Here is a 55,362-nt window from a genome sequence, read left to right on the forward strand (position 1 = left end):
GGCGCTCGCCCGGACCCGCGAGACGGGCGAGGCGCACTACTACTCCCGCTCGCGCGAGGAGCTCTGGCACAAGGGCGCGAGTTCGGGGCACACGCAGGCCGTCGAGGAGGTCCGGGTGGACTGCGACGGCGACACCCTGCTCTACCTCGTCGAACAGGACGGCGGCGCCTGTCACACCGGCTACCGCTCGTGTTTCTACCGGACCGTCGACGGCGAGACGGTCGGCGAGAAGGTGTTCGACCCCGACGATGTCTACGAGTGAGCACGCCACCGCGCCGGACGTGAGCGACCTCGCCGCCGACCTGCGCGAGGCCGGCGAGCGACGCGCCGACCTCGAAGCCCGCGTCAAGGAGCGCGGCGAGACCCGCCTCGAACGGCTGGCCGACGCCTACCGCGGCGCCGAGCGACTGCTCGACCGCTACGAGGACCGGGCCACAGACTACGACGACTTCGCCGGTTTCGTTGAGTTCCAGGACGCGTTCGTCGAGTTCGTCGAGGGGCTGGACGACGACCTGCCCGAGCGCGAGGCGTTCGAGGCCGCCGACGAGACGTTCCAGAAGTCCCGGCTCACCGAGGAGGACTTCGAGGCGGCCCGCGAGGCGCTCGCCCCCGCCCGCGAGGCTGCCACGCTGCTGGACCGCTACCGCGAGGCACGCGAGCGGTTCGGCGAGCGTCGACACGAGGCCCGCCAGCGCGCCGACGAACTGGACGAGCGCTGCGAGGAACTCGAGGGACTGCTCGCACTGGGCGCGACGGACCTCGACGTGCCCGTCGAGGAGTTGCGCGAGCCCGTCGAGGCGTACAACGCGTCGGTCCGCGAGGCGTTCAAGCAGTTCCGCCGGGAGAAGTCGGCCCGCGAACTCCTCTCGCTGGTCGACGAGGCCGCCGACCGGCCGTTCGTCGACTTCCGCGCCCCGCCGACCCGCCTGCTGGAGTACGTCCGCGAGAGCGAGGTGGGCGAGGAGCCGGTGACGACACTGCTCGAGTACGCCGACTACTCCAACCAGAAGCTGGGCCACTACGTCGAGGCGCCACACGAACTCCAGCGACACGTCGCCACCAACCGGAGCTACCTCGACCGACTCGACGGCGAGCCGCTGACGTTCGCGTGGCCCCCGCGACCCGCCTCGGAGGTGGAGTTCCGGGCCAAGGAGTACCAGCGCGTCCTCGGCGGGTTCGCGCCGGACGAGACGGTGGCTCGCCTGCGCGAGGTACGCGACGCGGCCCGCGACGCCGAGCGCTACGGCGACCTGCGCGAGGCCGCGCACGTGCTCGACCGACTCGGCGACGGGGAGCGCGAGCGGCTCGAAGACGGGTCGCTGGCCCGCGAACTGGCCGAGACCAGAGTCGCCCGCGACGAACTTCGCGAGGCGCTCGCGGCCGTCGACTGACTGGCGGCTGCGGACCGACCCGCGTGCGTCGGCCGCACCACCGACCGACTCACTCCGCGTCCGCCTGCGAGACGCTCACGACCGTCGCCCGGTCGCCGCTCTCGGAGTACGAGAGCGAGGCCGTGTCGCCCAGCCCGAGGCTGTTGAAGTCCCCCCGTGACACCCGCGGCCTGCGGGCCGGTTCACAGCACTCGTGACGGACCCGGTACTGCACGTCGCGGTACCGGCGCAGGAGGTCGCGGTGGAGGTCCTGCGAGACGAAGACGCGCCCCTCCGTCGGGAACTGGTCCTCGTGTTCCGGCGCCACCTGCCGGTCGCCCTCGACGGTCTCGATGAAGAGGTTCCCCGTCGACGTGTCGGTGACGCGGACGACGAACTTCCCGGTGATGGGCCCCCGCTCGGCGAGGCCGAGCGTGGTCAGACAGCCGGCACTCCCGACGACGGTGCCGGTGGCGAGGGAGGCGAGGAGGGCGCGACGGCGCATACCGACCGTAGGTGGGGTCGATGATTGTGCCTTGTGGTCGCAGGGCCAGTCGGCTCAGGGGAGCGGTACCCACACCGCCGACGGGAGGACCCCCGCGATGGCGAGCAGCCCGAGACACAGTGATGTGACGACGATGCTCGCGGCCGGGGGGTCGAGGTGCGTCTCCGCGTGGGCGTAGAGGACGCGCTGTGACACCTCGCCGAACAGCGCCCCGAGGACGCCGAACCCGGCCCCGACGAGCAACGCGACCGACAGCGGCACCGTCCCCGCGACGAGCGTCGGTGTCAGCGCCCCGACCGGCGCGTCGACCAGCGCCAGCACCGCCGTGCTGGCCGGGAGCGAGATGTGGTGTGTCACCGGTATCTCGGCCACGCCCGCGTTGACGAACACCAGCGCGACGACGCTGATACCGAACGCGAGGAACGGACTCGCCGTGAGCCACGCCACGTACGCCCCGAGGACGCCGACGACCACCCCGAGCGTCAGGACGTTCCCCCACCGGTACTGGTAGGGGAGCCACGGTTCGACCCGGCGCCCGCCGTCGGCGACCGGTTCCTCACCGCCGGTCGTCCGGCGCTCGAACGGCCCCATGTCGAACCACTGGCTCGGCCGCGCACCGACGAGGCTGTAGCCGAACGCGAGGCGGTGTGCGAACGCCGACCCGACCACACCCAGTGCGACGGGGTCGACCGGAATCGCCAGACTGGCCGAGAGCGTGGCGATCCAGTAGCCGACGACGCCGAACAGCCCCCCGACGGCGAGGACGTCGGGCTCGCTCCCGAGGCCGCGGGTCACCTCCTTCGCCTGGTGGTAGTCGAAGTCGGTGTCGAGGTAGCCCCGCTTCGTCGCGTAGGCCAGCGCCGCCGCTCCCCCACCGAACGCGACGTGGGGACCCAGCACGACGCCGAAGGCGACCGACCCCGTGATGTCGACCGGGAGCGTCTCCGCACCCAGCGTCTTCCCCACGAGTCGGTAGAGTTCGCCGACGACGACCAGCAGCCCCGCGAGCGAGAACGAGGGGAGTGCCCCGACGCTCGCGCCGAACGCGCCGCCCGCGAACGCTGCCAGCAGCATCCCGACCGCCCACAGCTCCGAGACGGCCACGGTCAGGCTCCCTCGCCGCGCTCCGCGTGCGGCTTCCGGGCGGTGATGGCCGCCGAGACGAGGAACGCACTCGGGTCCCGGTCGTCGTCCCACTCCCGGACGAACCGGTCACTGTCGTCCTTCGGGGTGACCTCGACGTCCTCGAACCCGGCGTCCGCCAGCAGCTCCTCCAGCCGGCCGATGGTGGAGGCACCGGCCACGCAGGCCGCGACCGAGTCTGGGTCGGCGCGCACGTCGTCGGGCACCGGTGCCGTCAGCACCACGTCGGAGATGGCGAGTCTGCCCCCAGCCCGGAGGGCGCGGAAGGCTTCCCGGAACACCTGCGCCTCGTCCGGCGAGAGGTTCACCACGCAGTTGGAGATGACGACGTCCACGGTGCCGTCGGCGACCGGGAGGTGTTCGATCTCCCCGAGGCGGAACTCCACGTTCTCGCTCTCGTTCGCGGCGGCGTTCGCCCGCGCCTGCTCGACCATCTCGGGGGTCATGTCGACGCCGACGACGCGGCCCGCCTCGCCCACCTCCTGGGCGGCGAGGAAGCAGTCGAAGCCCGCACCGGAGCCGAGGTCGAGGACGCTTTCACCGGGAGCGAGCGAGGCGAGCGCCTTCGGGTTCCCACAGCCGAGGCCGAGGTTCGCCCCCGCCTCGACGCTGTCGAGGTCGTCCGTCGAGTAGCCGAGCAGTTCGCCCCGTTCGCGGGTCCCCTCGCCGCCCGGCGCGGCCGCCGGGTCACAGCACGCCGCACTCGAACAGCAGTCCTCCCCGTCGTCGCTGGTCGCGATGGCGCCGTACCGCTCGCGGACGAGCCGGCGCTGCGTCTCGGGAGCGAGCGCAGCGCCCGAGTCACCCTCCGAGCCGGACTCAGGCACTCGGCAGCACCTCCCGTTCGATCTCGTCGAAGAGGGCGCTCACACGCGCCCGAACCTCGTCACGAATCTCGCGGACCTCGTCGAGCGGCCGTCCGTCGGGGTCGGCCAGTGCCCAGTCGCGGACGTCGACCTCGGACGCATCGGCGTCGAGTTCCAGTGTCGAACAGCCCATCGTGGCGACGTAGTCGCACGACTCGAGTTCCTCGGTGGCTATCTCCCGGGGGACGTTCCCGGAGAGGTCGAACCCCGCCTCGCCCATCACGGTGACGACCGCCTCGTGGACGTGGTCTGCCGGGTGCGTCCCGCCGGTCAGTATCTCGACGATGTCGGTGAGGCCCCGGGCGTCGCGCTCGGCCTCGGCGAACGCGGTCGACATCTGCGAGCGGCCGGCGTTCTGGACACACACGAACGCGACGCGGACGGGCTCGGCGTCGCTCACCGGCCGTCACCCCGGGTCTCGTCGAGCGCGCCCAGCAGCGCCTCGGCCCGCGGGGTCGCCTCGTAGTGGCGCCACCGCCCCTCCTTGCGTCGGGTGACGAGCCCGGCGTCGTGGAGGTCCGAGAGCGCGTGACTGGTGGCGCTGTCGCTCACGTCGACGGCAGGCGTTATCTCACAGACACACAGCTCCTCCCCGGCCGTGACGAGGAGACGGGCGATGCGGTGGCGGGTCTCGTCGCCGAGCGTCTTCAGCGCGGCGAGGTCGCCATCGAGCGTCGCCCCGACGCCCGACTGGTATCCCCGCAGGGTCTCGATACGAGCCTCGACGTCGGCCGCACAGCAGTCCTCGACCTGCTGTGTCATGTACCGCCGGAGGCGGTCCGTCTCTTGCGACATGGTTGAACGATTTAGCACCTGTTCAGATAAACGTACCGACGTCCGGGTTCGGGGACCGTCGGCCGACGGACGCGTCGCTCCGGACCTCGGTCGTCCATCGCGAGGAAAGTGAACCGATTCAGTACGCCAGTCGCGTCAGTTCGAAACGTGGCAGGCTCAGATGACGCGGTTCTGGAGGTAGTCCAGGTGCTTCGCGTTGTAGACGATCCTGACGGTGTCGGCCGTCGGGGAGCCGATACACGTCAGGCGGACGTTCTTGTCGTCCACTTCCTCGTCCGAGAGGATCTGCTGCATGTCCATCTGGATGTCGCCCTCCTTGACGATGGCCGCGCAGTTCGCACAGGCGCCGGCACGGCAGGAGAACGGCCAGTCGTACCCCTGGGCCTCGGCAGCCTCGAGGATGTACTCGCCCTCGTTGACGTCGAGCGACCCGTAGTCCTCGGCGTCGAGGCCGGCGTCGGCCGCGTTGTCGAAGAGGTCGTCGTCGTCGAGCGACCAGCCGTGGTCGTCTAACACTTCGTAGTTGAGGTATTCTACCGTGGGCATCACCGTGGGGTACTCGCGCCGGTATGAAAGGTCTTGCTGTTGGTTTTTTGGCGCGTCAAACTCTCGTGACACGACGAGCGGGCGATGCCCGGTTCAGAGTACGAACGCGAAGACGGCGTACGCGACGACGGTCGCCACCGCCGGGACGGCGTTCTGGAGGATGATGACCCGCGCGGTCGTGCCGGGTTCGAACAGGTCCGAGGCGGCCGGGATGTCGGCGTCCTCCTCCTCGCCGATGGGTTTCGGCTCCTCGGTGGGCATCCCGCCGTCGCCACCCACGGTGGGGGCGTCGGCCGACTCGGCCGCCAGCGCCCCGACCGACACCCGCGGGGACTCCCCCCGCATGGAGTCCGAGATGGTGACCGTCCGGGTCGCCCGGCCCCAGCCGAGACCGACGATGCTCATCGTCGCGATGATGACGAAACTCGCGGGGATGCCGATGGCCGAGAGGAAGGTCACGAGCGTCGAGGAGACGGTGGCGACGACGAGCGCGGCCATCAGCGGCATCTCCGTCAGGTCGTTGCCGACCGTGTCGAGGGTGCGGCGAGCGATGGTGAACGCGCCGAGGCCGATGGCGCCCGCACCGAGCAGGACCCCCTCCTCGACCGAGAGCGTGCCGTTGCCCACCAGCGGGCCGACGGCGTTGGCGACGTTCGACGCCCCAGCCGAGAACGCCATGTAACACGCGATGGCGACGACGAGGGTCGTCCCGACGAGTTCGCGCGGGGTCGTGTTCGGCCCGAGTTCCGGTCGGGGGACCGTCCCCGACCGGTCCAGCGCGAGCAGCGACCCCTTCGTCTGCGTGACGGCGAACCACGCGACCAGCCGGGGATAGAAGTACCGACCGACCACCGCGCTCACCCAGAACGCGGCGATGGGCGAGACGATCCACCAGACGACGATCTCGCTCATCGTCCCGATGGCGAGGTTCCCGCGAGCGAGCCCGAGGCCGGCGATGGCCCCCACCGCCGTCATCGAGGTCGATGCCGGCACCCCCACCACGTTCGAGAGGAACAGCGCGAGGCCGATGAACAGCAACACCGCCACCGTGACCGTGGGGTCGAACGCCCCCTGCGGGACGAGGTCGCCACCCAGCGTCTTCACGACCTCGCGGCCGAACACCCACCCGCCGGCCAGCGCGAATATCGTCATCAGGACGGCCGCGCCCACCTTCGAGACGGTGTTGCTCCCCACCGCGGGCCCGAACGCCACGCCCGTCGACGAGCCACCGATGTTGAATCCGACGAACACGGCGACGAGGAGGCCGGCACCGATGAGCGGGTCTATCACTGCCGGGGGTTCGGGGTGGCCGAACTTAAGCGATGGCGCTCGGAACGTGGCTCGGTAGCAGGCGGCAGCCACGCCGTCCCCCGCTCTCACCACGGACCGGCAACCCCTTAGCCCGGACCCACCGACACCCGCCCATGTTCGAACGGTTCGAGGTGGTCCCCGCGGTCGACGTGCAGGAGGGGCAGGTGGTCCAGCTCGTCGGCGGTGAACGAGGGACCGGCAAGCGGTACGGCGACCCGGTCGAGGCCGCCGAGCGGTGGGTCGAGGCGGGCGCCGAGACGCTCCACCTCGTCGACCTCGACGGCGCGTTCGAGGGCGAGCGCGTGAACGCACCGGCGGTCGAGGCCATCCGCGAGGCCGTGGACGTGGACCTGCAGCTCGGGGGCGGCATCCGAACCGCCGAGGGCGCCCGCGACCTGCTCGACCGGGGCCTCTCGCGGGTCATCCTCGGGACCGCCGCGGTCGAGAACCCCGACGTCGTCGTCGAGATAAGCGAGACCCACCCCGGCTCGGTGCTGGTCTCGCTGGACGCGAAGGAGGGCGAGGTGGTCGTCTCGGGCTGGACCCAGGGCACCGGTCTCGACCCCGCCGAGGCCGCCGCTCGCTACGAGGAACTGGGGGCGGGCGGCATCCTGTTCACCGACGTGGACGTGGAGGGGCAGCTGGAGGGCGTGCGCGAGGCCCCGGTCCGGGCGGTGGTCGAGGCCGTCTCGATACCGGTCGTCGCCTCGGGTGGCGTGGCGACGCTCGAGGACGTCCGGGCGCTGAAGCGGGCCGGCGCGAGTGCGGTGGTCGTCGGGACGGCGCTCTACGAGGGGCAGTTCACGCTCCGCGAGGCGCAGGCGGCCGCCGACGAGGTCTGAACCGCCGCGCTAGCGCCGGACGCTGACGTACACCAGCGCCATCGCGCAGAGCGCCCCGGCTGGCGTCGTCGCGGACAGTTTCGGCGCCAGTCGCGCCGCGAGTGCCAGCCCCGTCCGCAGCAGGTACCTCGAACTCATGCGAGTCGTGTGCTTAGGTCACACACGACATAAGTCCCAGTCAGACCGCCGTGTCCCGCCCGTCAGACGGGGCGCCCCGGCACGCCCCCCTCCTCTCACGAGCGCAACGGTCTTGGCCGCGGGCCGAAAACGCCGGGTATGACCGACCGGACGGCCGCCGTCACCCGCGAGACGGGTGAGACGGAGATCGAGGTGACCCTCGACGTCGACGGGGAGGGCGACGCGACCATCGAGACAGGCGTCGGCTTCTTCGACCACATGCTGACGGCGTTCGCCACGCACGGCCTGTTCGACCTGACCGTGCGCTGTGACGGCGACCTGGAGGTGGACGACCACCACACCGTCGAGGACGTGGCCATCACGCTGGGCGCGGCGTTCGACGAGGCGCTGGGCGAGAAGCGCGGCATCGTGCGCTACGCCGACCGCCGGGTGCCGCTGGACGAGGCGGTCGCCGGCGTCGTGCTGGACATCTCCGGGCGCCCCTACTTCGAGTGGAGCGGCGAGTTCTCACAGCCCACCATCGGGGGGTTCACGAGCGACATGGCCCGGCACTTCTGCGAGTCGTTCGCCATGCACGCGAACGTGACGCTCCACGCCGAGGTGGAGGGCCGCAACGCCCACCACGAGGTGGAGGCGCTGTTCAAGTGCCTGACCCGGGCGCTCGACGACGCCACCCGCGTCGACGAGCGACGGACCGACACCCCCAGTACGAAGGGCGAGCTCTGAGCCGACTCAGCGCATCTCGTCGAGTTCGACCCACGACCCCTCGTCGGCGGTGAGCCACCGCGACATCAGCGAGACGTCGTCGGCCGCCGCCGGGAACAGCGTCAACTCGTCACCGGACTCGTAGTGGACGACCCGTGCGACCAGTCCGTCCTCCGTCAGGGCCGACCCGTCGGTGCGCTCCCAGTCGTCGCCGGTCGCGGCAGTGGACATGGCCCGAGCGTCACCGGGTCGAGACATAGTTATTCAGCTCATTCGTGGCCCTAAGACCTGCATAACCGACCCGTAGCGACCGCTTTCGGTGGTGCTGGCTACCGGAACAGTTTCCCGCTGGCGACCCGCACCCGGCCGTGCTTCGCGGCGTGGTCGATGGCCGCCGACACCGTCGCCGGGTCCAGTTCGTACGCCTCGGCGACCATCTCCTCGGCCGCCTCGCGCTCCATCGGGAACTCGCGGCCCTCGAGGAACCGCATCACCTTCGAGTAGCCCTTCGGCGTCCCGCTGCGGTTCCGGGTCGGTCGACCACCGGCCTCGTGGACGTCCTCGTCGTCGTCCGAAACCGCGTCGACGTCGGCCGCCGCGTCCTCGTCCTCCGTCTCCCTCACGCCGTCGTGGTTCTCGGCCGCCGCCTCGCTCGCCATCTCGCCGTCGCCCGTCGGCTCGGCCTCGGCGACGAGGGGCTCGTCGGCCGCCGGGCGGGCGTCGAGGAGGGGGTCGACGACGCCTGCGAGTGTCTCCTCGCAGGCGCCACAGAGGACCATCCGCTTCGGTTCGTCGCCGGCGACGCCGGTCGGGAGCACCTCGAACACGCCGGCGGCTGCCTCGCCACAGAAGTCACAGGCTCTGACCTCTCGCATATCCGGACGGTCACGGGGACCGAACGTAAGCCCATCGGGCGTATCGAGAGCGTGGCCGAACGAAGTGAGGCCACGTCGAGGCGAGCGGGAGGGAGGCCACGAAACGGGCGAGCGCGGAGCGCGCTGCTCCCGTCGCTTCCCACCTGCTGATACGTCTCGACGGCCGTGCTGAATGCAGGGCGCGAACACGGTGGCGTGGGGTCCGACCCGTCGTCGCTACAGGGTGCTCATCTGGTGGCCTCGACCTCGGACTCGCCGTCGGACTCTTCGAGATTCTCGGCCAGGCGAGACTGGAGCACGCCGTTGATGGGGATCAGGAGCAACCAGGTCAGGATACCGAGACCGGGGTCGAACGCGGTGACGAGTATCGAGAGGACGAACACGAACGGGGAGGCGAGGAACCTCGCTGCCTGGATCTCCACGGCCCGGGAGCCGAGCCCCTCCTCGAGGAGCTCTCTCCGCGACGCGTACGACCAGAGGAGCGCGAGCGTGAGACCCGTGAGCGTGAGCGTTCCGGACAGGAACATGATGCCGAACTGGTCCGGATACGTCGCGAAGACACTGGACGCGAACGGGATGAACGCCACCATGAGGAGGAAGAGGAGGTTGAGCCACACGATCCCGGCGTCGTGTCGCTCGATGTGGATGAAGATGCGACGGTGGTTGACCCAGTACGACCCGATGACGAGGAAGCTCAGGACGAAGCCGAAGAACTCGTGCCACTGGGCGAAGACGAGGTCCGGGAGCACCGAGAGCGGGCTCCCCGCGGGTATCTCCGGGACGGTGATCTCGAGCACCAGCAACGTGATGGCGATGGCGATGACGCCGTCGCTCAACGCGAGCATCCGGTCCGTCTCGCTCGACTCTCGACGAAATGGGAGTGCCATGTTCGGAGGACGCGACCGATTCCAAAGGTCGTTGTTCACCGGTCCGGGACGGTGCGTAGCGGCCCGCTATCCCCCGGGGCTTACGCGTTCCGAGAGCGTTCGAACGGGGCGGTCGTGCTCACGGCCCCGGCTACCGGCTGTAGCAGTCGAAAGAATCGAGTCGATAGCTCGCCGTCGGGAGACGACGACCGAAACTCCAGATTAGTTGCGGACGACGTTCGTCGCGCGGGGGCCCTTGGGGGCCTGTTCGATGTCGAAATCGACGTCCTGTCCTTCTTCGAGATCGGGGCCGCCAACGTCCTCCATGTGGAAGAAAACGTCCTCGTCCGCGTCCTCAGTCGTGATGAAACCGTAGCCGCCAGTGTCGTTGAAGAAATCAACCTTACCGTTTGCCATTGCGAGTAGACGGAACCCCCTCCCACGGTTAAGGCTTGGGTATCTGTTTCGAACCGGCGAGATAGAATAGTCGAATGTCTATTCTATAGTGGGATATACTACAGAATGTCCATCGGCGTGGGTTCGACACGGCTCCGGTAGTCGATCCGTCACAACGACTGGGTACTCCCGGGGTATCGGCAGTTCCGACGGCCGTGCGGTACACGCCCTCCGTGGTCACGCCCGTCTCCGATCCGTCGCCGAGCAGTTCGACAGGGCCGGCGGACCCACATTCCTCCGGGACACCAGCAGTCATATCACGTCCCCCGACACACTCCGGAGCGAGTAGATGACCAGCGAGATGTTCGAGGCGATAATGGAGAAGTTCGCCGACTCCCCCTCCCAGCGGGCGGTGGTCCGGCTCCTGCTGGAGCGGGGCTTCTCCGTCAACGACGAGGGTCGGGTGGTCTCGGGTGGCATCGAGATCCCCAACACCGGCATCGCCCGTGAGATCGACGTGGACCGCCGGGTCGTCGACGCCACCACCGACGCCATCCTCGAGGACGACCAGCTCCGGCGCATCTTCCAGAACATCTCCGCCATCCCCTCGCTGAAGAGCCTCGCGCCCGTCCTCGACATGACCGTCCTCACCGTCTCGGTGGTCGACGAGGCCGAATCGGGCATCGTCGCGGACGTGACCGGCAGACTGGCCGAGCGTGGGGTCTCCATCCGACAGATCATCAGCGAGGACCCGGAGTTCACCGAGGAGCCGAAACTCTACATCGTCGTGAGCGACCCCCTGCCGGGCGACCTCATCAACGAGATACGGGCCGCCCCGTTCGTCCGGAAGATCGAACTGGAGTAGCCCGATGGCCGACCCGAGCGACGCGCCCGACGCCCACGACGACCCGGACGCCTACCGCACCCTCGCCGGCCGGGGGCGCGCCGAGTTCGTCGTGAATGGGTCCGAGTTCCTCGGGCACGCCGCGCCCGCGCCGGACGTGCAGACGGCCGAGGCGTTCGTCGCGTCGGTCCGCGACGAGTACCCCGACGCCACCCACAACGTCCCCGCCTACCGGGTCCGGGCCGACCCGTTCCGCGAGTACAGTTCCGACGACGGCGAACCGTCCGGGAGCGCCGGGAAACCGATACTGAACGTCCTCTCGGGACAGGACCTCGAGAACGTCGTGGTGGTCGTCACGCGGTACTACGGCGGGACGAACCTCGGCGTCGGCGGCCTGGTCCGGGCGTACGGACAGGCCGCGAAACTGGCCGTCGAGGACGCCGGCGTGACCACCGAGGTGCCACACGAACGGGTCCGGATCGTGGTCGACTACGACGACTCGGGGACCGTCCGGGGTCTCGTCGAGTCGACCGCCAGCGAGTTCGACGCGACCTACGAGGCGCGGGTCAGTTTCGACGCGCGCGTCCCGACACGAGCCGCCGCGGCGTTCAGGGACCGCGTCCGGAGCGCCACGAGCGGTCGTGCCGAGTTCGGCGACGAGAACGATTAGGTGCGGAACCGCTCGAGGAGGGCGTCGAGGACCGCGCGTGCGTCGGCGGCGTCGGTCTCGCCGGTGACGACACGGAGCAGTTCGCCGTTCGCCGTCGCCGTGAGGAGCCGCGCCCCGCGTGCCGGGTCCACGTCGTAGATCCCCTCTTCGACGCCGCGCCGGAGCGTGGCCTCCAGCGTCGACTCGAGCTGTGCGTCGAGCGCGGCGAACCGGTCGGCGTACGCCTCGTGGTGGGGTGCCTGCATCCGGAGTTCGAGCAGCGCCGTCCGGATGGCACGCCCCTCGGTGTCGAGGTCGCGCGGCAACAGCAGGTCGAGGGTGGTGTCGAGCCGCGCCTCGACGTCGCCGTCCGTGACCGGCTCCACCTCCGCCACGAACCCGTCGGTCATCCACCGGAGGAAGTCCGCCAGCAGGTCCTCCTTCGTGTCGTAGTGGTAGTAGAGCAACGACTTCGACTTCTCGAACTCGTCGGCGATGGTCTGGATGGTCAGCCCGGCGTAGCCGTGCTTGGCGAGCGCCTCGAACGTCGCCTCCATGATGGATTCGCGCGTCTCCGCTGCCTCGCTCATTGCCCGGGCCACGGAGTGCCCCGCTATACCTCTTTCTCTCGTCGCGGTCGTTGCCGGGCGGCCGGCCCCGTGCTGAGCCGGGGGTTCAGTCGTGGCCGACCACGTCCGTCGGGCCAGCGTCGACCGCCGAACCCCCGCTCAGGGGCTCGGCAGGTCGCCCGCACCCGGTAACCCTTCGCCGCTCTGCGAGACGCCGAGGACGAACTTGTCCCCCGAGGTGGTGTTCGGGACGGCCGTCCACGGCGCCGCGTCGTCGGTGTCGACCGGCTGCGCCTCGGCCGGGCCGAACGTGTAGGCGTTCGACTCCTGCAGGCCGGTCGGTGCCTCCGCGAAGTAGGTGTAGGACGTCTCCTCGCCCTCGGCCGGCGTCTCGAAGTAGACGTACTGCGGGCCGCTGTCGCCGGGCTGCTCGACCCGTGCCACGTCGTCCGAGAGGTCGGCCTTCACGGTCCACGACCCGGGGACCACGTCCCGGACCTCGGCGGCCTCGCTCGGGGCGTTCACGACGACGTCTACCTGGTTCGTCTGGCCGGCCGTGAACAGGGTACCGTCGTCGGCGCGGCTCCCGGCCTCGACGGTGAGGCCGCCGGCGGCACCAGCCGCGGCCGACACCGCGACCGCGAGGTCGAAGTGACCCCGGACGTCCATCCCGTTGACACAGCCCGGGACGTTCACGAGTTTCGCGACGACGACGTACGTCCTCTCGGTGGGGGCGTCCTCCCCGTCGGCGGCCGGCGCGCTCACGGACACCGACGGGGTGCCCGTCAGCCCGCTGGCGCGGCCGGCGATGGCGGGTTCGCCCCGCTCGGTCGCGGCCGGGTCGTAGACGAACAGGTCCACGTGCGGATCGCCCGCCGCGAGACCCCTGTTGCCGCCCGCGAGATGCGAGAGCGTGACGCTCGCGGTGAGGGTGCCGCCCGCCGGCACCGTCACGTAGCCCGCGGTGGCCCGCGAGTCCTCGGGGACGTAGAGGCCGAGTTCCTCCTCGGTGGTGGTCGTGCCCTCGACGACGGCCTCGTCGTCGCTCGGGTCGGGGTCGACCAGTTCCGGTGTCAGGTCGCGCGTCACCGCGTCGACGGCCGCGTCCGGGTTCACCCGGCCGTACCCCTCGAACGGGTCGCGCCCGCCGAAGTCGTAGGTGGGGGCCTTCCCGGGATTCTGGCCGAGGTGGTACGGGGCGGCCGTGAACGCCGTCTCGCTCGCAGTCGAGAGCAGGACCTGCTTCAGCCGGTAGACGTCGTCCTCGCCCGTCTCGACGGGTTCGGGGAGCGAGAGCACCGCGGGCCGGTCGTCGCCGCCGAACTCCATCGCCTCGGCGACGAGGCCGGCGACGCCGTTCGTGTACGGTGAGGACATCGAGGTACCGGCCTTGTCCGTGTAGTCTCGCGGGGTCTCGCTGTCGGCGGTCGTCGACGAGCCGTTCTTCGCGGCCCGCGCGAGTTCGAAGGTCGACGGGACCGGGTAGCCGACGCCCGCGGGGAGCGGGGCCGCGCCGCCGACCGTGCCGGTGACGGTGCCGACACCGATGAGCGCCGCGGAGTCGGGACCGACGTCGCCACCGGGCGCGGTCACGTCCGGCTTCAGGTAGAGCGGGTTCGACTCCGCCGAGTCGTCGCTCGTCTCGTCCAGTCCACCGATACCGCCCGAGGAGTACGTCGAGATGCCGTCGAACGGGTCCGTGGCGACCACGGAGATGGCCTCGTCGGCCGCCGCCGGCCCGCCGTTCCCGTTCGCGGGCGTGAAGGAGTTGCCCGCGGAGGCGACGACGAGCATCCCCGCCTCGGTGATACGGCGGACGTCGGCCCGGTTGCCCAACTGCTCGACCTGTCCGAGCGGGACGCCCTGGAGCGGCCCCCACGACATGTTGACCGAGCGGATGTTGAACGTCTCCTTGAACTCCTCGCCGAAGTTCCCGAGGGCGACCGTCGGGTCGCTCAGGCCCTGCAGGCCGACGACACCCGCGTTCGGCGCCACGCCGGGGTGGAGTGCGTACTGCCCGTCCGTGCTGTCGCCGCCCCGGACACCCTCGCCGACGACCTCGACGCCCTCCGCGTTCGCCACGGCTTCGGTGGGTGTCTCGTACGTCGTGCCGTAGGCGATGCGGTCGAGCGTCCCCGCCGTGGGGACGCCGGCCGTCGCCTGCTCGCCAGCGCCCGTGGTCGCCGGCTCCGTCTCGCGCGGCCGGACCTGCACCGTGTAGGTGCCCGCCGCCTCGACGGGCTGTTCGACGACGATGGAGTCCTTCCGGACCGGGGACTGGGCGATCTCGCGACCGTCGGCGTCGACGATGTAGACGTTGACGTTCGCCCCGAACGCGCTGGCGAAGACGCTCTCGCCGGCGTTGGCCTCGACCGTGTACTCGCGGAACTCGCCGGGGAGGAGCGTGGCGTCCGGCTCGTCCACCTCGGCGTTCTCCGAGTCGATGGTGCTCGCCCGGCCGGAGCCGGCCATGATGGACGAGACGTGGGTCCCGTGGCCGTTGTCGTCGCGGGGTTTCTGGTAGAGACCGTAGCGCGAGTCGCGGTTGAACCAGCCGAACGTCTTGTTCGAGGGGTCGCCGAACACGTCGACCTCCTCGGGGTCCTTAGGGGTGCCGAAGCCCTCCTGCAGTTCGTCCGCGCTGGGGTCCGAGGGGATGGGTCCCGTCCGCTCGAGCAGTTTGAACTCGGTGTCGCCGTTCGAGTCCTCGACGAGCTGGGCGGTCACGCCGTTCCACGGCCCGAGGTCGGGGTGCCGGGCCTCGACGCCGGAGTCGGTCAGTGCCAGCGTCCGGTCGCGCCGACCACGGAACCCACGGTCCCAGACCTTCCGGGCCTCCACGGCCCGCCAGTTGAGAAACCGGAGGTCGATGGGGTGTGCGGCACTCGCGGGGGTCGACCCGACCATCGCCGCCGCGGCGGTGAGGCCGACACCCTTCATGAAGGTGCGCCGGGAGAAGCGCGTCGTGTCTTCGTCGTCTGTCATCGCGTACCAGTGCGTTCAGTCGACCTCCTAAAAGGGATTCTCGCAACACCGTCCAAATGTGCGTCGGTGTGTCACGCGTGAATTCCGGGTATAGCCGGCCTATCAAGAGCAACCAGCGGCAGACTGGGGGACACGCAGGTCGTCCACACCCCGGCGTTTATATCGCTGTAGCGTCCTGCTTGAACCAGATCGACCGTGGGGTCAGACGATCCGCGAGTGGTGCTGGTCGCACTCGTCACGCTGGGCCTGTGCGCGCTCTCGCTGTCTCTGCTAGCGGTGGGCACCGGTGGGGCCGCAGCGCCGCTCGACGGCAACGACACCAACGTCACCGACACGCTGACGAACACGACCGACTCCACGACGGACACGGTGACCGACACTGTCTCGGACACCACGGACACGGTGACCGACACTGTCTCGGACACCACGGATACGGTGACCGACACCGTCTCCGACACCACGGACACGTCGACGACGGACGCGGTGACCGACACCGTCTCCGACACGACCGATTCGACGATGGACACGGTCTCGAACACGACGAATCAGACGGGCGAGGCGGTGACGAACACCACCGACTCGGGGTCGCTGCTCACCGTCGACGGCGACACCAGCCTGTTGTCGACGGACTCCGACGCCTCGACGGAGACGGACACCTCGGGCACCGAGGACGGGCGTTCGGACACCGGCGAGACGAGCGACGGGTCGGCGCTCTCGGACGAACTCGCAGAGGTGACCGGCGCGCTCACCGGTGGGCTCACGGAGACGACGACCACGGCCGTCTCGGGCGTGACGGAGACGACCGACACCGTCGTCGGTGAGGACGGCCTGCTGACGACGGTCGGCGACACCCTCGTCTCCGGGTCGACGCTCGAGACCACCGACGGCACGACGCTGTCGGCACTCGACGACGGGAGTGGGACCACGCCCGCGGGCGACGAGGACAGTTCGGCCGCCGTCGAGACGGGCGACTCGACCTCCCCCGACGGCGACTCCTCGGCAGCCGCCGGGGAGCCGACGCCCGCACCGTCGGGCGGTAACGGGGCGACCGGGACGCTGGCGGCACTGGCCCCGCAACCGGTCTCGGGGTCCATCCCCGTCACCGGGCAGGCCGCGGCCGGCGCGGGCCTCGCCGTGGGGGCGGCCGCCGCGGCCGGGACGGTCCTGCTCCGTGGCTCGGCGGTCACCGGGACCGGCGCGGGTCGGAGCGCCGCCGCCATCGCCCGCTATGGCGGCGCGAACGCCGTCCGGCGGGCCGGCGCGGGCGTCCTCGACCGCCTGTTCCGCATCGCCACGTTCTTCCGTTACTCCCGGTACGACGACTCGGACCCGCTGGAGAACGAGGCCCGCGCGGCCGTGATGGACGCCGTGGAGGCCGACCCCGGCCGCCCCATCACCGAGGTGGCCGAGGCGGCCGACGTGAACCTCTCGACGGCCCGCTACCACGTCCGGGTGCTCCAGAAGGAGGACATGCTGATGCGCGTGGCGGTCCGTGGCCGCAAGCGGCTGTTCCCCGCGTTCACGCAGGACCCGGAGCTGCTGGCGGCGCTCTCGGACGAGGCGACGGCCCCGCTGGTCGACGCGCTCCGACGGCTCGAACCTGCGTCGGTCGGAGCCCTCGCGGACGAACTCGGGAAGTCCCCCTCCACCGTCACGCACCACCTCCAGCGACTCGAGGAGGACGGCGTCGTCGTCCGCGAACGCGACGGCCGCACCGTCGAGAACAGCCTCGCGCCGACCACGCGCGAGGCACTCGCCCCGTCGGCCGAGCCGGAGCCGGAGGCGGCGCCGACCGCCCAGAGCGCCGACTGACCCGACGGCGCGACCGCCTCAGCGCTCCGGGTGTGTCGGCGCGTCGAACCCACCCCTGACGAGTGGCTTCGCGACGTGTCGGCGGGCGACCGGCGGCACCTCGTACCAGCCGCGTTCGAGCGACCGCTCGACCGGCCGCTCGGCCTTCTCCGCCGCGCTCGTCCCGCAGTCCCGACAGCGGTAGCCCTGCCCTCGCCCCGCGGACTCCATCCGCCGGCCGCAGTCGGGACAGGTGGGGTTGACGGGTTCGGTCCGGACGAGCGAGCGGACGGCGAACTTCTCGAGCTTGAGGGTGCCGGTCGAGTCCCCCTCGCCGGCTCGGTCGCGACGGCGAGCGGTGTTCCCCCCGCCGGCTCGGTCACGACGGCGAGCGGTGTACTCCCCCACCGCGGTGAGTTCGTCCCCCACCCGGAGCGCCCGGACCCGGTCGCGGAACCGCTTGGTCGGCTCGAACGCCGCGCAGGTGAGGGTCTCGTCGCCGGCCGAGAGGTCGAAGAAGACGTGGCCGCCACGACGCGTCTCCGGGGGCGACGCGACGGTCCCGTCCAGCAGGTAGCCGCGGCCGTCGACCGTCTCGCCGAGGCGGCCGGGGGCGAGGTGGGCGTCGGTCCCCTGGTTCGTGTGGAACGTCTCGCGCCGCTCGACCGGTTCACCCTCGATCGCGTCGACGACCCGCCGGCAGGCGTCGGGGTCGTCCCCGCGGATACCGTGCAGGACCGGTCCGGGCGTGTGCGGCACGCAGACGGCCTCCCCCTCGACCGCGTCGACGGTGTCCCAGACGGTCGGATACTCGCGGTCGGCGGCGTCGAACACCGAATCGAGATCCACGTCCCGCTCGGTCCCCCACCGCTCGCGCTCGCGGTACGAGATGACCTCGTAGGTCGGCCCCTCCTCACCCTCCTGCCACGCCCGCCACGCGCCGACGGCGGCGAGCGCGCCGACGACGCCGCGGCCGGCTTTCCACCCCTCGACGTGGTAGCCGTGCTCGGCACACAGCTCCCGGGCGCGCTCCCGCGTGAGCTCCTCGCGGAGCGCCCGGCGGGAGAACTCGACGACCGGGTCCGGCACCGCGACGGGGGCGCCCGGCGCGACGACGAGTCCCGGGTTCGTGTTCGGGTCGTCGGTCTCGGCGGCCCCGGCGACGGCCTCGTGAGCGAGGTCGGACGCGCGCTCGGGGTCGGCGTCGGTGTGGACGGCGAGGGCGGCGTTCCCCCGCGTCTTGTACGGGATGGCGGGGTTCAGCCGGACGAGGCAGCACCGTTCGACCGCGGCCTCGCCTCGCAGTCGCTCGGCGAGCCGGGCGGCGACGTACGTGGTACACATCCCGCGTTCGCGCGAGTCGGTGTCGTCGAGGCCGACGATGGTCACTAGGTGGGCGTTCCGGATCGGCGGGTAGGCGTCTTTCGGTGTCCGGTCGGCGGCCGCGAGACTACCCCGAGGCAAGGGTGTCCCCGACCCGCTATATCAATGCGACACCCCTCGAAACCCCGAATCGCCCGACAGCGGCACTCCGTGCGAGCGCAACGCATATGAGCGTCGAATCACTTACGTACCTCCATGTCACGGTCCGCACTGGTCGAGAACGTGACCGCGATGCTGGAGGACGCCGGCTTCGTGGTGAGCGACCGGTGTGCCATCCGGCCCCGGTCGTTCGACCTCGCGGCCCGTCGTGGCGAGGACGTCCTCCTGCTGAAGGTGCTCGCCAACGTCGACGCGTTCGACGCCGCCACCGGTGCCGAGATGCGACGCCTCGGCACCTACCTCGGCGCGACGCCGATGGTGCTCGGCCTCCGGACCCGCGACGAGGACCTGAAACCCGGCGTCACCTACTTCCGACACGGGGTGCCGGTGCTCTCACCGGACACCGCGATGGACCTGTTCGTCGAGGGGGTCCCGCCGCTCATCTACGCCGCGCCCGGTGGGCTGTACGTCAACATCGACGAGGAGATACTGGCCGACGCCCGTACCGAGCGCGAGTGGTCGCTCGGCCGACTCGCGAAGGAACTCGGCGTCTCCCGGCGCACCGTCTCGAAGTACGAGGACGGGATGAACGCGAGTGTCGACGTCGCGGCCAGACTGGAGGAGGTGTTCGAGCGACCGCTCACCTCCCCCGTGAACGTCCTCGAGGGGGCCGAGGAGGTGCGTGAGGCCGACCCGACCCCCGAGGATCCCGAGGCCGACCCGGACGACCGCCCGGTCGTCGTCGCCCTGACGCGCGTGGGTTTCGACGTCCACCCCACCTCGCGGGCCCCGTTCAAGGCCGTCAGCGAGGACGCCAAGCAACGCCGCGAGGTGTCGGTCCTGACCGGCCACTCCGCGTTCACCAAGACCGCCGAGAAGCGCGCCCGTATCATGTCCTCCGTGGGGCAGGTGACTCGCACCCGGTCGCTCTACGTCGTCGACGAGGCGAAACGCGACCACGTCGACGGGACTGCCCTCGTCGAGCGTGACGAGATCGCCCGCATCGAGGACGCCGACGACCTGCGCGACCTCATCCTGGCGCGGGTCGACGACCTCGGCGAGGCGGCCTGACCGGCGCGTCTTCTCGGTTCGACACTGACGAAGAGACAGCCCCGAGCCGTGCGTCTGCTCGCCGCCGTTCTCGTTCCCTACGACCCCTCGTTCGGATCCTCGAGGTACTCCGCCTCTAAGAACACCGCCGACCGTGGCCGGTCGACGTACTTGGCATCGACGAAGGCCAGGAGACCGCCGCCGGCCCCGAACACGGCCGCGACGACGACCAGTTCGAGCGCGCCGACGCGCGCCAGTGCCCGGAGCGCGTCGCTCGCGACCACCGCGAGACCGAGGTAGCCGGCCGTCGTGACGAGGACGCCCCCGACGAAGCCGGCGGCGTACGCCGTCTCCAGCCCGAGCAGGGGCCGGTCCCGCACGACGACGAGCAGGAAGACGCTCAGGGGGAGGGCGAGCCCCAGCGCCAGCGCCCACGTCGAGGCGGTCACCTCGCCCCCGACCAGCAGCGTGACCAGTCCCCACCCGGCGAGGAGGACGGGGAGGCCCGTCGCGCCGGCGAGGTGAGCCACGTTCCGTGAGCGATACATCAGCACCCCTCCCCGGCGTCGCCGTCACGCGACGTGCGAGTGCCGGTCGCCTCGCCCGGTGGTCTCCTCGAAAGTACGCCGTGAACCGTCGACACGAACCGCGATTCGGTCATTCTCTCGTCTTGGACTACCCACCAGTGGGCTATAAGCCCGCGTGTCGAATCGGAGACTGACGACCCGACACCGGGTGCGGGGTGCCCACTCGGGGGCGCGGGCGGTCCGAAGAACGGGACGTGCGGTCGCGTTCGGTTCGGTGGGCGATTCGGCCGGCGTTCAGGCGGCGGGGCGGCCCGCCATCGTCTCCTCGGGCGCCATCATCCCGCCGATGGCCCCACCGACGGCACCGGGGATGCCGGTGGCGGCGACGAGGATGAGGAACGCGATGGCGGCGCCGAAGCCGAACAGGCCCGCCGCGAGGGTGCCCAGCACCAGCAACACCAGGCCGACGATGAGCCCACCGATGGTCGTCGCGAGGAACCCGTGGAGCGCGCCGCTCGCGGTGCCCTCACGGGCGAAGTAGCCGGCGACGGCCCCCGCCACGAGGCCCGTGAGCCCCGCCCCGATTGTGGGGAGGGTGGCGTCCGTGAACGGGAGGCCGAGTCCGCTGACCAACCCGACGACGAACGCCGCGACGATTCCATACAGTACTGCCATCCATTTGACCATGCACAACCGGTCGATATCTCAGATATTAATGTTTCCGTTGGCCATAAATTCATGATTTTCTTTTTCAGTCGTAACTGACGCAGTTGGACGAACTCGGGCGGAGTGGTCAGCAACGCCTCCCGGCGCTGGAAACTACGACACCGTGACGACGTGGACTGACCGTGTCTCCCTCGCGGGCCGCTAGCCGAGAACCGTCGGCTCGGGGTCGGACTCGACGGGGCCGTCGGCGCCCACCACGACGCTCCGTCGCGGAATCGGTGGCTCCGTGTCCGGCGTGAGCGTGAGCAGGCTCTCCAGCCGGGTCAGTTCCCGCGGGTTCGCCTTGGGTACCACCTCGTACTCGACGAGGACGTCGCCGTCCGCCTCGGAGATGCGGACGTAGTTCAGCTGGTAGCTCGGGTAGTAGACCCGCGGGAGGAGACCGAGCAGCACCGACCTGCGGTGGAACCGCTTCAGCCACGTGCCCGTGTTGACGACGAGTCGGTCGTCCACTTCGATGACGGCGGCACGGTGCGTGTGGCCGTAGACGTAGACGGCCACGTCGGGGTGCTCGGCGAACAGTTCGCGTGCCGCCTGCGTGTACCGGTCCTCGACCTCCTGTGGGTCGTCGCTGCCGACGAGCCCGAACCGTTCGAGCGTCCGCCGGACGTCCCTGGCGAGGAAGAACAGCGGTATCGCCAGCAGCACTAGCAGGAAGATGACGACGAGGTTCACGACGAGCACCACGTCGATGAGCAGCCCGAGGACGCCGAGCCACTGCAGCGCGTCGTTCACCAGCACGTTCGGGAGCGACCAGACGCCGAAGAGGTCGAGCAGCAACACGAACACGTAGAGCAGGCTGACCTGGAACAGCAGGAGGAACGGGACCACCGAGTACCGCAACAGCGGACTCATCTCCCGGTAGAAGTACATCGACGTCATCCAGTCGGGAATCTGGGTCATCGGGGTCACCGACTGGATGTCCTTCAGCCAGTTGAACTTCCCCCGCTTCGAGAGCTGTCCCGCCCGCCCCGTGATGTGCTGGTTCACGAAGTAGCCCGGCGGGTTCGCGTACGGGTTCCCGAACTCGGGGCTCTCGTTGTTCGGGTCGCGCTGCTGGCCGTGCTCTATCCAGATGGTACGACCGGCCACCTCGCGCGTCAGGACCACCTCCTGTTCCAGCGTGACGTTGTACTCGGCCAGCCGCTCGACGTACTCCGGATAGCAGGCCAGCTCGTAGTCGTGGTTCCCCGGCATGAACGTGATGGGAACCCGCTCGCCGGTGGCGCGCAACTGCTCGAACAGCTCGGGGTAGCGCTCGACGAGCGCGTCGAACTTCGCCATCCCCTCCAGTTCGGTGAACTCCCAGAGCCCGAACGCGTCGCCGTTGACGATCAGTTCGGCGTCCTCCTCGCTCCGTTCGAGGTCACGGAGGAACTCGAGGAGTTCGTCCATGAACTCCACCTCCGCGAGGGCCTCGTCGCCCCCGATGTGCATGTCGCTGACGAAGTAGTACCGGGTGGTGTCGGTGGGCATGGTCGTGTGGTCGGTCGGCCCCCCGGCGCCGGTGGCTCGGGTCGCCGGAACGATACAGGTAGGCCGGCGGAGAACTTGACACTTGTGTGACCTACCCGGGGTCGGCCTCGACGACCGAGTCACGAGACACTGGCGGTGGGGGCTGTCGCTCGCCGCTGGGCGGCGCTGGCCGTTCCCGTCTATACCGAACCGGACCCGTGCCCCTCTCGGCCGACTCGTTCAGTTGCTGTAGGTCTGCGGGAGCTTCGGGATGAGCCACGCGAGGAACGCCCCCTGACTCCGGGTCTGGATCCAGACGGTCCCCTCGCCGCTGAAGTTACAGACCAGCCCCTCGCCGCTGGCGAGCGTGGACTTCAGCCCGCCGACGCGCCTGACGCTGAAGTCGAGGCTCTCCTCGAACGCGACGATGTGGCCCGTGTCGACCACGAAGTCGTCGCGTTCGCTCACGTCGATGGCCTGGATGGCGCCGTAGCTCGAGATGAACAGCGGGCCGCTCCCGGTCGCCTTCAGGAGGAACAGGCCTTCGCCGCCGAGGAACGACTTCGCCCCACCGAACGACGAGTCGACGTCGAGACTCGGGTCGCCCGCGATGTACGAGGTGGACTGGACGTACAACGTCTCGTCCTCCAGTTCACGGTGGACGATGTCGCCCGGCAGCACCGAGGCGAACTGCACCTCGCCGGGGGCCCGCGCGTGGAACGTGTTCTGGAAGAAGCTCTCGCCACCGAACGACCGGGTGAGCGACTTCAGGAACCCGCCGGTCGCGTTCGTCTCCATGTCGATGGTGCTGTCGTGGCTCACCATGGCGCCGGACTCGGCCCGGATGGACTCTCCCGTGTCGAGCGAGACGGTCACCATCGAGAACGACGGACTGTAGGAGATCTCGTGCTCCATACCCGTGGGAGGGCGGGTCGTGTGTTGGTTATGAACTCAAAAATCCGGGCCGACTCCCGGTTGCGTGTGTCACCGTGAGTCGGAGAGAAACGCTCGCCAGCCACCGCCGTGGCGCCCGGGAGCCGCGTCGTACCCTCTCACGGATGGAACCGTTCATCGGGGTTTCCCTGTTCATAAATAACCGTCGAGGAGGCGTCCATTCGCCATGCGACTCGTCCAGGTTCTCGTCCCGAAGGGGAAGATCGACCCGGTGCTCACCGCCCTCGACGAGCTAGACATCGACTGCGCCGTGTTTCCCGAGATCGGTCGGGGGGAGTTCGAGGCGATGGTCCAGTTCCCGGTCCCGCCGGGCGGCGTCGAGACCGTCCTGGAAGAACTCTCCGAGGCGGGCATCCGCGAGGACAGCTACACCATCGTTCTCGCGACGGAGACAGTCGTCTCCCAGCGGCTCCCGGCGCTCGAAGCACGGTTCCCCGGCCTCCGCATCTCCCGCGAGGAACTCCACGCTCGCGCGCAGGACCTCGCTCCGGCGAACTCCACGTTCTTCGCGTTCATCGTGTTGAGCACCGTCATCGCCACCACCGGCCTCCTGCTGGACTCGGCGGCGACCATCATCGGGGCGATGGTGGTGGCGCCGCTGATGGGGCCGGCCATCTCCGCCAGCGTCGGCACCGTCCTCGACGACGCGAAGATGGCGAGTCGCGGCGTCCGCCTGCAGGTCTCGGGGCTCGTCGTCGCCATCCTCGTGGGGGCCGCCCTCGGCTGGGTGTTCCAGCAGACGGTACTGGTACCGCCCGACCTCGACATCACGGAGGTGGGGCAGATTGCCGAGCGGACCAGTCCGAACTTCCTCTCGTTGTTCCTCGCGCTCGGCTCCGGCATCGCGGGGGCCATCAGCATCATGCGCGGGGCCGGCTCCTCGCTGGTCGGCGTCGCCATCGCCGTCGCACTCGTCCCCCCAGCCGCGACGGCAGGGCTCGGCATCGCGTGGGGCCTCCCGCTCGTCACCATCGCCGCGGCGGTGCTGGTCGTCGTCAACCTGCTCGCCATCAACATCTCGGCGCTCGTCATCTTCTCCCTCTCCGGGTTCCAGCCCATCGACCTCGGACAGGTGCGTGGGTCGCGCCGCCGGCTCGCCTCCCGTATCGCCATCATCGGCGTCTCCATCCTCCTCCTCTCGGTCGTCCTCGGGGCCGTCACGTGGACCTCCGTCCAGACCGAGTCCGTCAGGACCGAGAGCCGGGCGGTCGTCGAGTCGGTGTTCGCCGAGGCGACCGTCGACGAGGCCGAGATCGTCCTGCTCGAGGTCGACGTCGAGTACAGCGCTCTCGAGTACCTCGCCCAGTTCCCGGTGCGGGTGGACATCCTCGTCGGACTCCCGCCCACCGTCGAGCGACCCCCCGACTTCGCCCAGACGTTCGACGACCTCCTCTCGGAGCGGACGGGTCGCGAGCACTTCGTCCGCGTCGGGTTCATCGACGAACAGGTCTCGGACGCCACCGGACGGGACCCGAACCGCCTGTTCGAGGTCGTCGAGAACGAGACCAACGAGACCGCCTCCCCGACGCCGACCCCCGACTCGGCTCGCCTCCGCGGACCGCCGCCCGCCGGTCCGCTCGACCCCCTCGCCGAACGGTCCGTCCGGGCCCCGAGTTGGCGTGCGCCCGACTATATATGATTAGGCTACAGGTGGTCCGATAGGCATCCGGGGAAGTTCGTCTCGTGGGTACGAGAACGCTCACGGTGCCCGAATCTTCCCGAAGGAACGAATGTCATGAGTCAATCACTACCGTCAGAGTGGTTCGTCGCGGAGTCGAGACAGAACGCCATCCTCGCGTGGGTGGTGACGGCACTGCTCGGCGTGACCGCGGTACTCCACTTCCTGTTCGGTTCGCTCGTCGTGATGGCCGTCGCGGGTGTCGCCGCGGCCGTCGCCATCGTCCCGGCGGTCGTGCTCGGGTCGTGGCGCTCGACCGTCCCGTGGCCGATGCTCGTCCTCGCCGGCGTGGCCCTCCTCCCCGGGCTGGGGCCGTCGTTCGTCGGCGACTTCGTCTTCGCCGCCGCGATCGCCGGTCTCTCCATCCTCGTCGTCGTCGTCCTGCAGATGACGACGGCCGTCCGGATGACCCCGAACTTCGCCATCGGGTTCGTCGTCATCGCCACGATGGGGACCGCCAGCCTCTGGGCGCTCGGCTCGGCGGCCTCCGCCCGCTGGCTCGGCACCTCGTTCGTCGAGACGAACGACCAGCTGATGATCGTCTTCACCGCCGCGCTGCTCGCCAGCCTCGTATCGGCCCTCGCCTTCCGGTGGTACTTCCGCCGGCAGCTCGAGGCCAACGCCGCCGAACGGGCCGGGGAGGTGGTGGCGTGAGCGTCGTCACCCGCATCGGGCTGACCCCACGCCGGCAGGGACAGCTCGTCCGCGTCCTGCAGGCCGTGATGGTCGGCATCCTGCTGCTCGGCATCTGGCAGTTCAACATGGGCGTCATCATGAACGCGGCCGTGGGCCTCGGGGTGACGTTCCTGCCGGCCGTCCTGGAGCGCAACTTCAACTTCACGCTGAGCGTCGGCATCGTGCTCTGGATCACGCTCGCGATGTTCCTGCACGCGTTCGGGACCGTCCCGCTCCCGTTCCTCGACTTCCTCAGTCCCTACAGCGCGACGTGGTGGTGGGACCACATGACCCACGCGCTCTCGTCGTCGCTGGTGGCGGCCGTCGCGTACGCCATCGTCCGCGCACTGGACGAGCACACCGAGTTCATCGCCATGCCGCCGAAGTTCCTCTTCGCGTTCATGCTGCTGTTCGTGCTCGCGTTCGGCGCCATCTGGGAGCTCCTCGAGTTCTACATCAGCGTCGTCTCGGGCCTGCTCGGGGCGGACACCATCCTCACGCAGTACGGGCTGGAGGACACCATCCTCGACCTGTTCTACAACTCGCTCGGTGGGGTGCTGGTGGCCATCTTCGGCGCGGCGTCCCTCTCGCCCGTGGCCGAGCAGTTGCGCGACCGGCTGGACGAGCGGTCGGCGGAGCGGTAGGTCACGTCGAACGGACGCGGTCCCCCACCTCGCCGAACAGTAGCCGTCGTATCGACTCGTCCGACAGGAACGCCGTCGGGAACCCGAGGTCGACCGCGCTGACCGCGTCGAGTCGCTCGCGTGCCGCGTCGGTGAGCGAGACGGCGAGCGAGCCGAGGTTGTCCTCGAGGTGGTCGGGCGTCGTCGCGCCGAGGATGGGGATGGCCCCCTGTTCGCGGACCCACGCGAGCGCCACCTGCGCCGGGGTGCAGTCGAGGTCGTCGGCCACCGCCACCACGGTCTCGGCCACGCGCCGCTGGTGGTCGGTCAGGTCGCGGCCCTGCTGGTCCAGCCGCCCGCCGTCCCCCTCCAGATACTTCCCCGTCAGCACCCCGCCGTCGAGCGGCCCCCACGCGGTGACGCCGAGCCCGAGCGCGTCGGCGGCCGGCAGGAGTTCGCGCTCGACGGTCCGCTCGGTCAGCGCGTACTTCACCTGCATCGCGGCGAACGGGGTGAGGCCCCGCTCCTCGGCCAGCGTCTGGGCGCGGGCGACCCACCACGCCGGCGCGTCGCTCACGCCGACGTAGTGGACTCGACCCTGCCGGACCACGTCGTCGAGCGCCCGCATCACCTCCTCGATGGGGGTGAGACCGTCGTAGGCGTGGACCCAGAGCAGGTCCACGTAGTCGGTGTCGAGTCGGTCGAGGGACCCCTCGAGCGTCTGGAAGAGGTTCTTCCGGTGGTTCCCGCCCGCGTTCGGGTCGTCCGGCCGCGTCGTGAGCGTGTACTTCGTGGCGAGGACGAACCGGTCGCGGCCGTGTTCGGCCAGCAGGGAGCCGACGATGCGCTCGCTCGTCCCGTCGGTGTAGTTGTTCGCCGTGTCGACGAAGTTCCCGCCGGCGTCGACGTACCGTTCGAGCATCTCGGCACAGGCGGCCTCGCCGGCGCCCCAGCCCCAGTCCTCGCCGAACGTCATCGTCCCGAGCGCGTACTCGCTCACGCGGAGGCCGCTCCCGCCCAGCGGTCGGTAGTCCAGCTCCGATGTCATGGCCGGCAGAGGCGCCCAGACGGGATGAACGCATCTCACACGCGTGGGAGGACGGCCCGTGGGCCACGACACGAGCCCGTGTGTCCACCCCGCGGCCTCGTTCGCTCGCTCGCGCGACCGGCGTACGGTTTCATACTGCTCGGCGGACACGACGAGGACGTGACCACCCTCGACGCCCTCCGCGAACGAGACCTCGCCACCCTCCTCGGGGTGGGCCTGTTCGTCGCGCTCGCCGCCGGGGGCTACTACTACAACGTCACGTTCGTCCAGCTCGGGCTCATCGACCTCGGGGTCCGCGTGGTCGGGATGTCTCGCGGGGCCGTCTCCGTCGCGATGGCCGGCCTCGCGCTCGCCACGCTCGCCGTCGCCATCGTCACCGGGGTGGCGATGGACCGGACCGGCGTGAGCCGCGACCTCTACGCCAAGCTCCGCATCCTGTTCGGCGTGACCGTCCTCCAGACCGCCCTGACCGCCGTCGCCCCGTTCGTCGCCAGCGAACTCGCGTTCTACGCGTGGGTCGGCCTCTGCTCGGTCTCCATCGGCGTCGGGGTCCCGGCCACGTTCGGCCTCGCCGTGGACCTCGTGCCCGTCCCGGACCGGGGGTACGTCGCGGCGCTCGTCACCGCGGGCGCGTTCTTCGTCGCCGCCGTCTACCCGCTCGAGTGGACCATCGGCTCGTTCGCGGCGGTGATGGTCGCCGCGTTCGTCCCCGCCCTCCTCGTCCTCGGGGTGCTGGCCTCGGGCCGCGTCTCGCTGGTGGACGAACTCGCGGGCGAGCCACGCCACGCGGTCGGCCGGTTCTGCCGACCAGAACCGGTCCGGACGTGGAGCCTCGCGTTCTGGGCGCTCGTCGTCCTGATGTTCGGCGCGTACTTCGTCGACAGCCTCGGGTTCCTCCGCATCGTCGAGACGGAGTCGCTCGTGCTGGCCTCGTGGGGGTCGCCGGACCTCGGCATCCACGTCTTCATCGGCGTCGTCCACGTCCTCGGAGCGCTCGCGGCGGGGGTGCTCTACGCCAACTTCTCCCGACGCGCGCTGTTCCTCTGGGTGTTCGGCCTGTTCGCGTTCACGCACCTGCTCTACACCTTCTTCGTCCGCACGGCAGAGGGTGCCCCGCCCCTGCTGATGCCGGGGTTCTACGCGCTCGCGGTGAGCTTCTACACGACGCTCAACTTCGCGCTCTGGCCGGACGTCTCGACGCCCGACACCGTCGGCACGCACGCCGCGCTCGGTGTCGGAGTGGCCGGGTGGCTGGCCACGTTCCTCTCCACCTCGCTGGCGCTCTCCTTCGAGGAGTCCGGCGTGGGACTGCTCTCGCACCTGAACCTCGTGAACGCGCTCGCCCTCCTCCTGTTCGCAGGGGTGCCCGTCGCCGTCTACCTGCACCGCGTCGCCCGGTACGCACGGGGTGAGCCGGCGTGAACCTCGAGACGGTCCCCCTGCTCCTCGTGGCGCTCCTCCTGCTGACCGCGGGCGGGGACGTGACCCGCGCGGACGTGACCTTCGACGGCGCGAACGAGGCGGGCACGGACCCCCTCGTGGTCGCCGGTGGCACCGTCACCGTCCCCGCGGACACGACGACGCCCGGTCCCGTCTACGTCGTGAACGGCACGCTCGACGTGCAGGGACGGGTCGGCGGTGACGTGGTCCAGCTCGGCGGCCGCGTGGTCGCCGGCCCCACGGCCCGCATCGACGGGACGGTCGACGCGCTCGCCGGGCGTCGGACGGTCGACCCGGCGGCGCAGGTGGCCGTGACGAGCCTCGACGTCACGGCCGGCCCCTCCCCGGCGGCGCGGGCGCTGCTGTTCCTCGTCCAGACGGGCGTCCTCGCGCTCGCGGGCTACCTGGTCGCCCGACGCTGGCCGACGCCGCTGGCGACGGCGGCGCGTGCCGCCCGCCGGCACCCGGTCGTCAGCCTGACCGCGGGTGCCCTCGTCTCGGTCAGCGCCATCGCCATGCTCGTGTTCATGGCGTTCACGCTGGTCCTCATCCCGGTCTCCGTGCTCGGCCTCGTCGCGGCGGTCCTCGTCGCCGGCTACGGGGTCGTGGCACTGGGGTACCTCCTCGGGACCCGCCTCGCCCGCGTCGGCCTCGAGGGGCCGCGAGCGACCGCCGCCGGCGTCGCCCTCGTCTCCGTCGCCGCCGAACTCCTCTCGTTCGTCCCCCTCGGTGACGTGGTCGTGTTGCTGGGTGCGACGGTCGGCATCGGTGCCGTGCTGGTGACCTACCTCGGGTTCCGGGAGTTCGTGCCCGCCTCGATACCGGAGTGAGGGGTCAGAGAGCACCGGCCAGCCCGAGGAACGTAGCCCCCGGGAGGCCGAGTGTGTCGTGGACGACGTGTGCGACCGTACACCATCTGATCGACCCCGTCTGGCGGGCGTGGTATCCGTACGAGGCACCGAGCAACAGGGCGTAGAGGACGAATGCGGCGACTCCCCCCGGGACGGGCGAGGGTCTGACAGACTGTGGTGCGACGTGCCAGAGCGCGAACCAGACCGTCGGATGGACGTACCCCAGCCAGCGGCTGTCGGGGAACACGCGGACGAACGTCCCGCGCCAGAGCAGCTCCTCGGTCACGCCGATGACGACCCCCACCACCAGCGACGCGACGAGTGCGGCGGCCGACGCTCCGGCCACGTTGGGCAGGAAGTAGAACAGGAACGGGAACGGCAGGAGCCAGACGAGCGCGACGGCGGTCAGCTGCGGCCGCGACCCGAGCGGCGGCCGCCCCGCACGGAACAGGTCTCTGACCCCCGCCGGGCCGAGGAGGGCGGTGGGGACGGCGAGACACCAGCCCACCCAGTAGAAGACGAAGCCCCCGAGGTAGCCGACCGAGCCGAACCGGGCGTCGAGCCACTGGAAGGTGACCAGCGTGGTGGCGACGAGCGCGACCGGCGTCGCCAGCAGCGTCCACTGTCGCCACGTCAGCCGCCTCGGCACGTCCCGCCAAGTCATCCTCACGGGGAGACGCCCGGCGGCCAAGAGGAGCGCGCTGGTTCCCGTCCCCCGAGAACCCCACCTCACGACGATTTGCTATCGCGCCATACGGTTTACCGTCTCCCGACCGGCCGTCACCGTTCGTCCAGCCGACACCACCGCAGGGGCCCGATTCCGGCGGCCTCGCTCCCCGGAGCGACCCGAAGGGAACTTCAACGGCCCGCGCCGACTCGGACGTATGACCGACAAGCAGACCCTCAGGCTGGCCACACGGGGGTCGGACCTCGCGATGCGACAGGCCCTGGCGGTGAAAGATCGACTGGAGAACCGCCGGACGGCCGTCGAACTCGTCGAGGTGGAGACGACGGGCGACCAGCTCGAGGACGAACTCATCCACCGTCTCGGCAAGACGGGCGCGTTCGTCCGCGCCCTCGACGAGAAGGTGCTCGACGGGGAGTGTGACGCCGCGGTCCACTCGATGAAGGACGTGCCCACGGACTTCCCGGCCGAACTCGTCGTCGCCGGCGTCCCCCGGCGGGCCGCCGCGGGCGACGTGCTCCTGACCCCGGACGGCCGCTCGCTCGCGGAGCTCCCGGACGGCGCCGTCGTGGGCACCGCCTCGCTCCGTCGGACCGCCGAGCTGCTGGCCGAGCGTCCCGACCTCACCGTCGAACCGCTGCGTGGGAACGTGGACACCCGCGTCGAGAAACTGCTCGCGCCGGCGCTCCAGCGCGAACACGAGCGCCGGATGGACGCCGAGGAGGGGGGCGAGGACGACCAGGCGAACGCCGAGCAGTTCGACCGGTCGGTCGAGGAGTGGTTCGACTCGCTCTCGGAGATCGAGCGCCGGGCGCTCGGTCGCGAGGTCGACACCGAGTTCGACGCCATCGTCCTCGCCGAGGCCGGCCTCGAGCGGGCGGGCCTGCTCCCGCACGTCCCCTACGAGCGTCTGCCCATCGAGACGTTCGTCCCCGCGCCGGGACAGGGCGCCATCGCCGTGACCGCCTGCGACGGCGACCTCGCCGAGGACCTGCGCGAGCGCCTGGACGAACCCCGAACCCGCGTCGAGACGACCATCGAGCGGACGGTACTGAAGACGCTCGGCGGCGGCTGTGTCGCGCCGCTGGGCGTCTACGCGACGCTCCGTGGCGAGTACGTCCACGTCGTCGCCCGCGCGCTCTCGCGTGACGGCACCGAGGAGGTCCGCGCGACGACCGACGTCCCCGTCGCCGAACACCCCAGCGCGGCCCGGACCTTCGCCGAGGGGATGGCCGACGACGGCGCCGCCGAACTGGTGGCCGAGGCTCGCGTGCAGGAGGACGAGGAGCGGGAGGCGACGCGATGAGCGGGTCCGACGACGCCACCGCGGGGTTCGTCTCGCTCGTCGGGAGCGGCCCCGGCGACCCGGAACTGATGACGGTGAAGGCCAAGCGCCTGCTCGCGGAGTGTGACGTCGTCCTCCACGACAAACTCCCCGGCTCGGACATCATCGGCTCCATCCCCGAGGCCAAGCGCGAGGACGTCGGCAAGCGCGCCGGCGGGGAGTGGACCCCGCAGGAGTACACGAACGCACGCCTCGTCGAACTCGCCCGCGAGGGCAAGCACGTCGTCCGCCTGAAGGGGGGCGACCCGTTCGTCTTCGGCCGCGGGGGCGAGGAGATGGAACACCTCGCCGAGCACGGCGTCGAGTTCGAGGTCGTGCCGGGGCTCTCGTCGGCCGTCGCCGGCCCCGGTGTGGTCGGCATCCCGCTCACGCACCGCGATTTCGTCTCCAGCGTCTCGCTCGTGACGGGCCACGAGGACCCCACGAAAGACGAGTCGGCGGTTGACTGGCAGGCGCTCGCGGACACCGGCGGCACCCTCGTCGTCCTGATGGGCGTCGGGAAACTGCCGCTCTACGTCGAGGAGCTCCTCGACGCCGGGAAGGACCCCGAGACGCCCGTGGCGCTCGTCGAGCGGGCGACGTGGCCCGACCAGCGGGTCGTGACGGGGACGCTCGACACCATCGTCGAGGCCCGCGACGAACACGGCGTCGAACCGCCGGCCATCACCGTTATCGGCCAGGTCGCGGCCACGAGAGACCGCGTGAAGGCGTTCCTCCGTGACGGGCGCCCGCAGGAGGGTGCGGATGGATAAACCGCATACCGCGATAGCGAATCGCGGTCGGTGGGCCACGGCCGGCAGACGGGAGGTGGCCTCGTGATGGTCGCTATCGCCGCGTTCCGGCCGGACGATGACCGACTCGCCGACGCCGTCGCCCTGCTGGAGTCGCTGGGCGCCCAGCCCGTCGCCGACCCGATGCTGGCCGTCGACCCCACGGACGCGGCCCCCCGACAGGACGCGGACTACACGATCCTGACGAGCAAGACCGGCGTCGAACGCGCCGACGCCGAGGGGTGGACCCCCACCGGGACGGTCTGCGCCATCGGCCCCTCGACGGCCCAGTCCCTCCGCGACCACGGCTACGCGGTCGACCTCGTCCCCGAGACCTACTCCTCGGCCGGGATGGTCGCGGCGCTCGAAGACGAGGTCGCGGGCGCACGCGTGGAGGTGGCGCGCTCGGACCACGGGAGCGACACCCTGCTGGACGGGCTGAACGACGCCGGCGCGTACGTCCACGAGACGGTGCTCTACCGGCTGACCCGCCCACCGAGCGCCGGCGCGAGCGTCGAGGCCGCGGCCCGCGGTGACCTCGACGGCGCCCTGTTCTCCTCCTCGCTCACCGTCGAGCACTTCCTGGACTGCGCCGCCGACCTCGAACTCCGCGAGGCCGCTCTCCAGGGGTTGAACGACGCCGTCGTCGGCTGCATCGGGAACCCGACGCGCGAGCGCGCCCGCGAACTCGGTGTCGAGGTGGACGTGGTACCCGACGAGGCGGACTTCGACGCGCTCGCACGGGCCGTCGTCGACCGCATCGAGGCCCGAGACGGCGACTGACGGCTGGACCGCTCCGCGCTCCCGGTTCGTGCGCACTCTCTCCCCCCCACGAGTGGCCACACGGTCGAGTCGCACGCAGACGGGCAGGAGAAGCGCTCTACGGCCACGGAATCTGTGGCTGGCCGTCCCCACGGGCTGCCGATTTCGTATCGTGCCCAGCCGTTTACAGCGTCAGACGCCAGCGTCTCGACTCGAACGGGGAATCCAGACGAGAACGGCTCGAACCCTCCGAGATCGACCGAACCGACTCAGAACCCGAGGTGCGACGTCGAACTCGGCATGTCGTCGTCGTCCTCCTTCGGGCCGTCGTGCCGGAACGTCGCCGAGTCGTCGACGAGGTAGACGTCCTCGCCCTCCACCTCGACGTCGAGGTCCGGGAGTGTCGTCTCGCGGGCGTCGCCGTTGTCGCAGTAGCCCGAGCAGGTGTCGAACGAGGAGCCGTGTCGGGGGCAGATGATCTCGCCGTCGCGCATCGCCGCGCCGTGTCCGTTCCCCCGGTCGAGGCGCTGTGGCTCGTGGGGACAGACGTTCCGGAACGCCCGCACGGGACCGTGTTCGTCGTCGCCACAACGGACGAGGATGTACTCCTCGTCGGCGCCGTGTTGGCGGACAGTGAACAGCCACGAACCCCGCTCGGGGACCTCGTCGAGGCTGGTGAGTCGCGTCTTCATGGAGGGAGCGACGGTGGCGCGGTACTTCAGTTCAGCCGTCCGCGGGCGAGCCGTCTGCGGGTGTCGCCAACCCCGCGGCCACCGCGTCCACGAGCAGCTCGCGGACCGCGGCGTAGCGCTCCTCGCCCACGTCCTCCTCGTGGAGCGTGAGGAAGGTCACGGCACGGATGGCGTGGGCGACGGTCTCCGGGTCGGGTCCGCGCAACCGGCCCGCCTCGTGCCACGCCTCCACGTAGGGGAGGAAGTACCCGACCGACTGCTGGCGGTCGGCCGCCAGTTCCGCGTCGCTCAGTCGGTCGCGCAGGCGGTCGAGTTCGTCCTCGACCACGAGCCGCCTGACCAGCGGGTCCGTCTCGACCGCCTCGCAGATGGTCCGGAGGAACGCCGCGATGGCGCGTTCCGGGTCGTCGTGGCGCTCGAAGGACGCACCGACGACGCGGTCGGCGATGGCCTCACCCTCCTCCTCGAGCAGTTCGAGGTAGAGCGCCTCCTTCGAGTCGTAGAACGTGTAGAACGTGCTGTCGGCGACCCCCGCGGGGTCCGTGAGGTCGGCGATGGTGGTCTTGGCGAGGCCGTAGCGAGCGAACAGGTCACGGCCCGTCTCGCGCAGTCGCTCGCGGATGCGCTCGCGTTCGGCGTCGGTGAACTCGCGGGGCATCAGTGGCCCTCCACCGTGCTCATCGGTTGAACCACCAGTACGCTCCGGCGACGAGGATGGCGATGCCGATGCCCGCGGCGGCCACGAGGGTCGTGAAGTCCGCCGGGCCCGAGGGTTGCTGCGCGACGGTCACCGGGACCCGGTAGGTGTCCGTAGACGGGGTGCCGCCGGCCGCCTCGCTCGTGACGTTCAGCGGGACGGCGAGCGAACTCGGGACGGCGTCCTCGTCGACGGTGAGTTCGAACGACACCTCCGTGGCCTCGCCGGGCGCTAGTCGCTCGACGTACGCCTCCGGGGCGGCGCTGGAGAGGGGTGCGTTCGGCGCGATGCGGAGGGTGATCTCCTCCCGCGGCTCGGCTCCGGTGTTGGTCACGTTCACCATCAGCCGACCGGAGCTGTCGGGTTCGAACGCCGCGTCGACCGGGTCGACCGAGAGCGGTTCGCGGTCCGCTCCGACGGTGCGGGTGAACGAGACGGCGTCGCTCGTCCTGGCCGCCCCTCCCTCGGTCTCGTACTCGACGGTCAGCGAGAACGAGCGGTCGCCGGCCGTCGTCCCCGCGCCCACGTCCGTCTCGACGGCGAAGGTGGCTGACTCGCCGGGGTCGAGGTCACCCACGCTGACGGCCCCTTCCGGGAACGAGACGTGCGGCGAGCGCGCCCCGAGGACGACGAGTGCGTTCCGGACGGCCCGGTCGCCGTCGTTGGTGACCGTCCCGCGGATGGTCCCACGCTCACCCACGTAGAGGTCGCCGGAGAGGTCGCGTACGTCTAAGGCGACCGGGTCGTTCACCGGGACGCCCACCTGCAGCGGTCGGCCCGCCACGGTCGTCGTGCCGCTCTCGTACCCGACCGTGGCCGACAGCGTGTAGGTTCCCGCGGCGGTGGTCGGCGCGGCCGTCAGGTCGTAGGTGACGGTCTGCGTCTCGCCGGGTGCCCACTCGCCGACGAACCGGGTCCCCGACTCCCCCCCGTCGACGGTGAGGCCCGTGCCCGGGGCGGCGAGCGCGACGGTCGCTCCGGGGAGCGTACGGTCGGCGGTGTTGCGCAGGGTGAGCGCGACGGTGCCCGAACCGCCCGTGACGGCGTCGCTCTCCACCGTCTCGACGGCGACCGTCGGCGGCGCCGCCACCTCGACGCCGACCGGGACCGTGCGGGTGGTCTCGCCCACGCCGTCGCTGCCGGTGAAGGTGACGGCCGCGGAGAGGGTGTAGGTGCCCGCCGTGCTGTCGGGGCCGGCGCGCACGTCGTAACTGACGGTCCGCGTCTCGCCGGGTGCCCACTCGCCGACGAAGCGGGTGCTCCCCTGCCCCCCGTCGACGGCCAGCCCGCCGTCTGTGGTCAGGCGGACCGTCGCTTCGCGGAGGGGCTCCGCCCCGTCGTTGCGCAGGCGCACGTCGACCGTGCCGGCCCCCTCGGCGACGACGGTGCTCGAGACGTCGACCACCGCGAACCGGCTGTCGGTGACGGGCGTGACGCCGACGAGGAGCGTCGCGGGCGTGACGACGCGGCCCGCGCCGTCCCGGTAGGTCGGTGCCAGCTCGAGCGTGTAGGGTGCCGGACGGACGTCCTCGGCGACGCCGACGGCGTACTCGAGCGTCCGTCGCTCGCCGGGGTCCCAGCCGTCGGCGAACCGGGTCGCGCCCTCGCCCGACGAGAGCGCTGGGTCCGGCGACCGGAGCGTGAACTGGGCGTCGCTTGCGGCCGTGCGCCCGACGTTCTCGACGGTGACCGAGACGGCGCCCGACTCACCGGCCCGGAGGTCGGCGTCGGTCTCGACCACGCGGAAGACGGGCGCGGCCTCGACGCGGACCGTCAGGGTTCGCGTGACCGTCTCGGTGTTCTGCTGGGCCGCGCCGATGAGCTCGGAGACCTGCGACGTGTAGCTGTAGGAGATCTCGACCGGTACCTCGTAGGTGCCCGGCCGGGCGTCCGCGTCGACGCTGACGGCGACCGGCAGGGTGGCGGCACCGCCGTCCGGGATACTCCCGACGAGGTGGGTCCCGGTCCGGACGTCGATGGGCCCCTCGTCGTCGACCGACACCTCCACGGCGCGGGCCGTGGTGACGCGTTCGTTGAGCGCGGGGTTCGACAGCGAGGCCTGTTCGAGCTCCGCGTCGTTCGCGACGACCACCGAGAGGGTGGCCGTCTCGCCGGGCCGGACGGTGTCGTCGGAGAGCCCCACCGTGAGGTTGGGCTCGCCCTGGACGACGGCCTGTGCGGGGGCCGGGACGACCAGCAGGAGGACGAACACGACGGCCAGCGCGCGGGTGGCGCGCGCGTGCATCAGAGGTCCCTCCGCTGGAACACCAGCAGCGACAGCACGAGCAGGAGCACGGCCGTCTCGGCCAGGACGAGCGCGCCGAGCAGGTCGTACTCCCCCTCGACGAGGATGGCGCTCGGGTCGTAGAACCGCGAGGGGCTGAGCGAGCCGAGCCACTCGAAGTCGGTCCCGGCGACGAGCGAGTCGACGAGGAAGAGCGCGAAGACCAGCCCCGCGGCGACCCGCTGGGCGGCCGCCGCCCCGTCGAACACGGTCGAGCAGAGCACGCCGAGCGCGGCCGTCAGCAGCAGGTACGGGATCGAGAGGGCGTGGACCGCGAGGACGTCCGCCAGCGGGATGGCCTCGTCGACGAGGAGCGACCCGACGTAGACGACCGCCCCGACCACGACGTTGACGACGAGGACGGGCCACGCGAGCGAGAGGAACTTCTCGCCGACGAGTCGGCTCCGCGAGAGCGGCGTCGAGAGCAGCATGTCGGCCCGGCCGCTCTCGACGTCGCCGGCGATGCTCCCGCCACCGAGGTACGCGAAGTAGATGCCGAGCATGATCACCCAGCCGAACTGGTAGAGTTCGACGGCGAGCAGGCCGGCGAACGAGCCCATCGCGTCGACCGCGAACGCCTGCTGGAACGCGGGCGGGAGCGCCTCGAAGTAGGCGGTGAAGTCGACCTCCGAGATGATGGAGGGGCCGATGGCGAGGAACAGGGCGGCGAACAGCGAGAGCCCGGCGGCGGCGACGAACGCACCCACCGACCGGCGCTCGGCCTCGTAGCGAGCGACCTCGAACATCAGGCGGTCACCTCGCCGGCGTCTCCGGTCTCCTCGGTCGCCGGGTCGCGTCCGTTCGCCGGCCTCTCCGGCCCCTCACCGTAGAACCGCATGAAAACGTCCTCTAGCGGCGCGTCACGGACGTCCAGGTCGAGGACCGTGTGGTCGGTCAGCCGCGCCAGCAGGGTGTCGTAGTTGCCGGTGAACGTGAACGAGACGCTCGTGGTGCCGTCCTCGTCGGTCACCCGCAGGTCGTCGGCCCCCGGCAGGTCGAACTCCTCGCGGGCGACGCGTTCGTCGAACCGCGCGGTGACCACCTTCCCCCCGCGGGTCAGCAGGTCGTCGACCGTCTCCACCTCGGCGAGGTGGCCGTTCCGGATGATGCCCACCCGGTCGCAGGTCTTCTGGACCTCGCTCAGGACGTGCGAGGAGAGGAACGCCGTCTTCCCGCTGGCCACCTCGTGTCGGAGGAACTCGTTGAACCGCTCCTGTTTCAGCGGGTCCAGCCCCGAGGTGGGTTCGTCCATCACCAGCAGGTCCGGGTCGTGCATGAACGCGAGCACGAGCGCCAGCATCTGCTTGTTCCCGCGGGAGTACTCCCCCACCTTCCGATCGAGCGGCGGGTCGAACAGCTCGAGCAGTTCGTCGCTCCGCTCGTCACCCTGCAGGGCGCCGTAGTACCGGAGGAGGCGCTTGCCGGTCACCCCTTCGTCGAGCCCGGGGTCGCTCGGGAGGTAGCCGACCCGCGCCTTCGCCGCGCGGAGTTCGTCGGGGTCGGACACGTCGTGGCCGAGCAGCCACGCCTCGCCGCCGGTGGGTTTCAGGAACCCCAGCAGTGTCCGCATCGCCGTCGTCTTCCCGGCCCCGTTCGGGCCGAGGAAGCCGAACACCTCCCCCTCTCGGACCTCGAAGGAGACGTCCTCGATACCCCGCACGTCGCCGTAGAACTTCGTCAGTCCCTCCGTTCGGATGGCTGTCATGGGGTGTTCACCCGTCGCCGTGGGTGGCGTGAACGTATAAGCGTTCCATTTTCACGGACTCCGTCCGGTGAAACGACCGCTCAGAGGGGTCTCGGGCCGGATACGGGCAGTTCGGGTGATCGAGCGAACGGTCGCCCGTTCGCGAGCCGTAAACCGATAGCCACGATATCGAATCACCGTCGGCGAGTGCGAGGGTTCAAATCCGAACGAGCGCAACGCCGGGGTATGAGCGTGCCCGTCCCGGAACTCGCCGATCGTGCCGACGCCTGCGCCGAGCGGCTGCTCGACGCCGACCGCGTGTTGCTCGCCTCGCACATCGACGCCGACGGGCTGACGAGCGCCGCCGTCGCGGCGACGGCGCTCCGACGGGCCGGCATCCGGTTCGAGACGGTGTTCAAGAAGCAACTGGACGCCCACGAGGTCGAGAGCATCGCCATGCGGGGCTACGACACCGTGCTGTTCACCGACTTCGGGAGCGGGCAACTGGACGCCATCGTCGAACACGAGGACGCCGGGGAGTTCACGCCGGTCGTCGCCGACCATCACCAGCCGGCGGACGCGGAGACCGAGTTCCACCTCAACCCGCTCCTGTTCGGCATCGACGGGGCGAGCGAGCTCTCGGGTGCGGGCGCGGCGTACGTGCTGGCCCGGGCGCTGGGGGAACGGACGAGCCCCGCCACGGACGGTGGAACTGCCGCCGCCGGCGCGCCCCCCGAACACGACGCCACCGCCAACCGTGACCTCGCGGCGCTCGCCGTCGTGGGTGCCGTCGGGGACATGCAGGCCTCGGGTGGCGCGCTCCACGGCGCCAACGAGGGTATCGTCGCGGAGGGGGTCGAGGCCGGCGTGCTGGAGGAGGCGAAGGACCTCGCCGTCTACGGGAAACAGACGCGCGAACTCCCGAAACTGCTGGAGTACGCCACCGACGTGTTCGTCCCCGGCATCTCGAACTCCCAGTCGGGGGCCATCGAGTTCCTCGACGGGCTGGACGTGGACTGTCGGTCGGGCTCCGAGTGGAAGCGATGGGTGGACCTCACCGAGTCGGAGCGCCAGACGGTCGCCTCGGCGCTGGTCCGGCGGGCCATCCAGCGCGGGGTCCCGGCCTCGAAGGTCGAACGCCTCGTCGGGACGAGCTACACCCTCACCGCCGAACCCGAGGGGACGGAACTCCGCGACGCGAGCGAGTTCTCCACCCTGCTGAACGCGACCGCGCGGTACGACCGCGCGGACGTGGGCCTCGCGGTCTGTCTCGGCGACCGGGGTGGTGGGCTGGAGCGTGCCCGCGAACTCCTCTCGAACCACCGGCGGAACCTCTCCGAGGGCTTGCAGTGGGTCAAACGCTCGGGCGTCACGAGCGAGGAGCACCTCCAGTGGTTCGACGCCGAGGACCGCATCAAGGAGACCATCGTCGGCATCGTCGCGGGGATGGCCGTCGGGAGCGACGGCGTGGACCGCGGCACCCCGATACTCGCCTTCGCCCGCAAGAACGACGAGGAGACGAAGGTGTCGGCCCGGGGCACCCACACGCTCGTCCGGGCGGGACTGGACCTCTCGCGGGTGATGGGCGAGGCCAGCGAGACCGTCGGCGGGAAGGGCGGGGGCCACGACGTGGCGGCGGGCGCGACCATCCCCGCCGGCCGCGAGCGGGAGTTCGTCGAGGTCGCCGACCGCATCGTGGGCGAACAGTTGGGTTGAAAATGCGGCTATAATCCACCGAACCGAGATTCTATGCTCCGATAATTTGGACCGTCGGTTTATGTCCCCGCGCTGGCGACCGGAGGACGACACCTATGCTGCGCGAGATGCTGCGGGGGCTGCGGGGTGGTACAGACACTGGGCGACCCGTCACCGACGGCGGGGTGCTGACGTCGGCGTCGGACGGGAATCGAGGGGCGGCCGCGGCCGACCACGCGGGCGCCGACGTGACCGACGAACTCGACGCCGTCGACGGAGAGGACCTCGTTCGGAGCATCCTCGGCGGGCTGGCGTTCCCGGTGCTGGTGACGGACGCGCGGGGCGAGGTGACACACGCGAACGCGAACGCCGCCGACCTGTTCGGGCGCGGGGCCGACTCGCTCGTCGGGAGCGCGGCGGCCGACCTCTACGCCGAGGCGGGCGGGACGGCCCTGCTCGACCGGACGCTCGAAGACGGCGAGCGCATCGAGGAGTACGAGGACGCGTTCGAACTCGGGGGGCGGACGGCTCACGTCTCCCGGAGTGTCGTCCCGATCACCTGCGCTCGGGGGACGGTCCGGGGCGCGATGGCCATCGACCGTGACATCTCCGAACGGATGGCGCTCCACGAGCGTGAGGCACAGCTGGAAGCGTACCAGCGCGAGGTGATGGACCGGCTACAGTCGAACCTCGTCAAACTCGGGGCGGGCGACCTGACCGTCGACCCGACCGTCCCCGACCCCCCCGCCGAGTTCGAGGCCATCGAGAACGTCCACGCGGAGTTCGTCGAGATGACCGGCAACCTCACGACGGCCGTCGACCGGATGCGCGACTCGCTCGAACGCAGTCGCCGGCGGGCCGATCGGCTGGAGACAATCGGCCAGGACATGAGCGCGTTGAGCGAGGAGACGGCCGCCGCCATCGAGGAGGTGAGCGCGTCGGCCGAGAGCATCGCCGACGCGGCCGAGCGACAGGCCGAGCGTGCCGGGGCCGCCGAGACCAACATCGCGTCGCTCTCGGGGTCGATCGAGGAGATAACCGCCAGCGCGACCGGGATGGAGGAACTCTCGCGGGAGGCCGTCCAGGCCGTCCGTGAGGGGGCACAGAACGGCCGGACCGCCGTCGAGGAGATCCGCGAGGCGAACGAGGCCGGCGAGCGTAACCTCGAGATGATACGTTCGCTGGAGGGGCAGATGGGGACGGTCAACGAGATGGCCGACCTCATCAGCGATATCTCCGACAAGGTCCACCTGCTGGCGCTGAACGCCAACATCGAGGCCGCTCGTGCGGGTGAACACGGCCAGGGGTTCACCGTCGTCGCCAACGAGGTCAAGAGCCTCGCCGAGCAGTCGGGCGACGCCGTCAAGCAGATCACGGAGACTATCGAGGAACTGAAAGCCGGTATCGCCGAGACGAGCGAGACCATCTCCGACGGGACCGAGCAGGTCCGAGCCGGCGTCGAGGCCGTCGAAGAGGTGGTCGACAACGTCGACGAGGTCGCCGACGTCATCGCCGAGACCAACACCGCGGTCCAGGAGATCGCCGACGCTACCGAGGAGCAGGCCGAGGACACCCAGGCCGTCCAGCGGGTCGTCGAGGACGTGGCCGGCGTCGCCGACGAGGTGTCCGGCGGCGTCCAGCAGGTGTCGGCTGGTATCGAGGAGCAGTCCGAGGCGAGCGAGAACATCGTCGAAGCGGCCGTCGAACTCGGGACCACGAGCGAGGAGATGCTCGAGGAACTGGAGACGTTCCGTCTGGACCGCGACGAGTCCGCACAGTTGCTGGACTGAACCGCCGATAGCGGGCGCTCTGGCCGCCGAGGGGTCCGAATCCGGTGGTGTCCCGTTCTCGACGCCCCGTCCGGTGGACTCGACCTGCCGAGTCCGCCCCGGCGTTCGGAGGTCACCAGCCACACTCCCACGGGTGATTTCCTATCGCGGCATCCGGTTTACGTTCGCGAGTCGAGACAGTTCAAATCGCGATAACGTGCGCGGGTTTTTTATACACCGACGCGTCGGTCGAACCGTCCTCCGGGGCAGTTCCCGGTGGCACTACTCTCCCTTCGAACCCCGCCCGGAGAGCGGCGGCGCCGTGCGTGCCGGGGAAAGAAACAGGAGCGTCGCGGCTGGAGAGCCGGGACGATGCCCACCGAGACGACCGACGAGGACCCGGACCCCGAACACCGGGCCGCCATCGAGCGGAGTCGCCGCCGCTGGGAGTTCCTGAGTTCGCGGTGGGGGTTCGTCGAACGCGACACCGTGGGGGTTCGCCGCGAGGCGGTCGACCTCCTCGACCTCTCGCCCGGCGACCGGGTCCTGGACCTCGGCTGCGGTCCGGGCGTGAACTTCGAGGCGCTCCGCGAGGCCGTCGGGCCCGAGGGACTGGTCGTCGGTGTCGACCTCGCCCGCGGGATGGTCGAGCGTGCCCGCGAACGCGTGGAGACGCGTGGCTGGGAGAACGTCGAGGTGGTGCAGGCCGACGCCACCCGCCTCTCGTACCGTCGTCCCTTCGACGGGGCACTCGCCACGACGGCGGTGAGCGCGATGCCCGACGTCCGTGGCGTGGTCGAACGCGTCCACGACGCACTCGTCCCCGGGGCCCGGTTCGCGCTCTACGAGATCCGACTGGTCCCCTCGGGTCCCGCTCGGGTCCTGAACCCGCTCGTCGAGCGGTTCTACCGGGCGTTCGGGAACTGGAACACGGAGGAGGACGTGCTGACGGAGCTCCGACGCACGTTCGACTCCGTCGAGGAGGGCCGGTCGTTCGCGCTCGGGACGAACTACCTCGTCGTCGCCCGGACGGCCGACGAGGGCCCGTCGGGCCGACCCCACGGTTGACGGTCCTCGCCCACGCAGGCCGTGCCATGACCGTCCACTACGACCGGGAGGGGCCGGTGGCCGTCGTCACCGTCGACCGACCCGAGCGACGCAACGCCATCGACCACGCCACGAGCGAGGCGCTCGGCGACGCCTTCGACCGCTTCGAGGACGAGGACGACGCCCACGTCGCCGTCCTCACCGGGAGCGAGGGCACCTTCTCCGCCGGTGCCGACCTGAAGGCGATGGACCTCGAGGACACCCCCGACGGCTGGCTGGGGTTCACCCGCCGTCGGCTGGAGAAGCCGACCATCGCGGCCGTCGAGGGCCACTGCGTCGCCGGCGGTATCGAGATGGCACTCTGGTGTGACATCCGCGTCGCGGCTCGCGGAGCCACGTTCGGCTGTTTCGAACGCCGCTTCGGCGTCCCACTCGTCGACGGCGGCACGCAGCGACTCCCGCGTGTCGTGGGCCTCGGCCGGGCGCTCGACATGATCCTCACGGGCCGTGCTGTGGACGCCGAGACGGCCGAGCGCTGGGGGCTGGCGACCCGACTGGTCGACGAGGGGGAGGCGCTCGACGCCGCCGTCGAACTCGGCGAGCGACTCGCCGAGTTCCCGCAGGAGACGATGCTCACCGACCGCGAGGCGGTCTACGACGGCGTCGGCACCCCGCTCCAGCAGGGACTCGGACTGGAGGGGTGGTACGGCTCCCGAGCGCTCCAGACGGCGATGGAGGGCGCCGAGCGGTTCGCCGGTGGGGAGGGAAGAAGCGGCGAGGGTATCGAGGACGAGAACGGGGACGACTGACGGTCTACTGGCCCTTGCCGGCGCGGCCGGGTTCGGTCAGCGTGACGTCGTCGTAGTAGTACTGCTGGTCGACGCCGAAGTTGGGGCTGTTGAAGATGAACTCGAGGAACTGCGTGCTCGGCGCGAACACGTTGTAGTTCCGCTCGTCGGCGACGAGCTTGCCGTCGACGCGCCACTTCATGGCCGCGCCGTCGCTGGTCTGCTGGAGCTGTGCCTCGACGTCCACCCAGCCACCCTCCTCGGGGTCGATGCCGAGCTTCCGGGGGAGGCCGATGGACTCCCAGCGGGCGCCGGCGAAGTCACCGTTCTCGTCGGCCTCGTAGACGTAGACCCGGAATCCGGCCTCGCCGTCCTCGTTCGCGTCGCTGTCCTGGTACTCGAGGATGGGGTACGCGCTGATGCTGCCACCTTCGTTGCCGAGGACGGGCCACACGCCGGTCTGCTGGCCGACGCCGTCGCCCTCCCACGCGGGGTCGATGTAGAACCGGTACGAGAACCGCGACCCGGTGCCGGTGTTCCAGTAACTGCCCCCGGCGTCCTGGTACTTCTTGCCCTGATAGCCGTAGAACCCGGAGGTCGGGCCGTCCTCGCTGATGTCGATGCAGAGTCGGTCGTCCCCGTCGAACGATGCACGGGTGAACGCCACGGGGTCGTAGCCGAGACTCGGGTTGTATCGGTCGAGGACCCATCCTGCCGTGTTGGGACCGTTCCCGGCAACGTCGGCCGCCGTCGAGAAGTCGAGGTCGAACACCGCGTTCGGGCTCGCGCCTGGCCGTGCGCTCGCGGTGGCCGTGCCGAGGCCAGCGGCCACGAGCGTCGCGCCGCCCAGTCGGAGTGCCGTGCGTCGAGTGATATCGTCTGATACCATGCGGAGTACGGATATGTTGACCGTTAGTTATCACTTGCTTGGCCGACGCTAACCCCGTCCCGACTCGGAGACCGACAGCGCGGTACCCCGATACCGCCACCCGGATTCATACGCCCGCCACGCGACACGGCACCTATGGACGACCGCATCCCGGAGTTCCGGTTCCCCTACGACCCACCGACGGTCCGCTACGGCCGCGACGCGGTCGAGGACCTCGCGGCCGAACTGGCTGCCATCGACGTCGAGCGTGCCCTCGTCGTCGCCGGTGAGACGACCGGGACGAGCGACGCCGTCGGCGGCCGCGTCGAGGCGGGGCTCGGGGACCGACTGGTCGAGACGTTCGCCGAGACGACGACGGACAAGCGCATCGCGACGGCCCACGAGGTGGCCGAACTCGCCGACGACCTCGACGCCGACGCCCTCGTCGCGGTCGGCGGTGGCTCCTCGCTGGACGTCGCGAAGGTCGCGGCCACGCTCCGCGAGACGGGCCAGTCGCTCGACGAGGCGCGGGCCGCGCTCCGCGAGGGTGGGCTGGCACTCCCGCAGGAGGCGACGCCGACGCCCATCGTGGCCGTCCCGACGACGCTCGCGGGCGCGGAACTCTCGGTCGTCGCCGGTATCACCGACGCGCCCGACAGCGAGGGCGACCTCGTCGTCCGCGGGGGCGTGTTCGACCCGCGGCTGATGCCCGCGGCCGTCGTCTACGACCCGTCGCTGTTCGAGACCACCCCGCACGGCGTCCTCTGTGCGTCGGCGATGAACGGCTTCGACAAGGGGCTGGAGACGGTGTACGCCCGGAACGCCACGCCGGTCACGGACGCGACGGCGATGCGTGGGCTCTCGCTGCTGCGGCGGGGGCTCCCCGAACTCGGTGCGGGCGAGTGGGACGCGGACACCCTCTACGACTGCATCGTCGGGACGATGCTCGTCCAGTACGGCTGTTCGCGCTCCGACGGGACCACGCTCTCGGTGATCCACGCCTACGGCCACGGGGTCGCCCGCGGGTTCGCCGTCCAGCAAGGTGGCGCTCACGCCATCGTCCTGCCGGACGCGCTGGAACACCTGTTCGGCGAGGTGGACGCCCGGCGCGACCTGCTGGCCGAGGCGTTCGACGTGGCGGCCGACTCCCCCGAGGCGACGGCCGAGGGGGTCGTCGAGGCCGTGACGGAGGTCCGGGACGCGCTCGGCCTCCCCACCCGCCTGCGCGACGTCGAGGACATGGACGAGTCGGACCTCCCGAAGATCGCCGACGTGGTCGTCGAGGACGGGTTCATGCGCAACCGACCCGAGGGGTACGACCCGACGGCCGAGGACGTCCTCGGGGTGCTGGAGCGGGCGTGGTGAGCACGGCGGCGACCGAACGGCTTCAATCGCCCGGCGAATGACGCCCTGCGCGAAAGTCTTTTGCTGTGTCACACGAAACGTGCCGGCCACGCAGGGGCAGGACCATGCTAGAACTCACCCTCGACATGGAGCAGTACGACTGCCCGTTCATCGACACGACGGAGGCGACGGACGTCTCGTTCGCGGCGGTCCACTGGGAGTTCGACAGCGCCCGGCACGAACTGGAGACGCGGATGCTGGTCGAGGGGGCCGACCGGGGGGCGCTGGAGAACGGGCTGGGGGCGCTCGCCGACCACGAGAACATGCGCGAGTGCACGCTGCTCTCGAAACAGGGCGAGGCGGCACAGATACGGACCACCATCGACGAGACGGACGCGATGGGGACCATCCGCGCCAACGAGGGGTACATCACCGGTCCGTTCCACATCCGCGAGGGAGCGGAGCTCTGGCACGTCGGCTTCGACCGGGAGGCCACCGCCGACGAGACGCTGGAGGCGCTCGACCGGGCCAACGAGTTCGACGTGGTCGAGCGCGAGCGCGTCTCGCCGCACTCCGTCACCGGGTTCGTCCAGAACGTCGGTGCGGCGATGACGCTCGTCGAGGGGTGTCGCGACCTCTCACCCACCGAGCGCCGCACGCTCGAGGCCGCCGTCGACCGGGGCTACTTCGAGTCACCGCGCGGGGCGTCGCTCGGTGACCTCGCCGACGAGTTCGGCGTCTCGAAGACCGCCGTCTCGAAGAACCTCCGCCGGGCCGAGGGGAAGGCGATGGGTCGGGTGAGCGAGGCGCTCTCGGAGATGGACGAGGACGAGTCGGCCTGACACGGCCCCACGAGGCTTATCCCTCGCCGCTGGCACGACGGCACATGAGCGACAGCGACGAGACGGGCTCCGACGGGGTCCTCCCGGTCGAGCGTTCGTCCGAACCGATCACGGTCGAGTCGATGGCCGCGGCCCTCCGTGCCCTCGGCGTCGAGTCGGACGACTGCCTGCTGGTCCACGCCTCGCTCTCCTCGCTGGGGTGGGTCAACGGCGCCGCCCCGGCCGTCGTCGACGCCCTCCAGCGGATTCTCACCGACGGGACGCTCGTGATGCCGACCCACTCGCCCGACGTCTCGAACCCGGAGTGGTGGGAGAACCCACCCGTCCCCGAGGACTGGTACGCGACGGTGCGCGAGACGATGCCCGCCTACCGGCCCGCGGTGACTCCGACGCGCGGGATGGGGGCCGTCGCCGAGTGTTTCCGCTCGTACCCCGGCGTCGAGCGGAGCGCCCACCCGATGCACTCGTTCGCGGCGTGGGGGACCGACAGCGCGTTCGTCACGGAGAGGCACCCCCTCGACGACTCGCTCGGTGACGACTCGCCGCTCGCACGGGTGTACGACCGCGACGGACGGGTGCTGTTCCTCGGCACCACGCACGCGACGAACACGTCGCTCCACCTCGCGGAGTACCGCGCCGACCTCGGCCTCGAGCGCGAGTCGAAGGGGAGCGCCGTCGTCCGCGACGGCGAGCGCGAGTGGGTCACGTTCGAGGACCTCGCCATCGACGACGAGGACTTCCCCGAGTGCGGTGCGGCGTTCGAAGCGGCCCACCCCGAGGCCGTCTCGCGCGGCGAGGTGGGGGTCGCCGAGTGTGCGTTGCTGGACCAGCGACCGATGGTCGACGTCGCCGTCGAGTGGTTCGAGGCGAACCGCTAACCGGGCGGGAGACCCGTCTCGACGACCGGTTCTGGTGGACCGGCTCGTGAGCGTCTCGTCGGTTCACATGTCAACCCGACGTGTTAGCGTGGTGTGACAGTACTCCTCTAGCGTGTCATGGAACGAAATCACATCTCGCGGCGACGGTTCGTCGCCGCGGCTGGTGCGGCCGGCATCGCCGGCCTCGCGGGCTGTTCGAGTGGCGACGGCACGCCGACCCCGACCGAGGAACCGACGGACACCCCCGGCGGCGGGGGTGGTGGCGGGAGCACCGACACCGCGACGGGGACGCCACAGCCGGTCTCTGGAACCGTGAGGATCGGCGTCCTCCAGCCGGTGTCGGGGAGCCTGCAGTACTACGGCCAGCAGTCGCTCTGGGGGCTGTTCCAGGGGTTCAACTACAAGAGCGAGAGCGAGTTCGCCCCGCCGGCCGAGACGGGGACCCAGACGGTCAGCGTCGGCGACGTGGACTACGAACTCGTCGTCCGGGACACACAGCTCTCGGCCGACGAGGCGCAGACCATCGCGACGAACTTCGTCCAGCAGGAGGACGTCGACGTCATCGTCGGCTGCAGCTCCTCTGCGGCGGCCAACCGCGTCATCCAGACCGTCTCGACGCAGGTCGACATCCCGACGCTCATCGGGCCGGCGGCGTCGGCCGACATCACCGCGAATGCCGAGACGTGTGCGCCGAACGTGTTCCGCGCCAGCGAGAACACCGCGATGGACGCCCGCTCGGGCGGCACATACGTCGCGCAGAACTCGGACGTCTCGTCGGTGTACCTGTTCGGCGCGGACTACTCGTTCGGCCGTGCGGTGGTCAACAACTACCGCTCGGTACTCGAGTCGCAGGGCGTGGAGATCGTCGGCGAGCAGTTCCTCCCGCGGGGCTACTCCGAGTGGGAGGGCCTGCTCGACAACGCCGAGAGCGCGGGGGCTGGGGGGATCGTCGCCGGATTCACGGTCCAGACGCTCCCGCAACTGTTCACCACGTTCCTGAACGGCGACTACTCGTTCAAGGTGTTCGGCGGCTTCGCCACACAGGTGACGACCGGCATCGTCGGGCAGACCCTGCAGAACGAGCTGGGGACGCCGCTGACCGAGGAGAAACTGCAGAACGCGAATCTCGGGCCGTTCACCTCGCGCTACCACTGGAACCAGTACGACAACGACATCAACAGCGCGTTCGTCGACAGCTACACCTCGGCGTACGGCATCGTCCCGGACCTGTTCAGCTCCGGGCTGTTCACGACCGCCTCGGCGCTCGTGCAGGCCGTCGAGTCAGCCGGCTCTACCGAGGGTGCAGACCTCGTCTCCGCGCTGCAGGGGATGACCGTCACGGACACCCCGAAGGGTGAGGGCGCCTACACGTTCCAGGAGTACAACAACCAGGCGCGCTCGGAGATGACCATCGCGGGTGTCGCGCCCAACGACGAGGACAACTGGGACGCGGCAATCAAGCCCGGCGAGGCCGTCGAGCGCATCCCGGCCGACCAGACGACCATCCCCGCGGACTCCTCGGAGATGGGGTGCTCGCTGTAGGCGATGTCGTTGCTCCGCACGGCCGGGCTGACCAAGCGGTTCGGTGGGCTGACCGCCGTCGACAGCGTCGACTTCGAGCTGGACGAGGAGCTCACGTCGCTCATCGGGCCGAACGGGGCCGGCAAGACGACGTTCTTCGACCTGCTGACCGGCGTGCTCGAGCCCACGGAGGGGACCATCGAGCTCCGGGCGGGAGACGAGTGGCGCGACGTGACCGAGGCCGCCCCCCACGGGACGGCCCGGCTGGGCGTCCACCGCTCGTACCAGGTGACGAACCTGTTCCCCACCTCGACGGTGCTGGAGAACGTCCGCGTGGCCGCGCAGGCCCACGGCGAGGACTCGATGCGCGCGTGGCGCAACGTCAACGCGTTCACCGACTACGCCGAGGAGGCCCACCGCATCCTCGAACGGGTCGGGCTGGACGGCGAGGCCCACACCGTCGCCGAGACGCTCAGCCACGGCGCGAAACGGCAACTGGAGGTCGGCATCGCGCTCGCCGGCGACCCGGACGTCCTCCTGCTGGACGAACCGAACGCCGGCGTCTCCAGCGAGTCGGTCGGTGACATCATCGACCTCATCGAGGACGTGGCCGACGACCACGCGGTCCTGCTCGTCGAGCACAACATGGACATCGTGATGAACGTCTCCGACCACATCGTCGTCCTCGACCGGGGGAGCGTCATCGCCGACGGGCCGCCGAGCGAGGTTCGGGGCGACCCGACCGTGCAGGAGGCGTACCTCGGTGGCTACGAGCCGGGGACGGCCGGTCGGTCCGGATCGGACACCGGCTCGGAGGAGGGGAGCGTCGCATGAGCAGTCGGTCGGACACGGGCACGGCGGTGGACGCCGCTACCGACCCCCTCCTCACCGTCGAGGACGTCCACACCTACTACGGCGAGAGCCACATCCTCGAGGGCGTCTCGCTCGCCGTCGAGGAGGGCGAGACGGTCGCGCTCATCGGCCGGAACGGCGTCGGCAAGACGACGACGCTCCGCTCCGTGCTCCAGTTGACGCCGCCTCGTCGCGGCTCCATCCGCTACCGCGGCGAGGAACTGGTCGGTCTCCGGACTCACGAGGTGGCCTCGCGCGGCGTCGGCTGGATCCCCGAGGAACGCCGGATGTTCGCCGAACTCACCGTCACCGAGAACATCCGTATCGCGGTGCCGAAGGGCGGTGACGTGGAGGCGGCCATCGACCGGGCGTTCGAGACGTTCCCGGCGCTGGACGAGCGAAGCAGCGCGAAAGCCGGGGCGCTCTCGGGCGGCCAGCAGCAGATGCTCGCCATCGCTCGCGGGCTCGTCGGCGACAACGAGTTCCTGCTGGTCGACGAACCGAGCGAGGGACTGGCCCCGCAGATCGTGGCCGACGTGGCCGACGCCATCGCCGCGGCCGCCGAGGAGGCGACCATCCTGCTCGTCGAGCAGAACCTGCCGCTGGCGATGGACCTCGCGGACCGCTTCTACCTGCTCGACAACGGGCAGGTCGTCAAGGAGGGCTCCACCGAGGGTGTGAGCCCGGACGACGAGGAACTCCGGAGGTACCTCTCGGCATGACGGGCCTCGGCATCGACCTCGTCGTCGCCCAGTCGCTCGTCGACGGCCTCGGGCAGTTCCTCCGCCCCTCGACGCTGTTCTCGGTGCTTGTCGACGGGCTGGCGAAGTCGGCGCTGTTCCTGATGATCGCCACGGGACTGACCCTCATCTTCGGGCTGATGGGCGTGCTGAACTTCGCGCACGGCTCGCTGACGATGATCGGTGCGTACCTCGGCGGCCTCATCATGGTGCTGACCGTCTCGCAGGGGACGCCGAACGGGACGCGGCTGGCGGTGTTCTTCGTCGGTCTGTTCGTCGTCTTCGGCGTGCTGGCGGCGCTCGGTGGCGTCATCGAGGTCGGGCTCATCCGGCCGCTGTACGACCGCCCACCGATCTACCAGATACTGCTCACCTTCGGCGTGACGCTGGTGCTGGACGAACTGGTCCGCATCGTCACGCTGTTCTACGACATCCAGCCCGTGGCCGACTGGCAGGCCGCGCTCGGCACCAAGCCGACGTGGTTCACCGACCCGGTTGATCTGGGGCTGGCCTCCGTCCGGGGGCTGGCGCTGTTCGAGATCCTGTTCGGCGTCGCCACCGTCGTCGCGGTCTGGGCGTTCCTGAACCGGACCCGGTACGGCCTCGTCGTCCGGGCCGGCAGCGAGGACAGCGAGATGACCGAGGCGCTCGGTATCGACGTCCGGCGGGTGTTCACCGTCGTGTTCGCGCTCGGGGCCGGCATCGCGGGCGTCGCGGGGATGCTCCTGATGTGGGACAAGAACTGGGGCGCGAGCGTGCCGCTCGCGGCGGAGACGCTGCTGCCGGCGTTCGTCGTCGTCATCGTCGGCGGACTCGGCACCTTCCGCGGGACGGTGTACGCCGCGCTCATCGTCGGGCTCGCCGACGCCGTGACGACGTGGTGGTTCATCAACGTCGTCGACCTGACGTTCCTGCCCGAAGTCGTGGTGTTCGCCATCCTCGTGCTGGTGCTCGTGGTGAAACCGCGCGGGCTGTTCGGGTTAGCGGAGGTGGGCGGGCATTGAGCCGCGAGGACGAGCGTAGCGAGTCCTCGGAGCGGGCGAGCGGGAGTGAGCGGAGCGAACGACACGCGAGCCGCGGGACGGAGGCCGACGGCGGTACCGAGACGGCCGACGCCACCGAGTCCGACCGCCCGACAGACTACGGGACGGGCCTCTCGTGGCCCCGACAGTACGCCGCCGAGCACGTCCCGCACCTCGTCGTCGTCGCCCTGCTCGCGGTGTACCCGTTCGTCCACGCGTTCCTGCTCTCGTCGCCGGTCGCCGCCGAGGCGACGATGTTCCTGCCGGACGTGGACACCATGACGGCGGTGCTCTACTTCGGTCTGTTCGCGATGAGTTTCGACTTCGTCTCGGGGTACACCGGCTACCTCTCGTTCGGCCACGCCGTCTTCTACGGCACGGGGGCGTACTTCGTCGTCCTCGCGGCCAACGGGAAGGTGCCGCTGGTGCCCTACGACGCGCCGTTCCTCCTGCTGGTGGTGCTGGGCGGGGTGCTGGCGGTGGTGCTGTCGTTGCTCATCGGCGTCGTCTCGTTCCGCCTCTCGGGCGTCTACTTCGCGATGATCACGCTCGGGTTCTCGCAGGTGCTCTACGTGTTCGTCCGCGACTGGGACTACGTGGGCTCCTCGCCGCGGGACGGCCCCGCGGTGGTCGGCCCGCCGGACGCGGTGGCGCCGTCGTTCAACGTCGGCATCCCCGGCGTGGACGCGCTGAACCTCGCCATCGGTGGCCTCGCGGGTGACTCGATAGAGGGGCTGTTCGGCGTCGTGAACCTCTCCTCGACGGAGGTGACGTACTTCATGGCCGGCCTGGTCGTGCTCGTGTGTTACTTCGCGATGCAACGGCTGGTCCACTCCCCGTTCGGGCGCGTGATGGTCGCCATCCGCGAGAACGAGGAGCGTGCCGAGGCCGTGGGATACGACCCGTTCCGGTACAAACTGGCCGCGTTCGCGGTGAGCGCGTTCTTCGCCGCCGTCGCCGGCGGCCTGTTCGCCGGCGTCCGCCGGTCGGTGTCGCCGGACAACTCGCTGTTCTTCCTCGTCACGGGCGACGCGCTGCTCGCGTCCATCATCGGCGGGTTCGGCACCCTCGCCGGGCCGCTCTACGGCCGTCTCTTCGACGAGAGTGTCCGGGAGTTCCTGTCGAAGGAAGGGGCCGGTGGGGGGCTGCTCCCGTACCTCCGGAACACGCTGCCCGAGGGGGTGTTGCAGACGGAGACCATCGGTGGGCTGACCGTCCAGGAGGGTATCGGCGCGTTCCTGAACGGCCACGCCGCGCTCTACATCGGCATCCTGTTCGTCCTGTTCGTCCTCTACGTCCCGAACGGCATCCTCGGGACGGTCCGGGACCGACTGGGCGCGACCACGGTGGCGAAGTGGGCCGGCGCACGACTCACCTCCGGCGGCGACGGTGGGAGCGTGCGTGCGTCCAGCGAGGACTGACCCGCCCTACACCGCGTCCGCCCAGTCCGGATACTCCCGTTCGCGGTCCCAGCCGAACTCGTCACGTTCCTTCTCTTGCTCGGCCAACTGCACGCGCTGGATGCGCTCGCTCGGCGTCTTCGGGAACGAGTCGACGAACTCGACGTAGCGCGGGACCTTGTGCGCGGCGAGGGTCGTGGCGACCTGCCGGACCACGTCGCGCTCGGTGACGCCGTCGACGCTCGCGCGCTTGACCATCGCTTTCACCTCCTCGCCGCGGAGGTCGTCGGGGACCGGTATCACCGCGGACTCCTCGACGCCCTCGAGTTCGTCGATGACCTCCTCGACCTCACGGGGGGCGATGTTCTCGCCCGACCGGCGGATCATGAACTTCACGCGGTCGACGTAGTAGCAGTAGCCGTCCTCGTCGACGCGCACGACGTCGCCGGAGAAGATGCGGCCGTCGCGGAGCGTCTCCTCGGTCTTCTCGGGCATCTGGAAGTACTCCAGCATCGCGCCGGGGTCCGTGCGGGTGAGTTCACCCTCCTCGCCCGCGGGCGCCGGGTTCCCGTCCCGGTCGAGGACGGTCACCTCGTGACCGCGGTCCGGGAACATCGGCTTGCCGATGGCGCCCTTCCGGACCTTCCCGGGCTCGGGGTGGTTCATCAGCAGCGTCGGGGACTCCGTCTGGGAGTATATCTGGAGGACCCGCAGCGAGAAGCGGTCCGCGAACCGGTCCCACGTCTCGGTGCCGATGGGGCCGATGGCGACCTCCAGCGTCGTCTCGGGGAACGAGTCGTACGTCGAGAGCAGGAGTTTCGGGGTGCCGCCGAGGATGTTGAACGAGGTGACTCCGTAGCGGTCGACGTACTCGCGGAACTTCGAGGCGGTGAACTTCCGGCCGAGGAGCCACTCGGTGCCGGCCAGCAGCGGCCCGACCATCGAGTAGTACTGGTTGTTGCCGTGGAACAGCGGGAACGGGTTGTAGTTCACGTCCTCGTCGGGGAGCGCCGGGAGGAACGACTTGCCCGAGAGCAGGTACGAGCGATGCGGGAGGAGGGCGGGTTTGGGGAGGCCGGTCGTCCCCGAGGTGTAGATGATGGTGAACGGGTCCGCCGGCCCAACGTCGACGTCGGGTACCGTCCCGTCGAGGTCGGCGAAGCGGTGGACCGAGAGCGCGCAGTCGACGAGCGGTTCGGGCTCGTCCACCGGCTCCGCGACGGCGTCCTCGACGAGGACGCAGTGCTCGAAGGCGTCGAACTCCCCCTCGACGGCCCCGAGGTTCTGGTGGTGGTCCGTGTCGGGGCCGACGAGACAGGCGACCGGCCCGGCCGTCTCGAACGCGTGGCGGACCTCGCGCTCGCGGTAGTCGGGGTTGATGGGGACCTGCACGGCGCCGAGTTTCGCACAGGCGTAGACGCTCGCGACGAACGCCGGCGAGTTCCGCAGGTAGAGTCCCACCCGGTCGCCCTTCGAGACGCCGAGGTCGGCGAGGCCGCCGGCCACGCGGGTCGCCCAGTCGTCCATCTCGGCGACGGTGTACGTCTCGCCCGTCTCGGCGAACGTGAGATACGGGGCGTCCGGCCGGACCGACCGCGCCGCCGCGATGGCCTCGCCCATCGTCTCGGCCTTACGTGTGGTCGGGTCCAGCGCCGCCTGTACCGACTCGTAGGTTCTGTCCATGCGCCGCACTCCCGCCCCGGTTGACAAATAACTCCGGTTGTCACCCTCACGCGGCCCCCGAGCGCCGCCGACGTTTTGTCGGTGCACGTCTAGCCGGAGGTATGACTCAGGGCCCACTCGCTCGACTCCGGCGGCCGGAGTACACGGGCGAGAACCGGTGTGTCCCCTGCACGCTCGCCAACACCGCCATCGCGCTCGTCCTCGCGGCCGTCGTCGGCTCCGGCTGGCTGGCGCTCGTCGGCGGCCTCGCCGTCGCGGGGGGCCTCGCCGTCGCCGTCCTCGTCGTCTC

General features: G+C 70.4%; 57 protein-coding genes (2 of these 57 running past the window's edge). 29 read left to right on the forward strand and 28 right to left on the reverse strand.

Annotated features, from left to right (window positions below; translation table 11 throughout):
• Both hisI and N0B31_RS18055 read left to right on the forward strand, forming a co-directional pair.
• Positions 1-262, forward strand: the 3' portion of a protein-coding gene (gene hisI, locus N0B31_RS18050) for a phosphoribosyl-AMP cyclohydrolase (RefSeq protein WP_260593006.1). It extends 134 nt beyond the left edge of the window; the window shows 262 of its 396 coding nt (coding positions 135-396); its start codon lies beyond the left edge, outside the window; the stop codon is at positions 260-262.
• A complete protein-coding gene (locus tag N0B31_RS18055) occupies positions 249-1,391 on the forward strand; it encodes a DUF7118 family protein (protein ID WP_260593007.1) in 1,143 nt (380 codons plus the stop codon). Before hisI ends, N0B31_RS18055 begins: the two co-directional genes overlap by 14 nt.
• Before the next feature lie 49 nt (positions 1,392-1,440).
• Here N0B31_RS18055 and N0B31_RS18060 read toward each other — a convergent pair whose 3' ends face one another.
• From N0B31_RS18060 to N0B31_RS18090, 7 genes are all read right to left on the reverse strand, one after another.
• Positions 1,441-1,875 (reverse strand): hypothetical protein, encoded by a 435-nt coding sequence (locus N0B31_RS18060; RefSeq protein WP_260593008.1) that lies wholly within the window; start codon positions 1,873-1,875, stop codon positions 1,441-1,443.
• A 54-nt stretch (positions 1,876-1,929) separates the two neighbouring features.
• Positions 1,930-2,979, reverse strand: a complete 1,050-nt coding sequence (locus tag N0B31_RS18065) for a DUF7973 family transport facilitator (RefSeq protein WP_260593009.1) — start codon at positions 2,977-2,979, stop codon at positions 1,930-1,932.
• Between the two features lie 2 nt (positions 2,980-2,981).
• Positions 2,982-3,845 (reverse strand): arsenite methyltransferase, encoded by an 864-nt coding sequence (arsM, locus tag N0B31_RS18070; RefSeq protein WP_260593010.1) that lies wholly within the window; start codon positions 3,843-3,845, stop codon positions 2,982-2,984.
• Positions 3,838-4,221, reverse strand: coding sequence for an arsenate reductase/protein-tyrosine-phosphatase family protein (locus N0B31_RS18075; RefSeq protein ID WP_260644018.1), 384 nt, complete (start codon positions 4,219-4,221; stop codon positions 3,838-3,840). Before N0B31_RS18075 ends, arsM begins: the two co-directional genes overlap by 8 nt.
• A gap of 59 nt (positions 4,222-4,280) precedes the next feature.
• Positions 4,281-4,679, reverse strand: coding sequence for an ArsR/SmtB family transcription factor (locus N0B31_RS18080; RefSeq protein ID WP_260593011.1), 399 nt, complete (start codon positions 4,677-4,679; stop codon positions 4,281-4,283).
• Positions 4,680-4,835: 156 nt separating this feature from the next.
• Positions 4,836-5,225: a ferredoxin Fer gene (gene fer / locus N0B31_RS18085; RefSeq protein WP_260593012.1), complete on the reverse strand. Its 390-nt coding sequence runs from the start codon at positions 5,223-5,225 to the stop codon at positions 4,836-4,838.
• Between the two features lie 93 nt (positions 5,226-5,318).
• Positions 5,319-6,515 (reverse strand): inorganic phosphate transporter, encoded by a 1,197-nt coding sequence (locus tag N0B31_RS18090; protein ID WP_260593013.1) that lies wholly within the window; start codon positions 6,513-6,515, stop codon positions 5,319-5,321.
• Between the two features lie 134 nt (positions 6,516-6,649).
• On the opposite strand from N0B31_RS18090, the gene hisA reads away from it, so the two are divergent.
• Positions 6,650-7,378, forward strand: a complete 729-nt coding sequence (gene hisA, locus N0B31_RS18095; protein WP_260593014.1) for a 1-(5-phosphoribosyl)-5-[(5-phosphoribosylamino)methylideneamino]imidazole-4-carboxamide isomerase — start codon at positions 6,650-6,652, stop codon at positions 7,376-7,378.
• A gap of 9 nt (positions 7,379-7,387) precedes the next feature.
• Here the strand turns inward: hisA and N0B31_RS18100 are convergent, their stop codons facing one another.
• Positions 7,388-7,516: a hypothetical protein gene (locus tag N0B31_RS18100; protein ID WP_260593015.1), complete on the reverse strand. Its 129-nt coding sequence runs from the start codon at positions 7,514-7,516 to the stop codon at positions 7,388-7,390.
• A gap of 138 nt (positions 7,517-7,654) precedes the next feature.
• Between N0B31_RS18100 and hisB the strand changes: the two genes are divergently transcribed.
• The gene (gene hisB, locus N0B31_RS18105; RefSeq protein ID WP_260593016.1) at positions 7,655-8,242 is read left to right on the forward strand and encodes an imidazoleglycerol-phosphate dehydratase HisB; all 588 of its coding nucleotides are present in this window, start codon (positions 7,655-7,657) and stop codon (positions 8,240-8,242) included.
• Between the two features lie 6 nt (positions 8,243-8,248).
• Here the strand turns inward: hisB and N0B31_RS18110 are convergent, their stop codons facing one another.
• From N0B31_RS18110 to N0B31_RS18125, 4 genes are all read right to left on the reverse strand, one after another.
• Positions 8,249-8,452 (reverse strand): DUF7511 domain-containing protein, encoded by a 204-nt coding sequence (locus N0B31_RS18110; RefSeq protein ID WP_260593017.1) that lies wholly within the window; start codon positions 8,450-8,452, stop codon positions 8,249-8,251.
• A gap of 98 nt (positions 8,453-8,550) precedes the next feature.
• A complete protein-coding gene (locus N0B31_RS18115) occupies positions 8,551-9,096 on the reverse strand; it encodes a DUF8528 domain-containing protein (RefSeq protein ID WP_260593018.1) in 546 nt (181 codons plus the stop codon).
• 227 nt (positions 9,097-9,323) lie between these two features.
• Positions 9,324-9,983: a TMEM175 family protein gene (locus N0B31_RS18120; RefSeq protein WP_260593019.1), complete on the reverse strand. Its 660-nt coding sequence runs from the start codon at positions 9,981-9,983 to the stop codon at positions 9,324-9,326.
• 201 nt (positions 9,984-10,184) lie between these two features.
• Positions 10,185-10,379, reverse strand: a complete 195-nt coding sequence (locus tag N0B31_RS18125) for a cold-shock protein (RefSeq protein ID WP_260593020.1) — start codon at positions 10,377-10,379, stop codon at positions 10,185-10,187.
• A gap of 340 nt (positions 10,380-10,719) precedes the next feature.
• Here N0B31_RS18125 and trpY point away from each other — a divergent pair, with 340 nt between their 5' ends.
• On the forward strand, positions 10,720-11,223 hold the full coding sequence (trpY, locus tag N0B31_RS18130; protein WP_260644019.1) for a TrpY family transcription regulator: 504 nt from the start codon (positions 10,720-10,722) through the stop codon (positions 11,221-11,223).
• Positions 11,224-11,227: 4 nt separating this feature from the next.
• Complete coding sequence (locus N0B31_RS18135) at positions 11,228-11,872, forward strand: IMPACT family protein (RefSeq protein WP_260593021.1); 645 nt, start codon at positions 11,228-11,230, stop codon at positions 11,870-11,872.
• Here N0B31_RS18135 and N0B31_RS18140 read toward each other — a convergent pair.
• Both N0B31_RS18140 and N0B31_RS18145 read right to left on the reverse strand, forming a co-directional pair.
• Positions 11,869-12,441, reverse strand: a complete 573-nt coding sequence (locus N0B31_RS18140) for a TetR/AcrR family transcriptional regulator (protein ID WP_260593022.1) — start codon at positions 12,439-12,441, stop codon at positions 11,869-11,871. The genes N0B31_RS18135 and N0B31_RS18140 overlap by 4 nt on opposite strands.
• A 138-nt stretch (positions 12,442-12,579) precedes the next feature.
• Positions 12,580-15,405 carry a S8 family serine peptidase gene (locus tag N0B31_RS18145; RefSeq protein ID WP_260593023.1) on the reverse strand — a complete coding sequence of 942 codons (2,826 nt, stop codon included), beginning with the start codon at positions 15,403-15,405 and terminating at the stop codon, positions 12,580-12,582.
• A gap of 195 nt (positions 15,406-15,600) precedes the next feature.
• Here N0B31_RS18145 and N0B31_RS18150 point away from each other — a divergent pair, with 195 nt between their 5' ends.
• Positions 15,601-17,217 (forward strand): winged helix-turn-helix transcriptional regulator, encoded by a 1,617-nt coding sequence (locus N0B31_RS18150; protein WP_260593024.1) that lies wholly within the window; start codon positions 15,601-15,603, stop codon positions 17,215-17,217.
• A gap of 18 nt (positions 17,218-17,235) precedes the next feature.
• Here N0B31_RS18150 and N0B31_RS18155 read toward each other — a convergent pair whose 3' ends face one another.
• On the reverse strand, positions 17,236-18,585 hold the full coding sequence (locus N0B31_RS18155) for a tRNA(Ile)(2)-agmatinylcytidine synthase (protein WP_260644020.1): 1,350 nt from the start codon (positions 18,583-18,585) through the stop codon (positions 17,236-17,238).
• 189 nt (positions 18,586-18,774) lie between these two features.
• Between N0B31_RS18155 and N0B31_RS18160 the strand changes: the two genes are divergently transcribed.
• Positions 18,775-19,749, forward strand: coding sequence for a transcriptional regulator (locus N0B31_RS18160; protein ID WP_260593025.1), 975 nt, complete (start codon positions 18,775-18,777; stop codon positions 19,747-19,749).
• 77 nt (positions 19,750-19,826) lie between these two features.
• Here N0B31_RS18160 and N0B31_RS18165 read toward each other — a convergent pair whose 3' ends face one another.
• From N0B31_RS18165 to N0B31_RS18180, 4 genes are all read right to left on the reverse strand, one after another.
• The gene (locus N0B31_RS18165) at positions 19,827-20,276 is read right to left on the reverse strand and encodes a hypothetical protein (RefSeq protein ID WP_260593026.1); all 450 of its coding nucleotides are present in this window, start codon (positions 20,274-20,276) and stop codon (positions 19,827-19,829) included.
• A gap of 273 nt (positions 20,277-20,549) precedes the next feature.
• Entirely contained in the window at positions 20,550-20,942 is a 393-nt protein-coding gene (locus N0B31_RS18170; protein WP_260593027.1) for a DUF5518 domain-containing protein, read from the reverse strand.
• Between the two features lie 180 nt (positions 20,943-21,122).
• Positions 21,123-22,457, reverse strand: coding sequence for a metallophosphoesterase (locus tag N0B31_RS18175; protein ID WP_260593028.1), 1,335 nt, complete (start codon positions 22,455-22,457; stop codon positions 21,123-21,125).
• Positions 22,458-22,676: 219 nt separating this feature from the next.
• The gene (locus tag N0B31_RS18180) at positions 22,677-23,351 is read right to left on the reverse strand and encodes a TIGR00266 family protein (RefSeq protein ID WP_260593029.1); all 675 of its coding nucleotides are present in this window, start codon (positions 23,349-23,351) and stop codon (positions 22,677-22,679) included.
• 205 nt (positions 23,352-23,556) lie between these two features.
• Between N0B31_RS18180 and N0B31_RS18185 the strand changes: the two genes are divergently transcribed.
• From N0B31_RS18185 to N0B31_RS18195, 3 genes are all read left to right on the forward strand, one after another.
• Complete coding sequence (locus N0B31_RS18185) at positions 23,557-25,029, forward strand: TIGR00341 family protein (RefSeq protein WP_260593030.1); 1,473 nt, start codon at positions 23,557-23,559, stop codon at positions 25,027-25,029.
• Between the two features lie 96 nt (positions 25,030-25,125).
• On the forward strand, positions 25,126-25,722 hold the full coding sequence (locus tag N0B31_RS18190) for a hypothetical protein (protein WP_260593031.1): 597 nt from the start codon (positions 25,126-25,128) through the stop codon (positions 25,720-25,722).
• A complete protein-coding gene (locus N0B31_RS18195; RefSeq protein WP_260593032.1) occupies positions 25,719-26,387 on the forward strand; it encodes a DUF2238 domain-containing protein in 669 nt (222 codons plus the stop codon). Before N0B31_RS18190 ends, N0B31_RS18195 begins: the two co-directional genes overlap by 4 nt.
• 1 nt (position 26,388) lies before the next feature.
• Here N0B31_RS18195 and N0B31_RS18200 read toward each other — a convergent pair whose 3' ends face one another.
• On the reverse strand, positions 26,389-27,414 hold the full coding sequence (locus N0B31_RS18200; protein ID WP_260593033.1) for an aldo/keto reductase: 1,026 nt from the start codon (positions 27,412-27,414) through the stop codon (positions 26,389-26,391).
• A 159-nt stretch (positions 27,415-27,573) separates the two neighbouring features.
• Between N0B31_RS18200 and N0B31_RS18205 the strand changes: the two genes are divergently transcribed.
• Positions 27,574-28,836 (forward strand): MFS transporter, encoded by a 1,263-nt coding sequence (locus N0B31_RS18205; protein ID WP_260593034.1) that lies wholly within the window; start codon positions 27,574-27,576, stop codon positions 28,834-28,836.
• Positions 28,833-29,684 carry a polymer-forming cytoskeletal protein gene (locus N0B31_RS18210; RefSeq protein WP_260593035.1) on the forward strand — a complete coding sequence of 284 codons (852 nt, stop codon included), beginning with the start codon at positions 28,833-28,835 and terminating at the stop codon, positions 29,682-29,684. Before N0B31_RS18205 ends, N0B31_RS18210 begins: the two co-directional genes overlap by 4 nt.
• Before the next feature lie 4 nt (positions 29,685-29,688).
• On the opposite strand, the gene N0B31_RS18215 is transcribed toward N0B31_RS18210, so the two are convergent.
• Positions 29,689-30,369 (reverse strand): CPBP family intramembrane glutamic endopeptidase, encoded by a 681-nt coding sequence (locus tag N0B31_RS18215; protein WP_260593036.1) that lies wholly within the window; start codon positions 30,367-30,369, stop codon positions 29,689-29,691.
• A gap of 220 nt (positions 30,370-30,589) precedes the next feature.
• Between N0B31_RS18215 and hemC the strand changes: the two genes are divergently transcribed.
• The 3 genes from hemC to N0B31_RS18230 all read left to right on the forward strand — a co-directional run bounded on the left by hemC (position 30,590) and on the right by N0B31_RS18230 (position 33,288).
• Positions 30,590-31,696 carry a hydroxymethylbilane synthase gene (hemC, locus tag N0B31_RS18220; RefSeq protein WP_260593037.1) on the forward strand — a complete coding sequence of 369 codons (1,107 nt, stop codon included), beginning with the start codon at positions 30,590-30,592 and terminating at the stop codon, positions 31,694-31,696.
• Positions 31,693-32,487: a uroporphyrinogen-III C-methyltransferase gene (gene cobA / locus N0B31_RS18225; protein WP_260593038.1), complete on the forward strand. Its 795-nt coding sequence runs from the start codon at positions 31,693-31,695 to the stop codon at positions 32,485-32,487. The genes hemC and cobA overlap by 4 nt, the downstream gene beginning before the upstream one ends.
• Before the next feature lie 66 nt (positions 32,488-32,553).
• Positions 32,554-33,288 carry a uroporphyrinogen-III synthase gene (locus N0B31_RS18230; protein WP_260593039.1) on the forward strand — a complete coding sequence of 245 codons (735 nt, stop codon included), beginning with the start codon at positions 32,554-32,556 and terminating at the stop codon, positions 33,286-33,288.
• Positions 33,289-33,536: 248 nt separating this feature from the next.
• Here N0B31_RS18230 and N0B31_RS18235 read toward each other — a convergent pair whose 3' ends face one another.
• The 5 genes from N0B31_RS18235 to N0B31_RS18255 are packed head-to-tail and all read right to left on the reverse strand — an operon-like array spanning position 33,537 to position 38,645.
• A complete protein-coding gene (locus N0B31_RS18235; protein WP_260593040.1) occupies positions 33,537-33,959 on the reverse strand; it encodes a Rieske (2Fe-2S) protein in 423 nt (140 codons plus the stop codon).
• Positions 33,960-33,990: 31 nt separating this feature from the next.
• On the reverse strand, positions 33,991-34,617 hold the full coding sequence (locus tag N0B31_RS18240; protein WP_260593041.1) for a TetR/AcrR family transcriptional regulator: 627 nt from the start codon (positions 34,615-34,617) through the stop codon (positions 33,991-33,993).
• 19 nt (positions 34,618-34,636) lie between these two features.
• Complete coding sequence (locus tag N0B31_RS18245; protein WP_260593042.1) at positions 34,637-36,901, reverse strand: COG1361 S-layer family protein; 2,265 nt, start codon at positions 36,899-36,901, stop codon at positions 34,637-34,639.
• Complete coding sequence (locus N0B31_RS18250; protein ID WP_260593043.1) at positions 36,901-37,686, reverse strand: DUF2705 family protein; 786 nt, start codon at positions 37,684-37,686, stop codon at positions 36,901-36,903. Before N0B31_RS18250 ends, N0B31_RS18245 begins: the two co-directional genes overlap by 1 nt.
• Positions 37,686-38,645 (reverse strand): ABC transporter ATP-binding protein, encoded by a 960-nt coding sequence (locus N0B31_RS18255; RefSeq protein WP_260593044.1) that lies wholly within the window; start codon positions 38,643-38,645, stop codon positions 37,686-37,688. Before N0B31_RS18255 ends, N0B31_RS18250 begins: the two co-directional genes overlap by 1 nt.
• A 225-nt stretch (positions 38,646-38,870) precedes the next feature.
• Here N0B31_RS18255 and recJ point away from each other — a divergent pair, with 225 nt between their 5' ends.
• The 4 genes from recJ (at position 38,871) to N0B31_RS18275 (ending at position 43,944) form a co-directional block, all read left to right on the forward strand.
• Positions 38,871-40,340: a RecJ family nuclease gene (gene recJ / locus N0B31_RS18260; RefSeq protein WP_260593045.1), complete on the forward strand. Its 1,470-nt coding sequence runs from the start codon at positions 38,871-38,873 to the stop codon at positions 40,338-40,340.
• A 95-nt stretch (positions 40,341-40,435) separates the two neighbouring features.
• Positions 40,436-42,109 carry a methyl-accepting chemotaxis protein gene (locus N0B31_RS18265; protein WP_260593046.1) on the forward strand — a complete coding sequence of 558 codons (1,674 nt, stop codon included), beginning with the start codon at positions 40,436-40,438 and terminating at the stop codon, positions 42,107-42,109.
• 351 nt (positions 42,110-42,460) lie between these two features.
• Positions 42,461-43,156, forward strand: coding sequence for a class I SAM-dependent methyltransferase (locus tag N0B31_RS18270; RefSeq protein WP_260593047.1), 696 nt, complete (start codon positions 42,461-42,463; stop codon positions 43,154-43,156).
• A gap of 26 nt (positions 43,157-43,182) precedes the next feature.
• Positions 43,183-43,944 (forward strand): crotonase/enoyl-CoA hydratase family protein, encoded by a 762-nt coding sequence (locus N0B31_RS18275; RefSeq protein ID WP_260593048.1) that lies wholly within the window; start codon positions 43,183-43,185, stop codon positions 43,942-43,944.
• A gap of 4 nt (positions 43,945-43,948) precedes the next feature.
• Here N0B31_RS18275 and N0B31_RS18280 read toward each other — a convergent pair whose 3' ends face one another.
• Positions 43,949-44,812, reverse strand: coding sequence for a hypothetical protein (locus N0B31_RS18280; protein WP_260593049.1), 864 nt, complete (start codon positions 44,810-44,812; stop codon positions 43,949-43,951).
• 135 nt (positions 44,813-44,947) lie between these two features.
• On the opposite strand from N0B31_RS18280, the gene N0B31_RS18285 reads away from it, so the two are divergent.
• The 8 genes from N0B31_RS18285 (at position 44,948) to N0B31_RS18320 (ending at position 53,411) form a co-directional block, all read left to right on the forward strand.
• Entirely contained in the window at positions 44,948-46,156 is a 1,209-nt protein-coding gene (locus tag N0B31_RS18285; protein WP_260593050.1) for an iron-containing alcohol dehydrogenase family protein, read from the forward strand.
• Positions 46,157-46,260: 104 nt separating this feature from the next.
• Positions 46,261-46,977 carry a helix-turn-helix domain-containing protein gene (locus tag N0B31_RS18290; protein WP_260593051.1) on the forward strand — a complete coding sequence of 239 codons (717 nt, stop codon included), beginning with the start codon at positions 46,261-46,263 and terminating at the stop codon, positions 46,975-46,977.
• 44 nt (positions 46,978-47,021) lie between these two features.
• On the forward strand, positions 47,022-47,855 hold the full coding sequence (locus N0B31_RS18295) for an AAC(3) family N-acetyltransferase (RefSeq protein ID WP_260593052.1): 834 nt from the start codon (positions 47,022-47,024) through the stop codon (positions 47,853-47,855).
• A gap of 117 nt (positions 47,856-47,972) precedes the next feature.
• The gene (locus N0B31_RS18300) at positions 47,973-49,397 is read left to right on the forward strand and encodes an ABC transporter substrate-binding protein (protein ID WP_260593053.1); all 1,425 of its coding nucleotides are present in this window, start codon (positions 47,973-47,975) and stop codon (positions 49,395-49,397) included.
• 9 nt (positions 49,398-49,406) lie between these two features.
• Positions 49,407-50,210: an ABC transporter ATP-binding protein gene (locus tag N0B31_RS18305; protein WP_260644021.1), complete on the forward strand. Its 804-nt coding sequence runs from the start codon at positions 49,407-49,409 to the stop codon at positions 50,208-50,210.
• Positions 50,207-50,950 (forward strand): ABC transporter ATP-binding protein, encoded by a 744-nt coding sequence (locus N0B31_RS18310; protein WP_260593054.1) that lies wholly within the window; start codon positions 50,207-50,209, stop codon positions 50,948-50,950. Before N0B31_RS18305 ends, N0B31_RS18310 begins: the two co-directional genes overlap by 4 nt.
• Positions 50,947-51,972, forward strand: a complete 1,026-nt coding sequence (locus tag N0B31_RS18315) for a branched-chain amino acid ABC transporter permease (RefSeq protein WP_260593055.1) — start codon at positions 50,947-50,949, stop codon at positions 51,970-51,972. The genes N0B31_RS18310 and N0B31_RS18315 overlap by 4 nt, the downstream gene beginning before the upstream one ends.
• 272 nt (positions 51,973-52,244) lie before the next feature.
• A complete protein-coding gene (locus N0B31_RS18320; protein ID WP_260644022.1) occupies positions 52,245-53,411 on the forward strand; it encodes a branched-chain amino acid ABC transporter permease in 1,167 nt (388 codons plus the stop codon).
• Positions 53,412-53,417: 6 nt separating this feature from the next.
• Here the strand turns inward: N0B31_RS18320 and N0B31_RS18325 are convergent, their stop codons facing one another.
• The gene (locus N0B31_RS18325; RefSeq protein ID WP_260593056.1) at positions 53,418-55,073 is read right to left on the reverse strand and encodes a class I adenylate-forming enzyme family protein; all 1,656 of its coding nucleotides are present in this window, start codon (positions 55,071-55,073) and stop codon (positions 53,418-53,420) included.
• A gap of 101 nt (positions 55,074-55,174) precedes the next feature.
• Between N0B31_RS18325 and N0B31_RS18330 the strand changes: the two genes are divergently transcribed.
• A protein-coding gene (locus N0B31_RS18330) for a DUF8054 domain-containing protein (RefSeq protein WP_260593057.1) crosses the window boundary here: on the forward strand, positions 55,175-55,362 show its start. 679 nt of this gene lie beyond the right edge of the window; only the first 188 of its 867 coding nucleotides appear in the window; it begins with the start codon at positions 55,175-55,177; its stop codon lies off the right edge, out of view.

The sequence above is a fragment of the Salinirubellus salinus genome, from assembly GCF_025231485.1.
In the GTDB taxonomy this organism is placed as follows: Archaea; Halobacteriota; Halobacteria; order Halobacteriales; family Haloarculaceae; genus Salinirubellus; species Salinirubellus salinus.

Coding starts and splice junctions, on each gene's coding strand:
- N0B31_RS18245 (WP_260593042.1), bottom strand. CDS start 36,901: ATGCACGCGCGCGCCACCCGCGCGCTGGCCGTCGTGTTCGTCCTCCTG.
- N0B31_RS18060 (WP_260593008.1), bottom strand. CDS start 1,875: ATGCGCCGTCGCGCCCTCCTCGCCTCCCTCGCCACCGGCACCGTCGTC.
- N0B31_RS18300 (WP_260593053.1), top strand. CDS start 47,973: ATGGAACGAAATCACATCTCGCGGCGACGGTTCGTCGCCGCGGCTGGT.
- N0B31_RS18315 (WP_260593055.1), top strand. CDS start 50,947: ATGACGGGCCTCGGCATCGACCTCGTCGTCGCCCAGTCGCTCGTCGAC.
- trpY (WP_260644019.1), top strand. CDS start 10,720: ATGTTCGAGGCGATAATGGAGAAGTTCGCCGACTCCCCCTCCCAGCGG.
- N0B31_RS18255 (WP_260593044.1), bottom strand. CDS start 38,645: ATGACAGCCATCCGAACGGAGGGACTGACGAAGTTCTACGGCGACGTG.
- N0B31_RS18080 (WP_260593011.1), bottom strand. CDS start 4,679: ATGTCGCAAGAGACGGACCGCCTCCGGCGGTACATGACACAGCAGGTC.
- N0B31_RS18135 (WP_260593021.1), top strand. CDS start 11,228: ATGGCCGACCCGAGCGACGCGCCCGACGCCCACGACGACCCGGACGCC.
- recJ (WP_260593045.1), top strand. CDS start 38,871: ATGAGCGTGCCCGTCCCGGAACTCGCCGATCGTGCCGACGCCTGCGCC.
- N0B31_RS18120 (WP_260593019.1), bottom strand. CDS start 9,983: ATGGCACTCCCATTTCGTCGAGAGTCGAGCGAGACGGACCGGATGCTC.
- N0B31_RS18100 (WP_260593015.1), bottom strand. CDS start 7,516: ATGAGTTCGAGGTACCTGCTGCGGACGGGGCTGGCACTCGCGGCGCGA.
- N0B31_RS18250 (WP_260593043.1), bottom strand. CDS start 37,686: ATGTTCGAGGTCGCTCGCTACGAGGCCGAGCGCCGGTCGGTGGGTGCG.
- N0B31_RS18110 (WP_260593017.1), bottom strand. CDS start 8,452: ATGTCCACTGCCGCGACCGGCGACGACTGGGAGCGCACCGACGGGTCG.
- N0B31_RS18055 (WP_260593007.1), top strand. CDS start 249: ATGTCTACGAGTGAGCACGCCACCGCGCCGGACGTGAGCGACCTCGCC.
- N0B31_RS18190 (WP_260593031.1), top strand. CDS start 25,126: ATGAGTCAATCACTACCGTCAGAGTGGTTCGTCGCGGAGTCGAGACAG.
- N0B31_RS18235 (WP_260593040.1), bottom strand. CDS start 33,959: ATGAAGACGCGACTCACCAGCCTCGACGAGGTCCCCGAGCGGGGTTCG.
- N0B31_RS18310 (WP_260593054.1), top strand. CDS start 50,207: ATGAGCAGTCGGTCGGACACGGGCACGGCGGTGGACGCCGCTACCGAC.
- N0B31_RS18320 (WP_260644022.1), top strand. CDS start 52,245: ATGTTCCTGCCGGACGTGGACACCATGACGGCGGTGCTCTACTTCGGT.
- N0B31_RS18240 (WP_260593041.1), bottom strand. CDS start 34,617: ATGCCCCGCGAGTTCACCGACGCCGAACGCGAGCGCATCCGCGAGCGA.
- N0B31_RS18160 (WP_260593025.1), top strand. CDS start 18,775: ATGTCACGGTCCGCACTGGTCGAGAACGTGACCGCGATGCTGGAGGAC.
- N0B31_RS18230 (WP_260593039.1), top strand. CDS start 32,554: ATGGTCGCTATCGCCGCGTTCCGGCCGGACGATGACCGACTCGCCGAC.
- N0B31_RS18145 (WP_260593023.1), bottom strand. CDS start 15,405: ATGACAGACGACGAAGACACGACGCGCTTCTCCCGGCGCACCTTCATG.
- N0B31_RS18165 (WP_260593026.1), bottom strand. CDS start 20,276: ATGTATCGCTCACGGAACGTGGCTCACCTCGCCGGCGCGACGGGCCTC.
- N0B31_RS18185 (WP_260593030.1), top strand. CDS start 23,557: ATGCGACTCGTCCAGGTTCTCGTCCCGAAGGGGAAGATCGACCCGGTG.
- N0B31_RS18175 (WP_260593028.1), bottom strand. CDS start 22,457: ATGCCCACCGACACCACCCGGTACTACTTCGTCAGCGACATGCACATC.
- N0B31_RS18275 (WP_260593048.1), top strand. CDS start 43,183: ATGACCGTCCACTACGACCGGGAGGGGCCGGTGGCCGTCGTCACCGTC.
- hisA (WP_260593014.1), top strand. CDS start 6,650: ATGTTCGAACGGTTCGAGGTGGTCCCCGCGGTCGACGTGCAGGAGGGG.
- N0B31_RS18140 (WP_260593022.1), bottom strand. CDS start 12,441: ATGAGCGAGGCAGCGGAGACGCGCGAATCCATCATGGAGGCGACGTTC.
- N0B31_RS18295 (WP_260593052.1), top strand. CDS start 47,022: ATGAGCGACAGCGACGAGACGGGCTCCGACGGGGTCCTCCCGGTCGAG.
- N0B31_RS18180 (WP_260593029.1), bottom strand. CDS start 23,351: ATGGAGCACGAGATCTCCTACAGTCCGTCGTTCTCGATGGTGACCGTC.
- N0B31_RS18200 (WP_260593033.1), bottom strand. CDS start 27,414: ATGACATCGGAGCTGGACTACCGACCGCTGGGCGGGAGCGGCCTCCGC.
- N0B31_RS18125 (WP_260593020.1), bottom strand. CDS start 10,379: ATGGCAAACGGTAAGGTTGATTTCTTCAACGACACTGGCGGCTACGGT.
- N0B31_RS18280 (WP_260593049.1), bottom strand. CDS start 44,812: ATGGTATCAGACGATATCACTCGACGCACGGCACTCCGACTGGGCGGC.
- N0B31_RS18115 (WP_260593018.1), bottom strand. CDS start 9,096: ATGCGAGAGGTCAGAGCCTGTGACTTCTGTGGCGAGGCAGCCGCCGGC.
- N0B31_RS18270 (WP_260593047.1), top strand. CDS start 42,461: ATGCCCACCGAGACGACCGACGAGGACCCGGACCCCGAACACCGGGCC.
- cobA (WP_260593038.1), top strand. CDS start 31,693: ATGAGCGGGTCCGACGACGCCACCGCGGGGTTCGTCTCGCTCGTCGGG.
- fer (WP_260593012.1), bottom strand. CDS start 5,225: ATGCCCACGGTAGAATACCTCAACTACGAAGTGTTAGACGACCACGGC.
- N0B31_RS18215 (WP_260593036.1), bottom strand. CDS start 30,369: ATGACTTGGCGGGACGTGCCGAGGCGGCTGACGTGGCGACAGTGGACG.
- N0B31_RS18265 (WP_260593046.1), top strand. CDS start 40,436: ATGCTGCGCGAGATGCTGCGGGGGCTGCGGGGTGGTACAGACACTGGG.
- hisB (WP_260593016.1), top strand. CDS start 7,655: ATGACCGACCGGACGGCCGCCGTCACCCGCGAGACGGGTGAGACGGAG.
- hemC (WP_260593037.1), top strand. CDS start 30,590: ATGACCGACAAGCAGACCCTCAGGCTGGCCACACGGGGGTCGGACCTC.
- N0B31_RS18290 (WP_260593051.1), top strand. CDS start 46,261: ATGCTAGAACTCACCCTCGACATGGAGCAGTACGACTGCCCGTTCATC.
- N0B31_RS18325 (WP_260593056.1), bottom strand. CDS start 55,073: ATGGACAGAACCTACGAGTCGGTACAGGCGGCGCTGGACCCGACCACA.
- N0B31_RS18170 (WP_260593027.1), bottom strand. CDS start 20,942: ATGGTCAAATGGATGGCAGTACTGTATGGAATCGTCGCGGCGTTCGTC.
- N0B31_RS18285 (WP_260593050.1), top strand. CDS start 44,948: ATGGACGACCGCATCCCGGAGTTCCGGTTCCCCTACGACCCACCGACG.
- N0B31_RS18075 (WP_260644018.1), bottom strand. CDS start 4,221: ATGTCGACCGCGTTCGCCGAGGCCGAGCGCGACGCCCGGGGCCTCACC.